Below are 55,946 nucleotides of genomic sequence, written 5' to 3'. Positions count from 1 at the left end.
CCGGGAAAATGCCGACGATATCGAGACCCTGCAGGTCACGGAACTGGACGTCATCGAGGCTTTCCAGTTCGCCGCCAAAAACGAGATGCAGAAGCTGCTTCTTGTCACCGGAGTCAGTCATTTTTTCTTCTCTTTCTGCCTATTCTCCTCCGCCACCCATCTGCGGGATTTTGACGGAAACGTCAACTGTCTCGTCGTCCCGCAAAGGCCGCGAGGAATTCACCGAGGCGGGGCGTTGGCGCCGCACAGAGGACCTTGTGGGTGACTTCGGCGCGATTGTAGACGATCGGTTCGCCTTCGATGTCGACGAGGCCGCCACCGGCGCAGACAAGGATCAGATCGGCAGCGGCAAGGTCCCAATCATGTGAATTGCCCTTGACGAAGGTGCCTTCGAGACGACCGTCCGCCACCATGGCGATACGATAGGCGAGCGAGGGAATGTATTTCTCGCGCGTCACCCGGTCGCGGAACGCCAGCGGAAAGGTCTTGAGCAGGTCTTCGCCGATCGCAAGGCGGCTCATCTCTTCCGGCCCGGCGGCCGAGACGGTGAAGGGCACGCCGTTCTTCAGCGCCACGCCGCCCTCGACCGCCTCATAGAGCTCTTCGAGCGCCGGGGCATAGAGCACGCCGGCGACCGGCCGGCCGCGATGAACCACCGCGACGCTGACGCACCAGACCTTCTGCCCGCCGAGGAAGGCGCGTGTTCCGTCGATCGGATCGATGATGAACAGCGTCTCGCGTGAGAGACGGTCGGCATCGTCGTCGGTTTCCTCCGACAGCCAGCCATAATCCGGCCGGGCCTTGCGCAGGATGGTCTCGAGCGTCTTGTTGGCGGCGAAATCGGCGGCGCTGACGGGAGAACGGTCCTCGTTCTTCCACCAGACCTCGGGAGACTGGTTGAAGAAGCCGAAAGCAACGGCGCCCGCCTCTTTCGCAGCATCGACGATCAGCGTCAGATCGCTCTGCCAGCGGGCCTTTTCCTTATCGTTCATCCCGTCATCCGTTTCTCAGCGCCCTGCGAGTGTCATGCCTTCGATGGCGAAGGTCGGGGCCGCGACGCCGAACTTGCGGTCGATGTCGTTTGCCGGCGTCAGGCGCATGAACATCTCCTTGAGGTTCGAGGCGATCGTCACCTCGGAGACCGGGAAGGTGAGTTCGCCGTTCTCGATCCAGAAGCCGGTGGCGCCGCGGCTGTATTCGCCGGTGATCATGTTGACGCCGTGGCCGATCAATTCGGTGACATAAAAACCGTTGCCAACGCTGCGGATCAGATCCTCCGGCGAAATGTCGCCAGGTTCCAGGGCAAGGTTGGTGGAGGAAGGCGAGACGGCGGTGCCGCCGCGCACGCCGCGGCCGTTGGTTTCGAGACCGAGTTCGCGCGCCGTCGAGGTCGAAAGGAACCAGTGCTTCAAGACACCATCCTCGATCATCACCAGCCGCTCGCCGGACACGCCCTCGCCGTCGAAGGGCCGCGAGGAAGGCCCCCGCACGATCAGCGGATCGTCGGTGATCGACAGGCCTGACTTCAGCACCTGCTGGCCCATCTTGTCGCGCAGGAAGCTGGACTTGCGGGCGACGGAAGCACCATTGATCGCACCGGCGATATGGCCGACGAAGCCGCGGGCGACACGCGGGTCGAAGATGACGGTGACGTCCTTGCCGGTCGGCACCTGGCGCGGATTGGCGCGCTTGATCACCCGTTCGCCGGCGCGACGGCCGATTTCAGCGGGATCGTCTAGTTCGGCGTAGTAGAGGCGGCTGTCATAATCATAGTCGCGCTCCATGCCGGTGCCTTCGCCTGATATGACGCTGACGGAATGGCCGAAACGCGAAGCCATGTAACTGCCTTCGAACCCGTGCGAGGTGGCAAGAACGAGGCCGCCCATGCCGGCAGAGGCGCCAGCCCCGGAGGAATTGGTGACACCCTTGACCGCAAGCGCGGCTGCTTCAGCGGCAAGAGCCGCCTCGCGCAGCATCTCGGAGGAGACCTCGGTGGTATCGAGCAATTGCAGGTCGGGATAGGATCTCGAAAGGCTCGCCTCATCCGCCAGGCAGGCGAAAGGGTCTTCCGGGGAAACCTTGGCCATGGCGACGGCGCGTTCGGCCAGCGCCTGAAGATCGAAGCCCGGATTGGCCGAAACGCTGGCGACCCGCTTGCCTATGAAGACGCGCAGGGAAAAATCGTCGTTTTCGGAGGATTCCGTTCCCTCGACCTTGCCGAGGCGGACGCTGACCGATTGCGAGCGCGACCGGACGACGACGGCATCGGCGGCATCGGCCCCTGCCTTCCTTGCCAGATCGATCAATTGACTTGCGCGGGAAAGAAGTGTCGAGGAATCAATTTCAGAGGACATGATTTGGCCTTTCCTTCGGCTTCCATTTATTGTGCACTCTCCCAAGCATCAAGGCCGCCGTCTCCGATTCTTTACCGGGGCTGCCTGCGTGCTCCCCGCCGTTGAAAGAAATTGTCAGCATGTCAGCGCCCAATGCCCTTTTTTCCGAAACGATCCTGCTGCTTGGCGGGGCGGTGGTCGCCGCTCCGATCTTCAAGAAACTCGGGCTCGGCACGGTGCTCGGCTATCTCGCCGCCGGCATCGTCATCGGCCCGGTCTTCCACGGCATCACCGATGGCGAACAAATCCTCGCCGTCGCCGAACTGGGCGTCGTCTTCCTGCTGTTCATCATCGGACTGGAGCTGAAACCCACCCGCCTCTGGCAGATGCGGCGCGATATCTTCGGCCTCGGCACGGCGCAGGTGGTGCTGACGGGGCTGGCGCTGACCGCGCTTGCCTGGTTTTCTGAGGTTCTCGACTGGCGCGGCAGCATCGTTGCCGGATTTGGCCTGGCGCTGTCTTCCACCGCCTTCGCCATGCAGATCCTCGAGGGCGACGGCGACGTCAATACGCGATACGGGCAGCGCTCCTTTTCGATGCTGCTGTTCCAGGACCTGGCGATCGTACCGCTGCTGGCGCTGATCACCATCCTCGACGGCGGCGACAAGGGCAGCAACGCGCCGCTGCTGGATTTCGCCATCGCCGTCGGCGCGGTTGCGGCGATGATCGTCATGGGACGTTACCTGCTAACGCCGCTCTTCCAGATCATCGCGCGGACCGGGGCGCGCGAGGCAATGATCGCGGCTGCCCTCTTCGTCGTCATGGGGTCGGCGAGCCTGATGCAGCTGGCCGGGCTCTCGATGGCGATGGGCGCCTTCCTTTCCGGCGTGATGCTTGCCGAATCCTCTTACCGGCACGAGCTGGAGGCGGATATCGAGCCGTTCCGCGGCGTGCTGCTCGCTATCTTCTTCATCGCCGTCGGCCTGTCGCTGGAACTCGACGTTCTCGCCGACAACGCGCTCTTCGTCATCGTCGCCGTGCCGATCGTCATGGCCGTCAAGGCGATCGTCATCTATGGGCTCTGCCGGATCTCCGGCTCTCCACACGACGATGCGATCCGCATCGCCTTCCTGCTGCCGCAGGGCGGCGAATTCGGCTTCGTGCTGTTCACCACGGCGGCTGCAGCCGGCCTGATGTCGACGAGCACGGCCTCGCTGCTGGTCGCGATCGTCACGCTGTCCATGGCGCTGACGCCGATCGGCTCGGCCCTTTCGAAGCGGCTGCTCAACGGCGACGAGCAGGAGGAGCTGGACGAGGATTTCGAGGGGGCCGGCGCCGATGTGCTGATGGTCGGCTTCTCGCGTTTCGGCCAGATCGCCGCCCAGATCCTGCTTGCCGGCGGGCGCAGCGTCACCGTCATCGATTTTTCGGCCGACCGCATCCGCCAGGCCTCCTCCTTCGGCTTCCGCATCTATTTCGGCGACGGCGCCCGCAAGGATGTGCTGCGCTCGGCCGGCATCGACCGGGCGAAGATCGTGCTCGTCTGTACGCAGAAGAAGGAAATCACCGACAAGGTGGTAGAGCTGGTGCAGGCCGACTATCCGCACACCCGGCTCTACGTGCGCTCCTACGACCGCGTCCATTCGATCGAACTGCGCAATAAGGGCGTCGACTACGAGCTGCGCGAAACGCTGGAATCGGGCCTGCTCTTCGGACGGCGAACGCTGGAGGCGCTCGGCGTTTCCGAGGTCGACGCCTACGAAATCGGCGAGGATATCCGCAAGCGCGACGAGGCGCGCCTGGTGCTGCAGGTGTCCGAAGGGCTGCAGGCCGGGCGCGACATGCTGTTTTCCCACCCCGTCCGCCCCGAACCGCTGGTCAAGCCGAAACGCGCCGCCGATCCCTTCGAGGAGGATCCGCTGGCCGGAACCGCGGATGCGACGGCGGATGCCTGATCGCCCCTGACCGGCTTGCTAAATTGACGCATTGAATATGAGGGAAGCGGCGTTTATCAAAAGTCCGATCGGAGCGATCCAAGAGGGAATTTTGATCAGACGGACGACACAGATCGAACAATGGGCGCTGCGCATCCTGTGCGCGGCCGCACTGGTGTTCGTCGGCTTTGCCCATCAGCTGCCCGCCGCAGCGGCTGGCGAATTTGATCCGGCTGAACTCAGCCAATATGTGCTTCCGGACGGGTCACTGCCGACGCTTTGCGTCACCACGACGGACACATCCGGTCAGAACCAGCACGACAAGGCGCATTCGCATGGTTGCGAAGCCTGCCGGATCAGCGCCGCCATCCTCCTGCCGGCGCCGGCGGACATTGCCGGTGCCGCCATACCCTTTGCGGCTGCGGTTGAACTGCCGATCCGGACCGAGGCCTTCCATCGCCAGCTTTTCCCGCCCAATACCGGTCCCCGGGCTCCTCCTTCCGATCCGATCCCTGCCTGAATTTCGCGTTGCGGCAGGCGCCGTGACGCGCCTTTCAACGCCGGCCGACCTGCATGCGTGCCGTCGGTCGTGGATACGGATCCATTCTCATGTCGACTATTACTGCTGCCGAACCGGCAGAGGATGCCGCAAACGGCGTTTCGCTCTACCGTGCCATCTGGCGCTGGCATTTCTTTGCCGGACTTCTCGTCATACCCTTCCTGCTCAATCTGGCCGTTACCGGATCGCTCTATCTCTTCAAGGACGAGATCAACAGCACCTTCTTCGGCTACCGCTACAGTGTCCAGCCGACTGGCGAAGCGCTGTCGGCGGAGCGGATCGCAGCGATCGCCGCCTCCGCCGTGCCGGGCTCAACCGCGACATCCTACAAAGACCCGGTCCTGCCCGAGCGATCGGCCATCGTCACCCTCTCCAGCGATGCCGGCTCGATGCTGGTCTTCGTCAACCCCTATGACGGCAAGGTACTCGATGTGGTCGGATCGACCGACGAGTTCAATTATGTCGTCAAGCGCATCCACAGCCTCGCCTATTTCGGCACCATAACGAACCGGCTGATCGAAATTGCCGGCGGCTTTGCCATGGTACTCGTCGTCACCGGGATCTATCTCTGGTGGCCGCGACGCCAGACGGGCGGCGTTGTAAGCGTGCGAGGAACGCCCGGCCGCCGCGTTTTCTGGCGCGACCTGCATGCGGTGACCGGAGCCTTGGCCGGTATCCTGATCTTCTTCCTTGCGATGTCAGGCATGCCATGGTCGGGCTATTGGGGGGCGAACGCCAATGCCTGGTTGATCGAACATGGCCTCGGCTATCCGGTCCAGCTCTGGGACGACGTGCCGAAGTCGCGGAAAGTCACCGAGGATATCCTTCCGAACAGCGGCTGGATCGTCGAGAAGGCGCCCGTTCCGCTTTCCGATATCGCCGCAGCGCAATCAGCCAGGCCAATCGGCCTCGACAAAGCCGTGGAGATCGCCAAACGGCTGGGCATGGCGCCGGGCTTCGACGTGGCGATCCCCTCCGACGAGACGGGCGTCTATACCGCCTCGCTCTTTCCGGACGACCTTACCGACGAACGCACGCTCCATATCGATCAATACTCCGGGAAACCACTGATCGATATCGGCTTCGATCAATATCCGTTCCTCGGCAAAGCGATCGAGTGGGGCATCAATGTCCACCAAGGACAGGAATGGGGGCGTTTCAACCAGCTGCTGATGCTCGCAACATGCCTTGCAATTGTGCTGAGCTGCGTGACCGCCGTCGTCATGTGGTGGAAACGTCGCCCGATCGGCCGCCTCGGCGTGCCACCCACGCCGCCAAAGCCTTCGATCTATTACGGCCTGTGGGTGATTGTCGGGATATTCGCCGTCACCTTCCCGATGAGCGGGCTCGCAATTGTCGCCATGATCGCCTTCGACCAGATCGTCGTGCGGTTCGTACCGTTGCTGAAACGTGTTCTCGCTTGAGGGAGGCCATCAGATGAAGAAGATCATCGCGATCGTTGCCGGCGTGCTGCTTGCATCCATGGCATCTGCGGATGACGATCCGCAACAGGCGATCCCGGCGAGGCTGAAGGTGATGTTCGAAAGGCCAGACAAGCCGCTCGATATCGCGCCGGTCGTCGTTCAGGCCGATTGGGCGATCATCGGCTGGCGGCAGGACGGACGCGGCGGTCGGGCCCTGATGAAGAAGACCCATCACGGGTGGAGCATCTATCTCTGCAGCGGCGACAGCCTGAAGGATGCCGGGACGCTGGAGACGATCGGGCTCTCCGCAGTTGACGCCGCCGGGCTGGCTGCGAAGCTGAAGGATGCCGAGGCCGGCCTCGATTCTTCCGCGCTTGCGCTCTTCTCAAGCTTCGAGGGCACGGTGATGATGAATGAGGCTTCAAACGGCGCGGGTCATGCCGGCCATGAGGGCCATGCCCAATGAAGCAGCTAGCGCTTCAGCCGAGCCTCAATTTCCCGGTCAAGGGCGAATTTCAGGTCGTCCTTGACGCCGACGGACATGGCAAGGACTTCGCGGGCCTTGAGGAAATCCATGACGCCGGTGCGACCGACCGTCGGGCGCAGGAAGATATGCGGCGGGCGAAGCTTCAGCTTCAGTGAGATCGCCGTCTGCATCATCAGCTGGCCGGAACCGAAGATGCTCTCCATGCGGTTCGGAATATGCGTTCCGTCGCCTTCCGGCGCGCCGACGACATCGATGCCGACGACGATGTCGGCAAGATCCATCAGGCATTCATAGGGCACCGGATTGCTGATGCCGCCGTCGATCATCACGCGGTCGCGCAGGCGCACCGGCATGAAGACGGCGGGGATGGCGGAAGAGGCGGCGAGTGCGGGAAACAGCTCACCCTGCTCGATGATGACTTCGCACTGACCGTAATAATCCGTGGTGATGACCTTCATCGGGACTAGCAGATCCTCGAAGCGGGACGGCAACTCGGACGGCAGGAAGGCTTTCAGTATCCGCTCCAGATTGAACTGGCCGATGCGGATACCCTTGGCCACCGCATCGCGCACCGTCGCCGGCCTCAGGCCCCAGATGCGAGCGACGACCGCCGTCTTGTTGCCGACGGTCGTCAGCGCATGTTCGCGGATTTCGGCGCCGGACATGCCAGCCGCCATGCCGGCCGCCATGATCGCGCCGATCGATGAGCCTGATACCGCCACCGGGCGGATGCCGAGTTCATCGAGGGTCTCGATGACATGGATATGGGCAAGTCCGCGCGCACCGCCGCCGCCAAAAGCGACGGCGACCGTCGGCACATCGCTGATCGCAGGCAATTTCGGGCTGATGATCTCTGCCTGCTGCACGCCCGCCCCCGCTTATTGCGGCTGATATCGGAAGAAATGCACCCTCGTATCGCCAAAGATGCGGCTTTCGAGGAAGACATAGGAAGGATGGACAGAAACGACAACATCGGCGCGTTCTTCGAGCACCGCGATTGCGCCTGGCCGCAGCCAGCCGCCCTCGGCCGCAGCCGCCATCGCCTTCTCACCGAGACCCTTGCCATAGGGCGGGTCGGCAAAGAGCACGTGGAAGGGGTCGAGATTGCCGACGCCGCCGAGATCGGTCGCATCCCGGCGCAGGATGCGCGTGCGGCCATGCAGGCCGAGCGCATCGATGTTCTCCCAGAGCAGCGCCCTGCCCTCGACACTGTTTTCGACGAAGAGCGCATGGCGACAGCCACGTGAGACGGCTTCGAGGCCGACGGCGCCGGTGCCGGCAAAGAGGTCGAGAATCCGGGTGCCATCGACGCATTCCGGATAGGCATGGCTCAATATATTGAACAGGCTCTCGCGCGTCCGGTCGGCAGTCGGCCGGATTTCGTTGGATTTTGGCACGGCGAGAGGCCGTCCGCGAAACTCACCGCCGACGATCCGCACCGCGCGTCATTCCTTTTCCTTTAGCACCACCTCTGGACGGCCCGCCCGCAGGCCTGTCGCCGCCCGGTCTGTCACCGCCCGGCTTGGCGCCTTTCGGCTTGCCGGAAAAACTCTTGGCCCCACCAGGCTTGGCCCCGCTGGGCTTGGCCGCAAAGCTCTTGCCGCGCGGTCTATCACCGGAAGGCCTGTCACCCGAAGGCTTGTCACCGAACGATCTTTCACCGCGCGGACGCTCGGAGCGGCCCTCGCCGGCAAAGCTTCTGGCTGCCCGCGGACGCTCATCACCGTCCTCGCGCGGTCTGCGATCCCCACGCGGCTTATCGCCGAAGGGCCGATCTCCACGTGAAGGACGATCACCGGAGGGGCGGTCGCTGCGGGGACGCTCCGAGCGACCCTCACCGGCGGAGGTTCTGGCGGCACGAGGACGCTCGTCGCCATCCGCACGCGGCTTGCGATCACCGCGCGGCTTGTCGCCGAAGGGGCGGTCTCCACGCGAAGGACGGTCGCCGAAGGGGCGGTCGCCGCGCGGACGCTCAGAACGGCCCTCACCGGCAGGGCTTCTCCCGGCACGAGGACGCTCGTCGCCCTCCGCACGCGGCTTGCGATCGCCGCGCGGCTTGTCGCCGAAGGGCCGATCCCCACGCGAGGGGCGATCACCGAACGGCCGGTCGCCGCGCGTCGGGCGGTCGCCGGAACCGCGGTCTTCGCGGGCGGGGCGATCACCAAAGCCGCGCTTGCGGCCGAAGCCCTCGCCCTCATCCTTGCGACGGGTCTCCTCGCTCGAGCGGATCCACTCGCCATCCTCTTCGCGGACGCGGTTCACCTGGGTGCGCGGGCGATCTTCGATGCGATCGAAACCAGTGCCTTTTGCCGGCGACTGCTCGCCGCGTTTGCGCGCGGTCTGCGCATTCTTGGCGGCTTTCGCCGCGGCCTTTTCGCCGAGCGGCCGGGCGCCCGGCGCCATCCAGACATTGGCGCTGCGGCGCTGGCCGAGCGGCTGGGGACGCTTTGGCCTTTCATCGTCCCGGCGCCCGCCGTCGCGGCGGTCGTCCTCTTTGCGCGCCCCACCGTGGCGGTCGTCGCGTTTGGTATCAAGACGGCTCAGCGCCCGTTCGCGCTTGTCTTCGTCGCGGCGCGGACGCTCACGCTTTTCAGGTGCTGCGGGCTCCACCTCTTCCTCGGCAGCGACCGCCGCCGCATTGTAGATCGGCGCGTCGAAATTCGCCTTGGCTTCCTCGATGAGGCGCGGGCCGAGCTGGTCGCGCAAGGTGCGGCCGCGCACTTCGACGACATGGCCTTCCGGCAGGTCGCCGAGCTGGAATGGGCCATAGGAAATGCGGATCAGGCGATTGACCTCGAGACCGAGCGCGCCGAGCACGTTCTTGATTTCGCGGTTCTTGCCTTCGCGAAGACCCATGGTGATCCAGACGTTCGAGCCCTGCGTGCGGTCGAGCGTCGCCTCGATCGAGCCGTAGAGCACGCCGTCGACGGCAATGCCGTCCTTCAGCTTGTCGAGCGCGTCCTGATCGATCTCGCCATGGGCGCGGACGCGGTAGCGCCGCAGCCAGCCGGTCGCCGGCAGCTCGAGCGCGCGGGCGAGACCGCCGTCATTGGTCAGGAGCAGCAGGCCTTCGGTGTTGATATCGAGGCGGCCGATCGACATGACGCGTGGCAATTCTTCCGGCAGGTTGTCGAAGACGGTCGAGCGGCCTTCCGGATCGGCATTCGTGGTCACCAGGCCCGCGGGCTTATGATAGAGCCACAGCCTGGTGCGCTCGATGCCGCGGATCGGCACGCCGTCGACCTCGATGCGATCGGCGAGCGTGACGTTGACGACGGGGGTTTCAAGAACCCTGCCGTTCAGCGTCACACGGCCTTCCATGATCATGCGTTCGATGTCGCGGCGGGAGGCGACGCCGGCACGCGCCATCACCTTGGAAATGCGTTCGGCCTTGGCGTCACCATCGGTTTCGGCGGCGATTGCGCGGGCGGCCGCAGGCTTTGCCGGCTTGTCGCCGTCCGCCTTCGGGCCGGCTTTCGACCTGATATCCCGTGAAAGGGGCTTTGCGCCCGGGCGTTTTGGCTTGTCTTTGGGTGTCATTTGTTGTTTGCCTGCCTTTTGGGCCTGTCTATCAGGTCACGCATCTGCGGTTAAGTGGAAATTCTTGCGATCGTGAAGACAAATCGTTTCATGGAGATGGCGCTCGAAGAAGCGCGTGCCGCCGGAGAACGCGGCGAGGTGCCGATCGGCGCCGTCGTCGTTGTCGACGATATTGCCGTTTCACGCTCGGGAAACCGCACGCGCGAGCTCAAAGACGTGACCGCGCATGCCGAAATCGCCGCGATCCGGCTCGCCTGCGAAGCGCTCGGGCAGGAACGTCTTGCCGGTGCCGATCTCTATGTGACGCTGGAGCCTTGCACCATGTGCGCAGCAGCCATCTCGTTTGCGCGTATCCGCAGGCTCTATTACGGCGCCGAGGACCCGAAGGGCGGCGCCGTCGACAATGGCGTGCGATTCTATGGGCAGCCGACCTGCCACCACGCCCCGGAGGTCTATTCCGGCTTCAACGAGGTCCAATCAGCCGATCTGCTGCGAAGGTTCTTTTCGCAAAGAAGAGAGGCGCCGTAATCCGCAGCGCCGTCATCCTTGCCGGCGCGCCGAAAAGCTATTGCAGGAGGTTCCACCACTGCTTGCCGGTGTTGGCGACCGCTGCATCCTTCTTGCGCTTCTTCTGCTTCTTGAGCTCGGGCTCGCCGACATCATCGAGCTTTGCCGGATCGTCGACAGTGCGGTAGCCGGGCGGCGGATCGGATATATAGCGGCGCTGGTCGACGTAGGAGCCCTTCTGCAGGGCACGGGCTTCACGATAGGCCTTGGTCTGGGCTTCCGTCGTGCGCCGGCCGCCTTCGATCGCAGAGCTTGCGAGCGGCGAGCGGTAATTCGGATTGTCCGAATTCGCGTCGGCCTCCGAAACGAGACGAGCACGCGTCTCCTCCGGCGATTCAAGCCATTGCGGATTGTCCTTGTTGGCGACCGTCGGCTGCGGCGCAACGAGGGTCTCTTTCTGCGCCTGGGCCGGCAGCACCAGCGTCGGACGCGGCGTGTACTTGACGCCCTTGTTCTTCGGGTCCGGGCCGGTCAACGACACGGACTGGCCGAGATCGTCGGTCAACTGTTCCATGGCGGTCTTGTCGGTGCCGTAAGTCGGGCTGCTGGCGCAACCGGACACCAGGGAGCATCCCGCCACTACAATAGACAGGCAGGCGCCCATACGGAACCAATGCGTTGCTAACATGAAAACCCTTCCAGCCCTGCCGGTGCAATCGTCGCCCAACCGGACAACCGTCCCCCTGACGCAAAAATCCGGCCATTTTCAGGCAGCTTTTACCGGATGAACCGCGAAAACGCAATTCACCCGGCAATATTCTTCACTTGAGCGCGGCAAGCTCGCGAAGGGCGGCGGCATCGCGGGCCGAAACATCAGGATATTCCGGATCGGAGCCGACATCCCTGGTGATGCGCCAGGAGCGGGCGCATTTCTCGCCCTCTGCAAGCTTCGGCACGACGCTGACCTCCGGCACCTCGGCCAGGCGGAAGGCCTCCGCCGGGCCTTCGCCCGCCTTGATGTCGATTGCCGAGGTGATGCAGACTTCGGTGAAGTCCTGGCCCTCCAGCGCCTTCAGCAGCGCGGGATCGGCGATGTGCACGACAGGAGCCGCTTCCAGCGAGGAGCCGATGCGCTTGTCCTTGCGCTCGATTTCCAGAGCGCCGGTCACGACCGAACGCACTGTACGGATCTTCTTCCACTTCTCGGCCAGCGCATCGTTGCGCCATTCCTTTGCGACCGGGGCAAACTGCTCCAGATGCACGGAAACGGCGGACGGATTGCGCGACAGCCAGGCCTCCTCGGTGGTGAAGGGCAGCATCGGGGCAAGCCACGTCACCATGCAATCGAAAATCTGGCGGATGACGTGCAGGCTGGCGCGCCGGCGCAGGCTCGACGGCGCGTCGCAATAGAGCGCGTCCTTGCGGACATCGAAATAGAAGGCCGAAAGTTCGACATTGGCGAAATCGATCAACGCGCGGGCGATCTTCTTGAAGTCGAAGGCATCGTAGTTCTCGCGCACCAACTCGTCGAGTTCGGCCAGCCGGTGCAGCATCAACTGCTCCAGCTCCGGCAGATCGGCAAGCGCGATCTCCTCGCCCTTGTCGTGGGCAAGCGTACCGAGCATCCAGCGGATGGTGTTGCGCAGCTTGCGATAGGCATCGACATTGGTCTGGATGATCGTCTTGCCGACGCGCAGGTCGTCGGCATAATCCGAGGTCATCACCCAGAGGCGCAGGATATCGGCGCCGGCATCCTTCATCACTTCCTGAGGTGCTGTGACGTTGCCCTTCGACTTCGACATCTTCTCGCCCTTCTCGTCCATGGTGAACCCATGGGTGAGGACGGCATTGTAAGGCGCGCGGCCGCGGGTGGCCGCCGATTCCAGCAGCGACGAATGGAACCAGCCGCGATGCTGGTCGGAACCTTCGAGATAAAGGTCGGCCGGCCACTTCAGGTCCGGGCGGTCTTCGAGCGTGAAGGTGTGCGTCGAGCCAGAGTCGAACCAGACGTCGAGGATATCCATGACCTGGGTCCAGCGGGTATGGTCGTGGTCATTGCCGAGGAAACGCTCCTTGGCGCCTTCGGCAAACCAGGCGTCGGCGCCCTCATGTTCGAAGGCTTCGAGGATGCGGCCGTTGACGGCTTCGTCGACCAGGACCTCACCCTCATCGTCGGCAAAGACGGCGATCGGCACGCCCCAGGCGCGCTGGCGCGAGAGCACCCAGTCCGGACGGCCCTCGATCATAGCGCGCAGGCGGTTCTGGCCGGCGGCGGGCACGAAGCGCGTATCGTCGATTGCACTGAGCGCGCGCGATCGCAACGTCGTGCCGTCGGCAAGGGTCTTGTCCATATAGACGAACCATTGCGGCGTGTTGCGGAAGATGACCGGCTTCTTCGAGCGCCAGGAATGCGGGTATTGGTGCTTCAGCCGGCCGCGGGCAAAGAGCGCGCCGCGGGCGATCAGTTCCCTGATGACGCGGTCGTTGGCATCGCCCTTCTTGCCGTTGTCGTCGATGACGCGGACGCCCTCGAAGCCGGGAGCGTCGGCGGTATAGAAGCCGCCGTCGTCGACCGGGAACGGGATTTTGGTGTCGATGCCGCGGGCCTCAAGCGTGCGGGCAGCCGACATCCAGGCGTCGAAGTCTTCGCGACCGTGGCTTGGCGCAGTGTGGACGAAACCGGTACCCGCATCATCGGTGACGTGGTCGCCATCGAGCAGCGGCACGAGGAATTCATAGCCGCCGTCGAGACCCTTGAAGGGATGCGCGCAGGTCATCGCTGCGAAGTCGGCCGCAGAGACATCGCTCAAGCGCTTGTACTGCAGCTTGGCCTTGGCGAAGGATTCCTCGGCCAGCTTATCGGCAAAGATCAGCTTTTCGCCGGGACGCGGACCAAAATCGTTCTCGGCGGCCGTCACTTCATAGAGGCCGTAGGAGATGCGTGGCGAAAAGGAAACCGCGCGGTTGCCGGGGATCGTCCAGGGCGTGGTCGTCCAGATGACCACGAAAGCATCCTTGAGCGCGACCGGACCTTCGACGACCGGGAATTTCACCCAGATCGTGTCGCTCTCATAATCCTGGTATTCGACCTCGGCCTCTGCCAACGCCGTGCGCTCGACCACCGACCACATGATCGGCTTGGAGCCGCGATAGAGCTGACCGCTCGCGGCGATCTTCAGGAGTTCACCGGCGATGCGCGACTCCGCGTGGAAGTTCATCGTCGTATAGGGATTGTCGAAGTCGCCCTCGATGCCGAGACGCTTGAATTCTTCCGCCTGGACCTTGATCCAGCCGGCGGCGAATTCACGGCATTCCCGGCGGAATTCGTTGACCGGGACCTCGTCCTTGTTCTTGCCCTTCTCGCGGTACTTCTCTTCGATCTTCCATTCGATCGGCAGGCCGTGGCAATCCCAGCCGGGCACGTAATTGGCGTCGTAGCCGCGCATCTGGAACGAACGGTTGATGACGTCCTTGAGGATCTTGTTCAGCGCGTGGCCGATATGGATGTTGCCGTTGGCATAGGGCGGACCGTCGTGGAGGACGAATTTCTCGCGGCCGGCGGCGGAAGCACGCAGTTTCTTGTAGAGACCCATCTCCTGCCAGCGCTTGACGAGTTCCGGTTCCTTCTGCGGCAGGCCGGCGCGCATGGGGAAATCGGTCTCGGGCAAATAGAGGGTCTTCGAATAGTCGATCTTTTCGGCTGTGTCGGTCATGTCTGACAATCGTTTTCTGGCGGCCCAGGAAGGGGCGCAACGGGCGTGAAATAGCTGGTGACGGAAGCGCTCGTATCCAAGCGCCAAAAACCCGGACCTTCCGGCCGCTTAGCGCGCGCGGAAGGCCGGGCCGATAATTCGCATCATCATTGCCAGCCGATATTTCTTCATCGCGCCGGTTCATAGGCGTTTTTGCCGGGAAAAGGAAGAGGCCGGCTTGCCACAACGGAAGCAATTGAAGACGGCGCCAAATGCGCATATATATTGGGGCAAGTGGCATAGAGGTCATTCATAGCAATGCTCGGTTTTCTTCAGACATCAGACTCGATGACCATACGCGAGCGCCTCAAGATCGCTTCGCACGGCTCCGTCCAAGTTTATGACGGAGCGATGGCATTGAAATTGACAGAGCTCGGCTTTTCCGTGGAGGAAATATATCGTTTTGTCGCACCGCGCCGAACTCTGGCGAGACGCAATGCAAACGGCGAGCCGCTGACGGTCGAGGAAAACGACGGCGCATTGCGTATCGTGCGGATTGCGGAGATGGCTAAGCGCATTTTCGGCGACGGAGCCGTTGCGTTCGATTGGCTGCGCAAGCCCAATCGCGGAATGGACGGCATAGCCCCGATCGATCTGCTGGAATCGGAAACCGGCGCCCGCCTCGTCGAGCAGGCACTGCACCAGATCGACCACGGGATTTACGTCTAGAGCGGTTCAACTTTTCATGGAAACGCAGAACTGCTCTAACCTTATGTTTTTACGCAATTCCCGGCAAAACCGCTTTGCGCTTTGCCTGGGAAAACCGCTTCGCACTTTTCCTGGAATTGCTTTAAGCGATGATCTTATGGCGTATCTCGAATTATGCCGATCTTTCCGGACGCGGCGGGCTGCTTGCACCAGGACGATGGCATCATCAGGGAATTCCCGTCGTCTATTGCTGTGATCACCCGTCGACTGCGCTCCTCGAAATTCTGGTACAGGTCGATCTGCATCAAATTCCGAGAGATTTTCAGCTCCTGAAAATCCATTGCCCGGACGACATCGAAGCCTTCGATATCGGGATCGATCCTGCTGCGATCAACCAGACCAGCCTGACGCGCGACCGGGGCAGCAAATTACTGGAAGACAATGATTTCTGTCTCCTGCGCGTCCCATCGGCAATCATGCCAGAGGCCGCGAATATTCTTATCAATCCGCGTCATCCGGACGCGTCGCGCCTGACAATCGAAAAAGCGATCCGCTATCCTTTCGACAGCCGGCTATTGCGCTGAAGAGAAGCACAATTTCCGGTCAAGCGCGCCGAGCGGCTTGACACCCGTAAGCAGTGCCCTCGCCTCTTCCTCATCGCGCTTGATCTGGGCGACCAGTGGATCGAGGCCGTCGAATTTCAGCTCAGGGCGGAGATAGCCGAAGAACGAGACCGAGCAGAGCTGGCCATAGAGATCGCCGCTGAAATCGAAAAGATAGGTTTCGAGCAGCGGTGCGCCGTTCTCCGTCACCGTCGGACGGCGGCCATAGCTGGCGACAGCATCGTGGAGCGTGCCGTCCTGGCGGCGGAAGCGGACGGCGTAGATGCCGGCGGCAAGATCGACCTCCGGCGGCAGGCGCATGTTGGCTGTCGGGAAACCAAGTTGGCGGCCGAGCTTTTCGCCATCGATCACCTCAGCTTCCACCGTATAGCGGTAACCGAGCATGCCGGCGACTTCGCTGACATTTCCCTCCTTCAAGAGCGAGCGGATATGGCTCGAAGAGACGACATCGGCGTTTTCATCGCGAAAGGCATCGATCAGGGTGACGCCGAAGCCGTAGGTATGGCCGGCATTCATCAGGAAGGCCGGACCGCCCTCGCGGCCGCGGCCAAAATGGAAATCGAAGCCGGTGACGACTTCGGAGGCTCCGAGCCAATCCTTCAGGATCGAATGGATGAAATCATCGGCCGAGCGCTGCGAGAATTCGTAATCGAAGGGATATTCGATGACGGCGCTGAAGCCGAGCGTTTCCAGGATACGGGCCTTCAGCGGCGCCGGCGTCAGGCGGAAGACCGGCGCTAGCGGCCGGAAGACCGTGCGAGGATGCGGCTCGAATGTCAGCACCAAAGCGGGAATACCGCGCGCCTTGGAGATCTCGAGCGCCCGGCTCAGCACCGATTGATGGCCGCGGTGCACACCGTCGAAATTGCCGATGGCAATGACGCCGCCCTTCAGATGGGCGGGCAAGGGTTCCCGGGTTTCATTGCGGTGGAAGACGGTCATCGGCTGGCTTCTCTTCATGCAAGGCGTGTCTTCATGCAAGGCATGTCTTCATGCAAGGCGGGGCATCCACCACTTCGGCGCGGCGTTTTCCCGTTCGAGATAGGCGTTGAGGATCGCCTCGTCGGTCTCGCCGTTGAGAGTATATTCCTTAGCGTGGATACCGCCGCTGATGTAGAGGAGGTCGAGGCCGTAATTCAAGGCGCCGCGCACATCGGTCGGCATGCCGTCGCCGATCGCCAGCACGCGATCGACCGGGAAATCGCCGCGAAGCTCGCGGGCAGCCGCAAGCGTTGCCTCGTAGATCGGCCGATGCGGCTTGCCGGCGATGCGGGTTTTTCCGCCGAGCTGCTCGTAATAGGCGGCCATGGCGCCGGCGCAGGGGATGATGCGATGGCCGCGCTCGACGATGAGGTCGGGATTGGCGCAGATCATCGGCACCTCGCGGGCTTTGAAATCGAGAAGCATATCGGTGTAATCCTCCGGCTTCTCGGTCTCGTCGTCGAAAAAGCCGGTGCAGACCAGCGATTGCGCTTCGCCCGCCGGCCGGCGCTCGACGCCAATGCCTTCGAGCAGCGCCTTGTCGCGCTCGGGGCCAAGCAGAAAGACGGTCTTCGGCCCTTCGGCGATCAGCCCGCGCGTGACGTCGCCGGAGGTGACGATCCTGTCATAGGCGCTGTCGGGAACGCCGATCTGGCGCAGCTGCTCGACCACCTGCCAGGAAAGGCGCGGCGAATTGGTGATGAGGACGACGGCGAGGCCGCTTTCGCGTGCCGCTTCGAGGGCTGCGGCCGCCTTCGGGAACGGATCGACGCCGTTGTGAACGACGCCCCAGACATCGCAGAGCACCACATCATAGTGACCTGATATCTCCGAGAAGTTTTCTATCCGCTTGGCCATTCCGATTTCCCGATTTGCTTCCGTCACCGGTGACATTGCAAAGGCGCAAGGCGATGGCAAGGCATTTTCTTCGCTGCCGGGCCGATGCGAAGAGCTCGAGCGGCGGTCCGGCGAAGCGGAAGGGCAAAGGGTTTGGACGATTATCGCCAAGCGGCAGATTGCCGACGGCGGACGAGTTCGGCAAAGTTCGGCTGCACCCAGGTTTCGGCCGCAATCTCCGACTATTCTCCGGCCTCTTCACAATTCCGGCACAAAAATTCGTGATTGCTCTCATTGACTCCTCTCGGAGCCATCCCTAAATGCTCGTCGCTAGCACTCACCGCAAGGGAGTGCTAACATCTATCCATGTGGGCCACTCCGGTCCGCGAATGTCATTCGATCGAGGGATTAGACAATGGCAAGCACCAACTTCCGCCCCCTTCACGACCGCGTCGTTGTTCGCCGCGTTGAGTCCGAAGCCAAGACCAAGGGCGGCATCATCATTCCCGATACCGCCAAGGAAAAGCCGCAGGAAGGCGAAATCGTCGCCGTCGGTTCCGGCGCGCGCGATGAGTCCGGCAAGGTCGTCGCACTCGACGTCAAGGCTGGCGACCGCATCCTGTTCGGCAAGTGGTCCGGCACCGAAGTCAAGATCGACGGCGAAGACCTTCTGATCATGAAGGAAGCCGACATCATGGGCATCATCGGCTGATCGGCCGACCTGCTTTCCCGAAATGGCTGACGGGCCTTTTGCCCGAACAACTCGAATTCAGGAGTTAAGAATATGGCATCTAAAGAAATCAAGTTTGGCCGCACCGCGCGCGAAAAGATGCTGCGCGGCGTCGACATTCTCGCCGATGCAGTGAAGGTCACGCTCGGCCCGAAGGGCCGTAACGTCATCATCGACAAGTCCTTCGGCGCGCCGCGCATCACCAAGGACGGCGTTTCGGTCGCCAAGGAAATCGAACTCGAAGACAAGTTCGAAAACATGGGCGCCCAGATGGTCCGCGAAGTTGCTTCGAAGACCAACGATATCGCCGGCGACGGCACCACGACGGCTACCGTTCTTGCCCAGGCGATCGTTCGCGAAGGCAACAAGGCCGTTGCAGCCGGCATGAACCCGATGGACCTGAAGCGCGGCATCGACCTCGCTGTCGCCGACGTCGTGAAGGATCTCCAGGCCAAGGCCAAGAAGATCTCGACTTCGGAAGAAGTCGCACAGGTCGGCACGATTTCGGCAAATGGCGACAAGCAGGTCGGTCTCGACATTGCTGAAGCCATGCAGAAGGTCGGCAACGAAGGCGTCATCACGGTTGAAGAAGCCAAGACCGCCGAAACCGAACTCGAAGTCGTCGAAGGCATGCAGTTCGACCGCGGCTACCTCAGCCCCTACTTCGTGACCAACCCGGAAAAGATGATCGCCGACCTCGAAGACGTCTTCATTCTCCTGCACGAGAAGAAGCTCTCGAACCTGCAGTCGATGCTCCCGGTTCTCGAAGCCGTCGTACAGACCGGCAAGCCGCTCCTCATCGTCGCTGAAGACGTCGAAGGCGAAGCCCTCGCAACGCTCGTCGTTAACAAGCTGCGCGGCGGCCTGAAGATCGCTGCCGTCAAGGCTCCTGGCTTCGGCGACCGCCGCAAGGCCATGCTCGAAGACATCGCCATCCTGACGGGCGGCACTGTCATCTCCGAAGACCTCGGCATCAAGCTCGAATCCGTTACGCTCGACATGCTCGGCCGTGCCAAGAAGGTTTCGATCTCCAAGGAAAACACCACGATCGTCGACGGTTCGGGCGCCAAGACTGACATCGAAGGCCGTGTTGCCCAGATCAAGGCGCAGATCGAAGAAACCACCTCCGACTACGACCGCGAGAAGCTGCAGGAACGTCTTGCTAAGCTCGCTGGCGGCGTTGCCGTCATCCGCGTCGGCGGCTCGACGGAAGTCGAAGTGAAGGAAAAGAAGGACCGCATCGACGACGCGCTCAACGCGACGCGTGCTGCCGTTCAGGAAGGCATCGTCCCCGGCGGCGGTATCGCTCTGCTCCGCTCCTCCACGAAGATCACCGTCAAGGGTGCAAACGACGACCAGGAAGCCGGCATCAACATCGTTCGCCGCGCCCTGCAGTCGCTCGTTCGTCAGATCGCTGAAAACGCAGGCGACGAAGCCTCGATCGTTGTCGGCAAGGTTCTCGACAAGAACGAAGACAACTTCGGCTACAACGCCCAGACATCGGAATATGGCGACATGATCGCCATGGGTATCGTCGACCCGCTCAAGGTCGTTCGCACGGCGCTGCAGAACGCTGCTTCTGTCGCATCGCTGCTGATCACCACCGAAGCCATGATTGCCGAACTGCCGAAGAAAGAATCGGCTGGCGGCGGCATGCAGGGCGGAATGGGCGGCATGGGCGGTATGGACATGATGTGATAGGCCAACGGCCTTTCACAGCATCGTTCATGAAACCGCCCATCATCTAAGATGGTTCAGCGCGTCAAGCGCGCTGAACGGGCGGAATGGACATGATGTGATCGGCGAAAGCCATCACTGACTACCATTCCGGCATCCGGAACAGGAAGGGCGGCCCTCGGGTCGCCCTTTTCTTTTGCCCGAAGCGATTCGACGTGCGGCACAGTGATTTGCATGGCCGACGAACGCCTGCGCAGTTCTCTCTTGCAGGCCCCGGGCAGGAAGCTTGCGCCAGGCTTGCGCTGCCTGCGTATTTATCAGCCTGCCGACATGCGAGAGATCAAAGTGCTGCTGCAACATTTCCGGCCTGACGTGGAGTGAAAACGTTTGCAAAGCTTTCAAAGATGATCCTCCCATGCCAATTCTAGCAAAATTGGCCGAAGATGCAGACATTCTAAGAAAAGAGGCCGATCCGAATACCCCTTAAAAAGCCGTTGCCGTTTGTCCAAAAGCCCCTATAAATCCGCGCTGCACTTCAACCGCGCCCGGCGATAATTCTCGCCAATAGACGAGGCCGGAGCACGGAGAGCATACGTGAACGTTCGGCTTTGAGGGGCTCCGGTTACGGAGGCCAGATGGCCGTGGCAATAACCGCCGGAGGTAAGCGCGGGCATCATGCCCGCTGCTGCGTGATCCTGTTTCTTTGTGTTTGCCGAGCGTGCGGCCGAGCAGCCGCATCCGAACGGGGGAACGCCTTGTTTAACATCGCCAGAGCTAATGCAGCCGTACCATTGACACCCGGCTCGCTTGATGACGCCAATCAAAATCATAAGATGTTGGCACAGTTTTCCGTTTCCGAAGCCTGGACCGGCGATTTTTCGAGCGGCATGCTCCGTCTCGGCGAATGGAGCGCGATGCTGCACGGCCTTGCCGCGCAGGAATGCGGGCTGCTCGGCCTGATCCGCTGCTATGATGCCAAGGACCGCAGCCACATATTGGAGCTGTTCGAGCAGGCGGCGACGCTCTGCTCCTCCTTCTGTTTTTCGACGACGATCATCATGCCGAACGGCTTTCGCCAGCCGCTCTTCTGCATGGGCGAGTCCAATGGTCTGGAAGAAAAATTCAACGGCAGCATGGTCGGCGTCTTCGTCTTTCCGCGCTTCAAGCTGGAAGGCGCAAAGCAGATCACAAGTCGGCGATAAGCCGGACATCAAGATAAAAGGCCGCCTCGAAGGCAGTCTTAGGCGGCTGACAAACCTCGCTCTTTACGCGACGTCATCCTCGGCCTTGTGCCGAGGATCTGCTGCACCGGCTGCAGATCCTCGGGACAAGCCCGAGCATGACGAAAGAGGAGTTCGCCAACTTTGCCAGCAGTCTGAAGCCGCCTCGAAGGCGGCCTTTCTACTTTCCGGCGATCCGTCCGTTACTCCGGCTTGACCGGTATGTTGAGGCCCCTGGCACTTGCCGGACGAGCGATGCAGCGCTCCAGCCAATTAGAGACGGCGGGGAATTTCGCGTATTCGAGAACCTCGCGGCCGCCATAGAAAATATCGGCACCGCGAACCCAGGTGAAGGTGGTGATGTCGGCGATCGTGTACTGGTCGCCCATGATCCACTGACGGCCCTTCAACCGGTCTTCAAGCACCCCGAGTAGCCGTTTGGACTCGTCGCGATACCGCTCGACAGGATAGGAATTGTTGGCGACCTTGTCGGCGGCAAATTTGTAGAAATGGCCAAACTGGCCGAACATCGGGCCGATGCCCGCCATCTGGAAAAACACCCACTGGATGGTTTCATATCGGCCGGCAGCATCGGCAGGGATGAGCTTGCCGGTTTTTTCCGCGAGATAAAGCAGAATGGCGCCGGATTCGAAAAGGCCGATCGGCTTCCCGTCGGGACCGTTCGGATCGATGATCGCCGGAATGCGGCCGTTCGGGTTGAGAGATTCGAATTCCGGTGATTTCTGCTCGTTGGCGGCGAAGGAAATATAATGCGGCTCATAGGCAAGGCCGAGTTCTTCGAGGGCGACTGAGACCTTCACCCCATTAGGCGTCTGCAGGGAATAGAGCTGTATGATGTCGGGGTTTTTCGCCGGCCAGCGCGTCGTGATCGGAAATGCGGAAAGATCTGCCATCGGAATCTCCATGTTGGGCGCCGACCATAAAAGACCGGGCTCGGCAAAGGCAAGCGGCGGCAGAGGCAAAGGCATCGTTCGATATTAGTGAACGAAGCGTCCCCTTCCGTTTATCTTTCCACAACACAAGAAAAGAGCGACATAGAGGCATCCGAGGTCGAACCGGTGCCGGGGCACCAAGATCTCCAAAGTCCTTGAAACGGAGACAACGTCCATGTCGAACAACGTCATCATCCTGATTGCCCGTATTCTGCTTTCCTTCATGTTCATCTTTGCCGGCTTCGGCAAGGTGACCGATCCGGCCTCGACCGCAGGCATGATCGCCGGCGCCGGTCTTCCAGCGTCCACCGCGCTCGCCTATCTCGCCGGCCTCTTCGAACTCGCAACCGGCATTGCCGTGCTCGTCGGCTTCCAGGTCCGCATCGTCGGCTGGCTGCTTGCCGTCTTCTGCGTGTTCACCGGGCTCGTCTTCCACCTTGCGCCGGTCAACGTTCCGGATTTCCCGGCCGCCGCCAACGGCTGGATCAACGGCCTGAACTTCGTCAATCTCATGAAGAACATCACGCTCGCCGGCGCCTATATCATGCTCGCCACCAATGGCGCAGGCGCCTACTCGCTCGACGCCCGCCGCGGCGCTTACGCGGCTGCGTAACGCCAGCAGATATCCTCCCAGACATACAGAACCCGCCGTCATCCGACGGCGGGTTTTTCTATGCTTTTATGACTGAGATCAGAGGGCGGCGCGCACCGCGTCGATGATCGCCTGCACAGCGGGTTCGCCGGCATGGCTTTCCTTGCGGGCGCGCACCAGGCAGGCCTGCGAATGCAGGATGACACCGTCCTGGAGCACCTTCAGATGGTTGGCGCGCAGCGTCGAGCCGGTGGAGGTGATATCGACGATGATATCGGCCGAGCCGGAGGCGGGAGCGCCCTCGGTGGCGCCCAGGCTTTCGACGATGCGATAAAGCTGGATGCCGTGCTGGCTCGAAAAGAACTGCTGGGTCAGCCGCCAGTATTTGGTGGCGATGGCAAGGCGTCGGCCGTGGCGGGCGCGGAAATCGGCGGCAACGTCGACGAGATCGGCCATGGTGTCGACATCGAGCCAGATCTCCGGCACGGCGACGACGACATCGGCATGGCCGAAGCCGAGGCGGGCGCAGAATTCGACGCGCTTGTCGACTTCGGCAAACCCTTCGCGCATCAGATCCTCTCCGGTGACGCCGAAATCGACGGTGCCGTTGCCGATTTCGCGAGAGATTTCGGAGGCCGAGAGAAAGGCGATTTCCACATCGTCCCAGCCTTCGACGCGGCCGCGATAGGAGCGATCGTTACCAACAGCCGAGATCGTCATACCGGCACGTTCGAAGATCGCCGAAGCGTCCTCCTTCATCCGGCCCTTGGAGGGAAGCGCGATGGTGATGGTCATGCGGCTGCCCTTTCGGTTTCGATGCGGTCGAGCCAGAAGGAGAAGCCGACGGCCGGGATGCGGTCCGTCGCACCGAGGAAGGTCAGGAGCCGGTCGAAGCGACCGCCACCGGCGAGCACCGCGGTCGAGCCTTCCACCGTCACCTCGAAGACGAGGCCGGTGTAATAATCGAGCGGCCGTCCGAAGGCGGCGCGGTAGTCGAGGCAGGAAAGATCGACGCCGGCATTGGAAAGTGCTGCGACGCGGCCGTTGAAGCGCGAGAGCGCGTTGCCGAGTTTCAGGCCGGCAGCATCAGCGAAACCGGAAAGGGCCGCGGACGCATTGACGAGCGGCACGTCGAGCGACAGGAACTCTTCCAGCACATGGAAGGCGGCATCGTCGAGGCGCGTTTCGGACAGGATGAGCTTTTCCTTGAGCCGTCGGGCGATCTCCAGGGCCGAGCGGCCGGCATTCGTCGAATAGCCGGTCTTCTGCATCTCCCGCTCGAGATAAGCGACCAGCGCCTGCTCGTCGCCTGATGCGACAAGCCTGGCGATATCGTCGTCCAGCCCGGTGACGAATTGCGGGCTGACGAGGCTGGCAAGCAGTGCTTCCAGCTGCGTCATATTGCCGAAGGCGTGGATCAGGCGCTTCTGCCAGCCGAGCGGCAGGCCGAGCGCCTGGACGACGGCCTCGAACACCGCCTGGTCGCCCAATGTCACGGCTAAGCGCCGGCCCGGCAGCAGGCGGGCGAGAATGCCGGTGGCGTCGCCGATGGCGCGGGCATCGGCGTTTGACAGGTCGATATCGCCCAGATCCTCGATCCCGGCCTGATAGAATTCATTGGCGCCGTCGCGGCGCTGGCGGAAAACCTCGCCGAGATAGGCGTAGCGCTTCGGCGTGCCGGTCGCCGTCTCGATGTGGCGCAGACAGACGGGAATGGTGAACTCGGGACGCAGGCAGAGGCTGGCGCCGGTTTCGCTCTCCGTAATGAAGATGCGACGACGCAGATCTTCGCCGGCGATATCAAGGAAAGGTTCGGCCGGCTGAATGACAGGCGTATCGATGCGCTCAGCGTTGCGCTCGATGAATTCGGCGATCAGGTCGTTGGCGAAATCGGGGAGATTGATCAGGGGCATGCCGGGCTCCGAATAATAGGCGACGGGCGTGCCGGAAAATACCCCCCTCTGCCCTGCCGGGCATCTCCCCCACAAAGGGGGAGATCAGCTGGGCGCCCCAGATTCCCAAAATATTGAGCGTGCGCCAAGTGGCTTCGGCCCCCTAAGGTGTTTGATTGGGGCAAGAGGCCACTCCTATCCGATCTCCCCCCTTGTGGGGGAGATGCCCGGCAGGGCAGAGGGGGTACGCCTCAGACATTCGCCGCCCTTTTCCGATCCTCGGCCTGCGCAGCAAGGATCTCCTTCACCTTGGCGACAAGGTCGGCTTCCGGCGCCGTCTCCTGCGCTACGCGCGCTTCGCGCCAGCTGGCATTGTCCTCGATCTCGCCGGAGAGCCGCTTACCCTCGATCAGATCCTTGATCTGCACGACGCTTGTCGCGCGTTCGTCGCCGCCCTGGATAATGGCGACGGGGCAGCCGCGGCGATCGGCATATTTCAGCTGGTTGCCGAACTTCTTCCAGTTGCCCTGGAACATCTCGGCGCGGATGCCGGCGGCGCGCAGTTCCTGCGTCATCTTCTGATAGCGGCCCATCGCCTCGACATCGCCGTCCATGACGGTCACCAGCACCGGCTCGATGACCTCACTGGCGCCAAGCTTGCCGAGGTTTTTCAGCGCCGTCATCAGCCGGGAGACGCCGATCGAAAAGCCGGTTGCCGGCACCGGCTGGCCCATGAAGCGGGAGACGAGGCCGTCATAACGGCCGCCGCCGCCGACCGAACCGAAGACGACTTTCTCGCCCTTTTCATTGGTGACGTCGAAGGTCAGTTCGGCCTCATAGACCGGGCCAGTATAATATTCGAGGCCACGCACGACGGAGGGGTCGATCTTGATGCGGTCAGGGCCGTAGCCGGCGCTGGTAACCAGCGCACCGATGAAATTCAGCTCCTCGACGCCTTCGCCACCCCTGGCGGTTCCCGCAACCAACTCGGCGAGACGGACAGCGCTTTCGGCATAGTCCGTGATGCCGACGAAGAACAGCACCTTGTCGATCTGCTCATTGTCGAGACCGGCGCCCTTGGTGAAGTCGCCGGATTCATCCTTGCGGCCGGGACCGAGCAGCAGGGCCACGCCCTCCGGGCCGAACTTGTCGAGCTTGTCGATGGCGCGCAGCACGTTCAGCCGCTGGCCGGCCTTGTCATCACCGCCGAGACCGATCGCTTCGAGCACGCCATCCAGAACCTTGCGGTTATTGACGCGGATGAGGTAATCGCCGCGCTTGATGCCGAGCGCCTCCAGCGTATCGGCCATCATCATGCACATTTCGGCATCGGCCTGAACACCAGGCGCGCCGACGGTATCGGCATCGAACTGCATGAACTGGCGGAAGCGGCCCGGGCCCGGCTTCTCGTTGCGGAAGACGTAGCCGGCGCGATAGGTGCGGTAGGGCAGCTGGATCTCGTTGAAATTCTCGGCGACATGACGGGCAAGCGGCGCCGTCAGGTCGTAACGCAGCGACATCCATTGCTCGTCATCGTCCTGCAGCGAGAAGACGCCCTCGTTCGGCCGGTCGCTGTCGGGCAGGAACTTGCCAAGCGCATCGGTATATTCGAACAGCGGCGTTTCGAGCGGATCGAAACCATAATGCTCATAGACTTCCCGGATTTTTGCCGTCATCTCGTTGACGGCGCGGATATCGCCGGCCGTGCGGTCGACGAAGCCGCGCGGCAGGCGGGCCTTGAGCTTTTGCGGTTTCTTCTGCTTGTCGTTCATTTCCGGGAATTCCACTGACTGTGACAGTGGCGGTTTCCTAGCGGATTGGGCGGGGAGCGGCAAGGGCGAAGGGTCTTGATGTCAAGAGCATTTCCGTTTTTCTCCGAGTCACGGAAATGCTCTATCTCTCTGTTTTCACGCAATTCCGAACGCAAAACCGCTGCACACTTTTGCTGGAATTGCTCTAGACCAGAATCGATTGAACGAAGGAGCTCCATCAGAAATGCGGATATGTGCATGATCACCGAGGCGCTTCTCTATGCCGCGACCTTGCCGCTGACCGGCAAGCCGCATCGAAAGTTCATCCGCTATTCCGTCAATCTCTGGTCGCGAGCCGGGCGCTGTGCGGCGGATTGGGCCGAACATGAGGAGATGAGCCGGAAGGCGATCCTGGCGGCGATGGCCGATCTCCGGCAGAAACGGACGGCCGTCGTGCTCGGCTCCGGCCTGTTGCGCGATGTGCCGATCGAAGTGCTGGCGCGGGATTTCGACACTGTCGTCCTGATCGATCTCGTTCATCTCGCCTCGGTGCGCCTGTGGCTGTCGGCCAAATTCTATCGCAACGTCCGGCTGATCGAGCGCGATCTTTCCGGCTACGACGACCTCGCCGCCGGCCGCGAGCCTGAACCGCTCGGCTTTCTGCGCGGCGTGCCCTATCTCGATTTCGTGGTTTCCGCCAACCTGTTGTCGCAGATCGGCCGCGGCGTGAAACGGCGCCATGAGGCCGAGGCCGGGCGAATGCCTGAAGACACGGTGGAAAGGCTGATCTCGGCACATCTGACCGGACTGTCGGGGCTTCCCTGCCGCAACTGTCTGGTGACCGACATCGCCTATGCCGTGATCGACCGCAACGGCAAGACGCATGAGGAGGCCGACCTGCTGCATGGCGTTTTGCCGCCGCCGGCAAAAGCGGCCTGGACATGGCCGGTCGCGCCGCTCGGGGAAGAAAGCAAGGATTATAGGATCGAGCACAAGGTTATTGCCGGCTGGTGATCAGGATGTGACCGCCGGCAGTATATTCACAGCGAGCCGAAATCGCCGAGATGAACGCCTGGCTCAAGGCCCACGGCAAGTAATCGATCATTGATGAAAAGGGGACGCCGGATGTCCGGCGTTCCCCAAGACTTACGTTGGCGAGGTCAGTCCTTCGGCTCGAAATCGGTCGGGCGGCGGCCGGCGCCCTGTCGCGCCAGCATCCAGCCCGGATATTCGGGCGCAAGCGCGCTTACCTCGTCGAGCTTCTTGATATCGTCTTCATCGAGCTTCAGCTTGACGGCGGCAAGGTTCTGATCGAGCTGGTCGACACGCTTGGCGCCGATGATGACTGTGGTGACGAAAGGTTTGGCGAGGATATAGGCGAGCGCCACGGTGGCGACGCTGACGCTGTGTTTTTCGGCGATTTCGCGCATGACGGCGACGCAGGCCCAGGCCTTGTCCTTGTCGACGGGCGGGAAATCGAAACTGGCGCGGCGGCCTTCACCGTTGCCAGGCGCGCCGGGACCGTACTTGCCGGAGAGTAGACCGCCGGCGAGCGGCGACCAGACCATCAGGCCGAGCTTTTCCTCCTGCATCATCGGCACGATGTCGCGTTCGAGGTCGCGGCCGGCGATGGAGTAATAGGCCTGCACGGTCTCAAAACGGGCAAAGCTCCGGCGTTCGGAGAGGCCCAACGCCTTGGAAATGCGCCAGGCCTGCCAGTTGGAGACGCCGATATAGCGCACGAGACCACGGGACACGAGATCGTCGAAGGCGCGCAGCGTCTCCTCGATCGGCGTCACCGTATCGGTCGCGTGGATCTGATAGAGGTCGATATGATCGGTCTGCAGCCGCTTGAGGCTCGCCTCGACCGAGTCCATGATGTGACCGCGCGAGGCGCCGCGGTCGTTCGGCTTGTCGCCCATAACGCCGTAGACCTTGGTGGCGATGACGACGTCCTTGCGTTGGATGTCGAGGTTCTTCAGCGCCTGGCCGAGCAACCTTTCGGACTCGCCGGTCGAATAGACGTCGGCCGTGTCGATGAAATTGACGCCTGATGCAAGCGAGCGCTCGACGATCCGGTCGGCGGCATTCTGGTCGACGTCGGCGATGGCGCCCCAGGCAGTGCCTTGCTTGGCTTCGCCGAAGGTCATCGTGCCCAGGCAGATTTCCGAGACGAAAAGTCCGGTATTTCCGAGTTGATTGTAACGCATGGTCGAAAAATTCCTTTGTGTCTGCCGCAAGAGGGGCTTGCGAACTACTGAACTTCATTTTTTGATTATTGGCCTGCATATGACAGGCACAGCCGTGGCTGGCTGCAAGGTGAGGCGATTTTCATGTAGTGCGGCGGCGGCGCTTTTCAACGCCGTAGCTTGGCTCTGCGGAGGCTATGCCCTTGTCTCGACACAGGCCGCCGATAGATTGCCGGCCATATTTTAAGAGGTGCGCATATGACGACGCGACCACTAACCACGATCGGCTTCGATGCCGACGATACACTCTGGCAGAACGAACAATATTACCGGCTGACGGAAGCGCATTTCACCGGGCTTCTTGCCGATTTCGCCGAAGGACCGAAGATTTCCGAACGGCTGCTGGAGGCCGAAAAACGCAACCTTCGCCATTACGGCTTCGGCATCAAGGGTTTTACGCTGTCGATGGTCGAAACCGCAATCGAGATCACCGAGGGCAAGGTTCCGGCGAGCGTGATCGCCAAGATCCTCGATACCGGCCGCGATCTTCTCAATCATCCGGTCGAGACGATGCCGCATGTGCGCGATACGCTGGAGGCGCTTGCCGGCAAATACCTGCTCGTCATGATCACCAAGGGCGATCTCTTCGACCAGGAGCGCAAGCTTGCCCAATCCGGGCTCGGCGACTTCTTCGATGCCGTCGAGATCGTCTCCGACAAGACGGCCGTCACCTATCGCCGCATCTTCGCCAAGGTCGGCGACGGGCCGGAACGGGCGATGATGGTCGGCAATTCGCTGAAATCCGACATCGTGCCGGCGATCGCCGCCGGCAGCTACGGCGTCTTCGTGCCGCACGAACTGACCTGGGTGCTGGAACATGTGGACGAGCCGAAAGAGGCGCCGCGCTTCCGCAAGATCGACCACCTCGGCGAATTGCGCGACCTGATCGACCGGCTCGGCTAAGCGGGGCGCTACCTCTGCCTCATTGCGGCTTCGGCGGGGCCTTCGGGAACAGCGAGGGGCGCTCCGGCTCGGCCGGCGGTTTCGGCGGCTGCGGGGCAGCCGCCAGCGGCTCGATCAGGATGCTGAAGGGAGCGCCGAGGCCACGGCGCGGCGAGACCTTGGAATAATAGGGACGCATCAGCCAGGTGGCGTTTTCCTTGATCGTCGTCTCGAAGCTCATGCCGTCCTCGTCGGTGCCGAAGAAGGCCTCGTCGTCGGGTTTCGACAGGTCGAAAATCGCCAGGAAGGCAAATTTGCTTTTCGTCGAAAAGCTGATCTTCAGGTGCTGGCCGGCGCGCACCGGCAGCGTATAGACATGGCCATTGCCGAACTTCGTCCAGCCCTTCAACTGCATGGTGACCGCCGGGAATTGCAGCTTCTCCAGCTTCTCGCCGGGATCGAGCTGCGGCGTCTGCGCCATGGCGGAGACCGTCAGGAGGAAAAGGGCAGCAGCGGCGATCAGTGTTCTCATGGAATGATCTTTCATGGGCGAACCAGAGCGGTGCGCATCGCCTCGACCTCGGGCCGGCAGAAGCAGCCATCCAGATGATCGTTGACGAGACCCATCGCCTGCATGAAAGCATAAACTGTGGTCGGGCCGACAAAGGTCCAGCCGCGTTTCTTCATATCCTTCGAAATGACCACCGATGTCGGCGTCGTCGGATTGGCGATGATATGCTCGCGGTCGACCACCGCCGGCCGCTCGTTATGGCCGGGCTCGTAGCGCCAGAAATAATGGGCGAGCGAGCCGAATTCGGCCCTGAGCTCGATTGCGCGTTTGGCATTGTTGATGGTCGAGACGATCTTGCCGCGATGGCGGATGATGCCGGCATCGGTAAGACAGCGGGCGACATCCGCTTCACCGAAGAGAGCGACCTTTTCGAAATCGAAACCTGAAAAGGCGGCGCGGAAATTCTCGCGTTTGCGCAGGATCGTCAGCCAGGAAAGACCGGACTGGAAGCCTTCGAGGCAGATCTTCTCGAAGAGGCGGATATCATCGGTGACGGGGCGGCCCCATTCCTCGTCATGATACCGGAGATAATCGGGCAGATTGGCGTGCCAGTGGCAGCGGCTCCTGCCATCCTCGCCGATGATGATGCCAGTCGCGCTCATGATCCTTCATTCTGCGGGGGTCCGCTTCGTTCTCTGCTCATGATTCCGGCTTTACCATTTGCAAACTGTCTTTCCAAACCGAACGGTAACCCTGACGAAAAGTTTATCCGGCGGGTCGGCTTTTCATGAATCGATCTTTACCATTCGCTGGCGGATAGGATGGCAGCGTCTTCCCAGGGCGGACATTCCCGCCAGCGCATTTTCGGTCATTTGTAGAGAGTTCGTCCGATGATGAAACAGCTTGTTCTTGCCGCAGCCTTGTTCGGCATTTTCTCCACGGCCGCCATTGCAGACGACCGCTACGCCACCCGCCCACCTGTCGTGCTCAGCCCGGACCTGACCGCACCGTGGATCAACCAGCTCGGCGGTGGCAGGGTTCGTCCCGTCGTCTATCAGCGGCCGGTCGTCCGCCAGCAGCAGGGCGGCCTTTTCCAGCGCCGCGTGCTGCGCCAGGCGCCGCAGGCGGCACCGCAGACCGTCTCGGCGATTAAACCCGGCATACCGTCGATCCGCCGTCCGATCGAACCGCAATACCTGCCGCAGATGGTCGATTACGACACCACGGAAAAGCCCGGCACGATCGTCATCGATACCAACAACCGCTTCCTCTATCTGGTGATGCAAGGCGGCAAAGCGCGGCGCTACGGCGTCGGCGTCGGCAAGCCGGGCTTCGAATGGGCAGGCGCCCACAAGATCACCCGCAAGACCGAATGGCCGGACTGGACGCCGCCTTCCGAGATGGTCCGCCGCGAAGCCGCCAAGGGCCATTATCTGCCGGCGCGCATGGATGGCGGGGCGGAAAACCCGCTCGGTGCGCGCGCCATGTATCTCGGCTCGACGCTTTACCGTATCCACGGCACCAACGCGCCCTGGTCGATCGGCAGCGCCGTTTCCTCCGGCTGCATCCGCTTGCGCAACGAAGACGTCGTCGACCTCTACGACCGCGTCAATGTCGGGACCCGCGTCATCGTCATGTAACGGCGGCGCAATACTTGCAGCGCCGCGCGTCTTTTCTGATGCGCAAGGGACGCCGTAACCCTTTAAATTGCTGCATAATTTTTCCTTACGTCGATTCTGATTTGAGGATAAATTATGCAGTAGGAGCCGCAAGAACATCTGCCTCCCCTTCTCCAAAAAATGCTTTATCCGGCCACACCGATCTTGAATCGGGCAGAAGTTCATGTAGCTTCGAGCGGATTTGCTTGAGGGGAATCGATCATGATCAAACTAATGTCGGGTCTGGCTGCTGCCGGACTTGTCCTGTCCTTGATGTCCACATCCGCCTTTGCTGCACCCGCCGGCTCCGCGTCCGACAATGCACGGCGCCCGGCGCAGATCGTGCGCGTGGCGCAGATGCCGAAATATGTGAAGCCGCAGTTCAAGCGCAAGAAAGTGCGGCTGGTGACGACGGAGGCTGCCGGCACCGTCATCATCGATACCAACAACAAGTATCTCTACCTTGTCGAAGGCAACAATCGCGCCACCCGCTACGGCATCGGAGTCGGCCGCGACGGCTTCGGCTGGTCGGGGGTCGTCAAGATCGGCCGCAAGGCCGAATGGCCGAGCTGGACGCCGCCGGCCGAGATGCGCCGCCGCGAAGCCGCCAAGGGACATATTATTCCCGCTTTCCAGGAAGGCGGCGAGGACAATCCGCTCGGCGCCCGCGCCATGTATCTCTACCAGGGCGGCCGCGACACGATCTTTCGCATCCACGGCACCAACCAGCCTTGGACGATCGGCCTCAACATGTCTTCCGGCTGCATCCGCATGATGAACGCGGACGTCATGCATCTTTACGATCGCGCCTCCGTCGGCACCAAGGTGATCGTCATCGGCCCCGGCAACAGGCAGGGCAAGGTCGCGTTCGAGGACAGGGGCATCGACGTGCTGCGCACTATGTTCGGCGGCTGAGCAACACTTACCGAAAAAACGAAAGGCGCAGTTTGTCGCGCCTTTTGTTTTGCTTAGACTTTGCGGCCAAAAGCTGGCACACGTGCCTAAGAGTCGACATATTTGTTTCGGGGCTATTCAATGATATCTGCGCTGCGTTCCTCCGCTTCCTTGCTTGCGGGCATCGCGTTTTTTACCGTCTGTTCGGCAGTTTCCGCCTCGGCGGAAGACCTGCAATTCTCCATTTACGGCGGCTACCAGACCGCACCGCACAGCGGCGTCGATCTTTCCGACGGCACGAGTTTCACCGCCGGCTGGGAAGGCAAGTCCTTCGGCAGCCCGCCTTATTACGGCGCCCGCGTCACCTGGTGGCTCGAGGATTTCAACAAGCCGAACTGGGGCATCTCGCTCGATTTTACCCATGACAAGGTCTATGCCGACGACGATACGCTGGCCAAGGCCGGCTGGTCGCATTTCGAATTCACCGACGGCCTGAACCTGCTCACCGTGAACGGTCTCTACCGCTTCCAGGATCCGGCCCGCCGCTGGACGCCCTATCTCGGCGCCGGTATCGGCGTGAACATCCCGCATGTCGAAGTGATTCGTCCCGAGGGCAAGACCTGGGCCTATGAATTCGGCGGCGTGACGCTGCAGGCCCAGGCCGGCGTCGACTTCAAGGTGACCGAGCGCTGGTCCACCTTCGTCGAATACAAGGGCACCTATTCACGCGTCGACGTTCCGATCGATAGCGGCGTGGACCTGAAGACCAATATCTTCACGAATGCCGTCAACGTCGGCGTTTCGTTCCACTGGTAACAAATTTCAGCTGCGGTGTTATTTGGTGCCGCAGCTGACCTTGCCCTCGACGGCATAGGGTTTTTCACCGCCTTCGATGGTCAGGGAATAGCTGCCGCTGAAATTTGCGGCCGGCTTGCCGCGCTCGCCGGCGACGACCACCAGATCCAGCGTTGCGCCGCCGGTGTCATCTTCGCCGCCGTCGAAGACTTCCATGAGCAGTTCGCCGTTACGCGACCAATGGTTTGTCAGGTGCTGCGATTCGAAAACACGCTTTCCGAACACGGCCTCTTGTGCCGGATCCTTGACGATCAGCGCGCCGCGGAAATGGTTGAGCTTGTGGCCGGCGGCGCTTTCGAAACCGCTTTCCAGCGTGAAGCGCGCTTCCTTGTCGTCGGCGGAACAGAAAAAACGACTATTCGCATGGGCAGTGCCTGCCGCGCCGAGCAGTCCCGCAAATACGATCATTCCACGCCACATCGCCCAACCTCCCGAGACAGCGTCCTTTGCGGCTCTCGAAAAGATGCGCGGCGCTGTAATAGGGCTCAGCCTAACGGCAAACCTGTTAATTTTTCCGGCACAGCGCCGCCATAGGCCCAATCGAGAAGCTCGACCGTATGCAGGATCGGCATGCCGGTGCCGGTGGCGATCTGGGTGATGCAGCCGATATTGCCGGTGGCGATGATATCGGCCTTGGTGGCCTCGATGTTCCTGACCTTGCGCGCCTTCAGCGCGGCCGAGATCTCCGGCTGCATGATGTTGTAGGTGCCGGCCGAACCGCAGCAGAGATGACCTTCGGCGGGATCGCGCACCGTAAAGCCCGCCGCTTTCAGCAATTGCTTCGGCGCGAGCGTGATGCGTTGGCCGTGCTGCATCGAACAGGCGGAATGATAGGCGACCGTGATACCCTTCGGCATCTGCGAGGGCAGGTCGAGGGTTGCCAGATATTCGGTGACATCCTTGGCCAGCGCCGAGACCCTGGCCGCCTTTGCGGCATAGGCGGAATCGAGGCGCAGCATATGGCCGTAATCCTTGATCGTCGTGCCGCAACCTGAAGCGGTGATGATGATCGCGTCGAGGCCCTGCCCGTCGATCGCGCGCGTCCAGATATCGACATTGGCACGCGCGCTTTCGAGCGCCTGTTCGGCGCGGCCCATGTGATGGACCAGCGAGCCGCAGCAGACCTCGCCTTCCGGCATCACGACCTCGACGCCGAACCGCGTCAGCAGCCGGATCGCCGCCGCGTTGATGCCGGGATCGAGCACCGGCTGGGCGCAGCCGGAAAGCATCGCCACCCGGCCGCGCCGTTCCGTCTCGGGCCGATACGTGCCGGGTTTTGCGAAGTCCGAAGCGGCCGGCGGGATCCGCCGCGGCGCAAGCGCCAGCATGGCGGCAAAGGGTTTCAGCGCGCCACCGCGCATCAGGCCGGCGAAGGGCCGGCCGAGACGGGCGAGATTGAGCGCTAGGCGGAAACGGCCGGGATAGGGTAGCACGGCGGCAAGGATGGCGCGCGTCAGCCGGTTCATGAACGGGCGTTTATAGGTCTTTTCGATATGGGCGCGGGCGTGATCGACCAGATGCATGTAATCGACGCCGGAGGGGCAGGTGGTGACGCAGGCAAGGCAGGAGAGACAGCGGTCGATATGGGTGACGACTTCGGCATCGGCGGCCCGGCCGTTTTCCAGCATGTCCTTGATCAGGTAGATGCGGCCGCGCGGGCTGTCGAGTTCGTTGCCGAGCGTCACATAGGTGGGACAGGTGGCGGTGCAGAATCCGCAATGGACACATTTGCGCAGAATCTGCTCGGATTCGGCGACATCGGGGTCGAGAAGCTGGGTGGGGGTGAAGTTGGTTTGCATCTAGCGGGATCCCCGAGGGATGGTGAAGGTTGTGCTTGGGACACCCCCCTCTGTCCTGCCGGACATCTCCCCCACAAGGGGGGAGATCGATATGCCGCACCCGCTTCCCATCTCGCAACGCTCAGGTTTACCATCGCGATAAGTCGAAATGAGAGCGTCACGGCTCCTGCGTGATCTCCCCCCTTGTGGGAGAGATGTCCGGCAGGACAGAGGGGGGTAACCCAAGCACAAACTCATCTTATCCTTCACCCCATCTTCCCCGGATTGAAGATTCCCGCCGGATCGAATTTTTCCTTCACCCGCCGGGACAACATCGCCACCGCCTCGGGCTCCGGATGGAAGGCGGATGTAACCGCCCTCGCCTCACCAGATGCACGGATCAGCGTCGCGTGGCCGCCGCCGAGCGCCTTGATGTAGCGACGAACCAGTTCGGCTTCGGGGCATGCTTCCATGCGCATCCAGACGAGGCCGCCCTGCCAGTCGTAGAAGGCGTCGACGCCTGCCTCGAGGCGGAGGGCTGCGACCAGCTGATGGCCGGTGCCAGGGGCAACCGAGACGCGCCAGACTGGTCGCGCCGTGCCGTCGGCATAGGGCAGCACGTCGCGGATGTCCTGCCAGAGCCTGAAGCTTTCCGGCTGTTCCAGCCGCGTGACCGTGGCGACGCCCGACATTGCTGCGGCAAGCTTTTCGATGCGCACGTCGACCGAGCCCGGCAGGCCTTCGATGCGCAGAACCGTCGCCTCGCCCTCGGGCAATTTGCCGGCGAGGAATTTCCACGTCACCGTCAGCGGCAGATGGGCGGCGGCTGAGACTTCGACCGGCAGGGCCATCGCCGCCGCCATGGCGTTTGCCGCCTCGGCGTCGTTGAGACCTGATAGCACCACCGTCCGCTCCGTCTTCGGGCGCGGCGGCACGCGGAAGGTGACTTCGGTAAGGAAGCCCAGCGTGCCATGCGAGCCGGCAATCAGCTTGGCGAGGTCGAGGCCGGTGACATTCTTCATCACCCGACCACCGGCCTTGATGATCTCGCCCCTGCCGTTGACAAAGCGCACGCCGAGCAGGCTGTCGCGGGCGGCACCGGCGATCAGGCGGCGCGGGCCGGAGACATTGGCGGCGAAAACGCCGCCAATGGTCGGCTCGCCCGATGTGCCCATCACCGGGCGATGATCCATCGGCTCGAAGGCGAGCATCTGGCCGCTGTCTGAAAGTGCCGCCTCGACCTCGGCAAGCGGCGTGCCGGATCGGACGGTCATGACCATTTCGCCGGGGTTGTAGGCGACGATGCCGGAGATTTCGCTCGGGCGCAGCCGGTCTTCGGCGGCAACCGCATTGCCGAAACCCGAGCGGCTATCGCCGCCGCAGATTGCGAGCGGCCGGCCGGCTTCCGCATGGGCGCGGACGATCGCCGCCGCCTCTTCCTCGGTCTTCGGCATCAGATCGATCATGCAGCTGGACGCCCCTCGAGCGGAAAGACCTTCGACGGATTGAGGAGCCAGCCCGGATCGAAGGCGGCGCGGGCCGCCATTTGCTGGGCGAGATCCACCTCGGAATATTGGTGCCGCATCAGGTCGCGCTTCTCGATACCGACGCCGTGTTCGCCGGTGAGGCAGCCGCCGGCATCGACGCAGAGCCTCAGGATATCGTTGCCGGCGGCTTCCGCGCGGGCGGCATCCTCCGGATCATTGGCGTTGAAGAGGATCAGCGGATGCATATTGCCGTCGCCGGCATGGAAGACGTTGGCGACGCGCAGGCCGTAATGATCGACGATCTCGGCGGTCCGCTTCAGCACGTAGGAGAGCTGGCTGAGCGGCACGGTGCCATCCATGCAGATATAGTCGGCGATGCGGCCGGTGGCGCCGAAGGCGGATTTGCGGCCCTTCCAGATCAGCGCCGCCTCGGTCGCCGACTGACATTCGCGCACGGTCTTGACAGCATGCCGGCGGGCGATCTCGACGATGTCCTTCAGCGCCGCGTCCATCTCCGCTTCCGAACCCTCGACCTCGACGATCAGCAGCGCACCGACATCGAGCGGATATCCGGCATGGGCGAAGGCCTCGCAGATCTCGATTGCCGGCTTGTCCATGAATTCGATCGCAACCGGGATAATGCCGGCGGCGATGACATCGGCAACGCAGGCGCCGGCCTCCTCCGAACCCTCGAAGCCGAAGAGCACCGGGCGCGCGCCTTCCGGCTTGGCGATCAACCGCACCGTCGCCTCGGTGACGATGCCAAGCTGGCCTTCATGGCCGCAGACGAGGCCGAGCAGGTCATAGCCTGCCGCATCCAGCGCCTTGCCGCCAAGCTCGATCACGGTGCCGTCGACCAGCACCATCCTGACGCCGAGCAGATTATTGGTGGTGACGCCGTATTTCAGGCAGTGGGCGCCGCCGGAATTCATGCCGATATTGCCGCCGATGGTGCAGGCGAGCTGCGAGCTCGGGTCGGGCGCATAGAAAAAACCGTCCGCGGAGACGGATTCGGAAATATTGAGATTGGTGACGCCCGCCTGGACCACGGCAACGCGGTTCGGCAGATCGATTTCGAGGATGCTGTTCATCTTCGACAGGCCGAGCACGACGGCATCTTCCTGCGGAATGGCGCCGCCGGAGAGCGAAGTGCCGGCGCCGCGCGGCACGACGGGAATGCCGTAGCGATTGCAATAACGCATGATGGCGGAAACCTCGGCCGTGGTGCGCGGCAGGGCAACGGCGAGCGGCAGGCGGCGGTAGGACACGAAAGCGTCGGTCTCGAACGGCACCAGCTCGCGCGCCTCATGCACCAGGCATTCCGGCGGCAGAAGATCGGTCAGATCGGCGACGATCTGGGCGCGGCGCGCCAGCACGTCGGCGCGGGGCTCGAGAAACGAAATGGCGTCGGACATGGCGTTCTCCCTGGCCCTGACGACGGGGAATGACAGCGGGAAGATGACAACGGAAACCGGCCCCGACCTCCCTGCCGCCGATAGACCGGCTTAGCACTTTCCCGAAAGTGGCGCAAATGCTAAGCACTTATGCCAAAAGGGGAAAAGTCACGAAAACCGTATGACCAATCTGGGTGATCTCGAAATCTTTGCCAAGGTCGTTTCGACCGGAAGCATGTCGCTCGCCGGGCGGGCGCTCGGCTTTTCGCCGGCCGTCGTCTCCAAACGGATCAAGCGGCTGGAGGACCGGCTCGGTACCCGGCTTTTGCAGCGCACGACGCGACAGATCTCGCTGACGGAGGCCGGACAGGGCTTTTACGACCGGGTTCTCGGCATTCTCGCCGGGCTTGAAGAGGCGGAATTCTATATTTCCGGCCGCTCGGCGCAGATGCACGGCACGCTGAAGATCTCGGCCCCGACCTCCTTCGGGCGCATGCATATAGCGCCGCACCTGAAGGATTTCATGGAGGCGCATCCGGAGCTTGCGATCAACCTGGTGCTGACCGACGAATTCAGCGACATCGTCGGCGGCGGCTTCGATCTGGCGATCCGCATTGCCGAACTCACCGATTCGAGCCTCGTTGCCCGAAGGCTGGCGCCGGTGCGCCGGCTGCTCTGCGCTTCGCCGGATTACCTTGCGGCGCATGGCGAACCGAAGCACATCGACGAGCTGAAACACCATCGCTGCCTGCCGGCCCATAATAACGACACCTGGCGGCTGAAGGGGCCGGACGGGGCGCTCAACCTCAGGCCGGAGGGCTTGCTCATCACCAATTCCAGCGAGGTGATCCGCGAGGCTGTCATCGCCGGTCTCGGGATCGCGCTGCGCTCCACCTGGGATATCGGCGAAGAGCTCAAGAGTGGCCGCCTCGTGCAGGTGCTGCCCGCCTACGAAAGCTCGCACAATGTCGCTCTGTCGGCCGTCTATCCCAGCCGGCAGTTCCTGCCGGCCAAGGTGCGACTGTTCATCGACTATCTCGCGGAACTTTATGGCCCCGTCCCCTACTGGGAGCGCTGACGGCGGCGCCGATTCAGCGCGCCAGATCGAGATAGGCGTTCGCGACCATCGCATCGATATCGGAGGGCACAGGCACGATGCAGGATTGGGGACCGGCCTCGCCCTTGGCGATGCGTTCCAGGCAGCGGGCCTGAAGGGTGAAGCCGAGATCCATCGATTCGACGGTATTGCCGAGCGGCCGCGGGCCGGCGAGATTGGCCATGTGGCCGCCGCCGAGCACATGGAAGGAGCGGCCGTCGCTGAGATGGAAGGTCTCGATGTGATCGGCCTCATAACGATCGATACCGGCGACATCGGGATGGCGGCGGAAAGCCTCGACATCGATCTCATGCGGGAAATGGCCGCCATTCATCAGGATCGCGCCGTCCTTGACCAGCGGCAGGTCGGCCGCCGTCACGATAGCGGCAAAACCCGTGACGGTGACGATGATATCTGCCGAGCGGATCGCCGCATCGCGCAGCGGCGTGACGAAGCCGTCGAGATGGGCTTCGAGTGTCGTCACCGGATCGGTATCGACGACGCTGACGGTGGAAAAGGCATTGCGGAAACAAGCAGCCGTGCCCTTGCCGCAGGCGCCGTAGCCGAACACCGTCACGCGTTTGCCGTTGGTGGAGCGGTTGGTGAAGCGCAGGTAGCTTTCAAACAGGCTCTGGCCGACGGCATGCCTGTTTTCGGCGAACTGCTTGATCGGGCTGTCGTTGATGACGAGGATCGGCATGTTCAGGCGCTCGCGGATCGGCAGCAGGCGGGTGCGGCCGGAGGTGGTTTCCTCGGTGCCGCCGCGGAGATTGGCGTAGGGTTTTTCCGCCGCGATCGCGAAGAGATCGCCGCCATTGTCGAGCAGCAGATCAGGCTTTTCGGCGATCACTGCTTCGAGGCTCTGATGATGGGCGGCGGGATCGGTCGTCTGCGTGGCAAAGACCGTGATGCCCTGGGAACGCAGGAACTCGACCGTCGAAGGCTGGGTGCTGTTGAGATTGCCGGTGCAGACGAGACGCGCGCCGCCGGCGCGAAGCGTCATCAGCAGCGCCACCGTCTTCGGCTCGAGATGAATGCCGGTGCCGATCGACAGGCCCTCGAAAGGACGCGTCCGCTCGAATTCGGCCGCCGTCGCCTTGAGCAGCCGGCAGCTGTTGCCGATCCAGTCGATGCGGGTTGCGCTCTTTTCCATCATCTCTTTCCTATTTGCGTGTTGGTGCTGTTTTTAGCGGAGCAACAGGGCTGCGAATATGGAAGTAATTCTGGCGAAGGGGCAGAAAATCTGCCCTTTCAGGCCGGTGTCCGGTGCCCCTCATCCGCCTGCCGGCACCGACCGGGGTCGAGCCGCAGGTCTCGACCCGTCCTTCGGACCCCAGCTTGCGGGGCGAATGGACATTCCGCGCCCTCTCCGTTCCCCGTCCACCTTTGCGAAAGTCCCCTCCCCAACCCCTCCCCACAAGGGGGAGGGACTAACCCGGAGCGCCCGCCTCTTTCCACTCGAAACGTCGCAGATCTGGAAAACGGGTGCGGCAGGTTAAGCCCCTCCCCCTTGTGGGGAGGGGTTGGGGAGGGGTCTTGATTGGGTCCGAACCGCCACGCCCCTTCAACCCGACATCCCGCAACGAAGCAGCCAGCCGGACAAAGCCGCAAAGGCCGGCCGTTTCGCATCCGGCGTGCGGCAGCAGAGGCTATAGCCCGATGGCCGGGAGATGAAGCCATGGGGCGCGACCAGATGCCCGCGCTGGAGATCGTCCTCGATAGAAGCACGCGGGGCAAGCGCGATGCCAAGCCCGGAGCGGGCAGCCCCCAGCGCCAGTAGCAGATCCTCGAATTCCTGGGCGCGGGAATAGACGACCGGCTGCGTGCCGCTTTCGGCAAACCATTCGTCCCAGAGTTTCGGAACGCTGCGGCTGACAAGCATCGTCAGCGCGCCCATCGCCGCCGGGCCGCTCGATAGTGTCGCGGCAAGCGAAGGCGTCGCGACCGGGCCGAACTCGTCCGCCATGAACCGCAGGGCGGTAATGCCTGCGGCCGGCCGGTATTCGCCGCCCATGATCACAGCGTCCAATTCGGGGTGCATCTGCAACGGTTCGACCACGGTCATCGGCACGATGTCGACGGTATGGCCGAGGCTCGCCTGCATGTCTGCCACGCGCGGCATCAGCCACCAGACTGCGAAGGCGGAGGGCACGCCAAGGCGGATGCGGCCCGGCACCACGCCTTCAAGCTCCGAAGCAGCGCGCTGCAGAATGTCGAAAGCCGCACTCGCGGCGGCTGCAAAAGCGCTGGCCTGCAAGGTCGGGACCAGCCTGCGGCCGTCACGCAGGAAGAGCTTGCGGCCGAAGTGATTCTCCAGCATGTCGATCTGCTGGCGCACGGCGCCGCGCACCACATTCAGCTCTTCGGCAGCCTTCAGAATGCTGCCGTGACGGCAGACGGCCTCGAAGGCGCGGATGGCATTGAGCGGGGGAAGACGCATGGGGACGACATTCACAAAATCATGGTGGATCACTAGATCTCGCCATTGAACGAAAGGCAAGTTCACGCCATATTGTACAGCTGTGCAATGTGACGCATTCGAGACAGGATGTGGCGGATTTTTCGAAACTGTTCCGCCTCAATTTCCCTATGAACGGCGATCAAATCGCGTTTCGAATCGTCACGCCTATTTTGGATTGAGTAAGCTTTCCGTGATATACGTATATGAGTGATTCCTAACGACGACTGCGAAGGTGACCCGACAATTGACTCTTCTCGCCCGACTGGCTTCCGATGTGCAACTGATGTTCCGGCGTCCGCCGCGACAGCAATATGGTGCGCTCTGCTATCGGGTAAAGAAGAAGAGCGGCGAGGTCGAGGTACTGTTGATGACGAGCCGCGACACCGGCCGCTGGGTCATTCCCAAGGGCTGGCCGATGACGCGCAAATGCGCCCATGAGGTTGCGACGCAGGAAGCCTTCGAGGAAGCCGGCGTCCGCGGCGTCGTCGAAGCGGAGACGCTCGGCGCCTACACCTATTCGAAGGTGCTGCGCGACGGGGTGCAGGTGATCTGCAAGGTGCAGGTCTATGCGCTCGAAGTCACCGACATGGCGAAGAACTTCAAGGAAAAGGGCGAACGCCGCATCGAATGGGTTTCATTCGACGAAGCGGCGGCGCGCGTGCGCGAACCGGAGCTCCGCCACCTTTTCCTCGCCTTCAAGCAAAGGATGGCCGACAGGCTTTCGGCCAAGGCGGCGAAGCAAATTCCAGAAGTGAAACAAATTCCGGCAGAATGAATCCTGCCATCTTGCGCTGCTAGGAAAGCAGCGTAGAAGCAGATTCATCCTCAGGAAAAAGAATGCCGCCACGTCCCGCAGTCCTCACGAAACGCACGCTCGATAAGGACCTCGACAAGATCACCCATGCCGAGGACGCGGCGAAGCATGTTTTGCGGCGGCTGGTGCCGCCTGGTCTCGGGCTGATCTTTGTCGGTCTGGCCATGCTCTTTGCCGGTGTCTACGTGTTCGACCGGCCGGGAGCGATGCTCGTCGTCGCGGCGGCGGCCCTTGCCGGCTACATGGCGATGAACATCGGCGCCAATGACGTGACCAACAATGTCGGCGCCGCCGTCGGCGCGCGCGCCATGACGATGGGCCAGGCACTGATCATCGCCGCGATTTTCGAAGTTCTTGGCGCCACGATCGCCGGCGGCGAGGTCGTCAAGACGATTTCCACAAACATTGTCGACGCCGTCCAGGTACCGCCGGCGCTGCTCGGCTGGATCATGATGGCGGCCCTGATGGCCGCAGCCCTCTGGATCAACCTTGCAACCTGGATGAACGCGCCGGTCTCCACCACCCATGCGATCGTCGGGGCGGTGATCGGCGCCGGCATCTCAGCCGTCGGGCCGGAGCCGGTGAACTGGCGGGTGATGCTGGAGATCACCGCGAGCTGGATCACCTCGCCGCTGATCGGCGGGCTGATCGCGGCCGGGCTGCTTTATCTCGTCAAAACCCTGATCATCTATCGCGACGACAAGATCGCGGCCGCGCGGCGCTGGGTGCCGGTGCTGGTTGCGGTGATGGCCGGCGGCTTCATGGCCTATATGGTGCTGCAGCTGTCGCCCACGGGCAGGTTTCAGTCTTTCACCATCATCCTTATCGGGATCGGCATCGGGCTGGTGAGCTGGCTTGCCGCCCGGCCGCTCGTTCTCGCCCAAGCGCGGGATCTTGAAAACCGCAACAGCTCGCTGCGGGTTCTGTTTAAGCTGCCGCTGATCGGCTCCGCAGCGCTGCTGTCCTTCGCGCATGGCGCCAACGACGTTTCGAACGCGGTCGGGCCGCTTTCGGCGATCGTCCATTCGGTCGGCATCGGCGGCGACGCCATCGGGCACCCGCCGCTCTGGGTCATGCTGATCGGCGCCTTCGGCATCTCCGTCGGCCTGCTGCTCTTCGGGCCGCGCCTCATTCGCCTCGTCGGCGAGGAGATCACCAAGCTCAATCCGATGCGGGCCTATTGCGTCGCGCTGTCGACAGCCTTTACCGTCATCGTCGCCTCCTGGCTCGGCCTGCCGGTCAGCACCACGCATATCGCCGTCGGCGCCGTCTTCGGCGTCGGATTCTTCCGCGAATGGTACACGCGCCATTCGAAGGCCCGCATCGCCTATATAAGGCGCAAGGCCGAGAGCTTTGATATCGACGAGCCGGAAGAGCCGAATATCCACGAGACCCGGCGGCGCTATCTCGTGCGCCGTTCGCATTTCATGACGATCATCGCCGCCTGGATCGTCACCGCGCCGGTTTCGGCAGCGCTTGCGGCAATGATTTATTGGGTTATGTTCGCGCTCTTCGTCTGAGATCCCGAGTTTTTTAAATGCGCGCCAATTTCCGTATGCAACGGCTTTTCGTCGACGCGCCGCTTTCCAGCGGCGCCGTCGTGGAGGCGAATGCCGATCAGTTCAACTATCTCGGCAATGTGCTGAGGATGGAGGACGGTGCGGAGATCCTGCTCTTCAACGGCCGCGACGGCGAGTGGAAGGCGACCCTTACCTTCCCCACGCGCAAACGCATCCTGTTGACGGCAACCGAAGAGACGCGGCCGCAGCCGCTGCCTTGCGACCTGCACTACCTCTTTGCGCCGCTCAAGGTCGGCCGCATGGACTACCTCGTGCAGAAGGCGGTCGAAATGGGAGCCGGCCTGCTGCAGCCGGTCATGACCCAGCACGTCCAGGGCAAGATCACCAATCTCGACAAGCTGCGCGCCAATGTCGTCGAAGCGGCGGAGCAATGCGGCATCCTCGGCATTCCCGATGTGGCCGAGCCGGTGAGGCTTCTCGACCTGCTCGACCGCTGGCCGAGCGAGCGTCGCATCATCTATTGCGACGAGGGCGATGCCGGGCAAAACCCGCTGCCGGTGCTGTCGGCGATCAGGGAAAGACATCTCGCTTTGCTCGTCGGGCCGGAAGGCGGCTTTTCGGAAGAAGAACGGGCGCGGTTGCGAAGCCTCGATTTCGTCACCGCCATTCCGCTAGGGCCGCGCATCCTGCGAGCCGATACGGCAGCTGTTGCGGCCCTGGCGGTGGTGCAGGCGGCGATCGGCGACTGGGATTGACCTCGAAAACGGGTTGACATGGAAATCGGCGCTATTTTTTTGATGCGTCGTTGAAAGAATTTCACTTGCAACATAGGTGGCTTGGGTCCAAATCACCCTTCCAATTGCCCGGCCCCCTGGGCGCCTTTTTGAATACAGGTATCCCGCATGGCCCGCGACACTACCGACCAGACACCGCTCTCTTCGGTCCAGGATCTGACCGATTATATCGCCGCGGGCAACAAGCCGCGGGAGCGCTTCCGGATCGGCACCGAACACGAGAAATTCGCCTTCTTTCGCGCCGACAACAGCCCGGTTCCCTATTTTGGCGATGCCAGCATTTCGGCCCTCCTGACCGGCCTGCAGAAAAAAAGCGGCTGGGAGCCGATCACCGACGGCGGCAACATCATCGGGCTTGCCGAGCAGAACGGCATGGGCGCGATCTCGATCGAGCCAGGCGGCCAGTTCGAACTCTCCGGCGCACCGCTGGAGACGATCCACGAGACCTGTCGGGAATCGAACCAGCATCTGGCGACGCTGCGCGAAATCGCCGAACCGATGGGCATCCGCTTCCTCGGCATCGGCGGCAGTCCGAAATGGACCTATGCGGAAACCCCGCAGATGCCGAAATCACGCTACGAGATCATGACCCGCTATATGCCGAAGGTCGGTACCCAGGGTCTCGACATGATGTACCGCACCTGCACGATCCAGGTGAATCTCGACTTCTCCTCGGAAGCCGACATGCGCAAGAAGATGCGTGTCTCGATGAAGCTGCAATCGCTGGCGACCGCGCTTTTCGCATCCTCGCCCTTTACCGAGGGCAAACCGAACGGGCTGCTCTCTTGGCGCGGCGATATCTGGCGCGATGTCGACAACCGGCGCGCCGGCCTGCTCGATTTCACCTTCCGCGACGATTTCGGCTTCCGTGACTATGCCGAATGGGCGCTCGACGCGCCGATGTATTTCATCGTCCGCGACGGCCGCTATCACGACTGCACCCATGTCACCTTCCGCCAGTTCATGAATGGCGCATTGAAGGGCGAGGTCGCCGATCCGGCGCCGACGATGGGCGACTGGACGAACCATCTTTCGACACTCTTCCCCGACGTGCGGCTGAAGCGTTTCCTCGAAATGCGCGGCGCCGACGGCGGCCCATGGCGCCGCATCTGTGCCTTGCCGGCCTTCTGGGTCGGCCTGCTCTACGACGATGCCGCACTCGAAGCCGCCGACGAACTGACCAAGGATTGGAGCTTTGCCGAGGTCGGTGCGCTGCGCAACGCCGTTCCCGCCGAAGGGTTGAAGGCGCAATTCCGCGGACACCCGCTCTTCGACATGGCGCGCGAGGTGATCGGCATTTCACGGGCCGGCCTCAAGGCGCGAGGCAGGCTCAACCGGGAAGGCCAGGACGAGAGCATCTTCCTGGCGCCGCTCGAAGAAGTGCTCGCCAAAAAGGCGACGCTCGCCGAGGATCTGCTGTCGCTCTATCACGGCCGCTGGCAGGGCTCGGTCGAACCGGTGTTCGAGGACTATCAGTACTGAACTGAGCCCCTGAATTCCCTAAATCGGAATCGATTCAAGGAATATGCAGTAGCAAGCTGTGGTCACGGCGCCTTCGCGCGCTTTCTGGCTTCGCGCGATCTTGCCGTGCGACGGGCGGGCCTTAGTTCCTCGATCGTCGGCAGCCACCACTCGGCGTCTTGAACTGGTGGCAACTTCGCAGGCCAGGTGCGGACGAGTTCTTCCAATGTGGGGATCCGCCAATATCCCCAGACGTGGTCCTCGGTCACGCCGAGATAGAAGTCCGCAACGACGTTCGGGTCGACCAACTCACCTGATATTTCGGTAAACACGACGATTCCATAGGCGGTGACCACGGGACGGCCTATCGGCGGCAAGTGGTCGCTCTGAAGCGGGTAGCGATGACGCTTTCGTTCCGCAGAGCGGAGCTTGCTGCGCACATCCCGTTCGGTCCCTTTCCGCTCCTCGGCTCGACGTCGTCTCTCCTCCGGCTCGTTTCTGCGCGCCGCCGCCTCGATCTCCGCCCACCGGCGTCTGAGTTCCTCATAGGACCGGAAGGGAACGTGCCATAGCTTGAGATCGCCGTCCCATCGCGAGAATGGCACCTCGCGCAGTTCGTCGACGACGGTCTTTGAATACGGCGTGCGGATTCGAAAGCCTGCCTTGCCGAGTTCAAGGTAAGGACTGTCGATGGGATCGAAGGCGAAGGCGTCGCGGCCCTTCGCATCGGCATGGGCGTCGGCTTCAGCCTCCATCTCGGCAAGCCATTGCCCGATGCGGCGGGACGCCGTCCGCCCGGGAACGAACCAGGCCTTGCGGGCATCACTCCAGCGGGCACGGGGGAAGCGTCTTCGGAATTGCTCGACGGTCATCCTGTCATAGGGGAAGGAAATGTCGGCGCCCGGCTTCGCACCGTCTTCATTCGGTGGCGCCTCGTCGTGACCAGTGGAGGATTTGGTTTCGGCCATGGAAGAAGAACGCCGGCGCGCAGGGATCGGTTTCCGATGAGCATACCATATAGGCCGATGGAGGGTGACGGCCGGCCGTCGTTATGGCCGCTTTCGCCTCATCCGGCTAAGTTCTTATGGCAAAAAGCCGTTTGCGCATTGCCATTTCCGGTTATAGTGGCGTTACAACGCGTCACGACCGGGGGAAAGGGACTTCCATGCTGCCACTCTTCGACATGATGATGCAGGCGCAGAACGGGGCGGCGATGGAAGCGATCGCCCGGCAGTTCAACCTTGCGCAGGAACAGGCGACGAAGGCGATGGCGGCGCTGATGCCGGCCTTTTCCGCCGGGCTGAAACGCAGCACCAGCAATCCCTATGATTTCGTCGGGCTGATGCAGGCGGTCTCCTCCGGCAACTATGCGCGATATTTCGAGGATATGAACCGGGCCTTCACGCCGGAGGGTATTTCCGACGGCAACAACATCCTTGCCCAACTCTTCGGCTCGAAGGAGGTTTCGCGCGCGGTCGCCGCCCAGGCGGCGCAGATGACCGGCATCGGCCAGGACATTTACAAGCGGATGCTGCCGGTGCTCGCCGATACGCTGATGGGCGGGCTCTTCAAGCAGACGACCGGCCAGATGGCCTCGCCGGTCAATCCTTTCGTCAATACGGCGATGGGCGAGACCATCCAGAAATGGCTTGAGAGTACCGGCTTCGCGCCGAAGCCGGCCTCAGAGCCCAGCGTCTTCGACAATCCCTTTACGCAGGCGATGCAGCAGATGTTTTCGGTGCCGAAGCCTGCGGCAACGCAGACGCCGAACCCCTTCCTCGACAATCCTTTCGCCAAGGCCTTCCAGGAGATGATGGGCGGGCTCGGCCAGCAGCCAAAGCCCCAGACCACGACCAAGATGCCGGAAGCGCCACACGAAGAGGCGAAGGCCGCTGCAGACAGCTATACCGAGATGCTGAACGCCATGTTCGACAGCGGGCTGGAAGTGCAGAAGAACTACCAGCGGAACCTGGAAGCGATCTTCGAAACCTATCGGCCGAAGCCCTCTTCGGAAAAGAGCGAATAGCGCTCTGAAGCGCGTCGCGATCTTTCCGATTCGCTTGCCACGCTTTAGGTCCTTGGTTTCTCGCATATCGTTGCCGCAAAACCGCGACACACTTTTGCGCGACATGCTTTAGATTTTTGCGCATGTCGTTATCGCAAAACCGCGCACACTTTAGCGCGACATGCTTTCGCGCATAAAAAAACCCGGAGATGGCTTGGGAAAGCCGATCACCGGGTCAAGCGGCAGGGCTATTGGCTATCACCCTGCGGGGAAACTCGACGCTCCTACTCTTCGTGGGAGCGGAAGAACGACAGGCGCCAGCGATTGCGCGCCGAGCGCGTCAGATGTTCCGACGGGTCCTCGAAGAAGGTCGACGCCAGGAACGCGGAGGTCAGGTCGGCCCTGCTAAGGCCGATATCCCTCAGCTGAGCGTCGCTCAGATCGTGCAGCGTGTTGATCTCCATTCGATTGCGGAACCCGCGAAAGAGGGAGGTCAACGGTGCGAGGCCTGCTGCCAGACGCTGGGAAAACGTCGGGGTGAGCTTGCCACAGTCGAGTTCTATTGTCCGATCTGTCATGCGCATGGGACTCTCCTTTCTTTCGATTTTCTTTTGGCGCGCAACAACCCACCCCTCCCGCGAGGTCGCACGGGAAGGAGCAAGGCTGAATTGGCTCGGACAGGCAGGGTGTCTGTCCTTCACTTTGCTTGATTTGCATCCCGAAGATGCCAAAGACCTATTGATCAGTCCAACGAATGTTTCTAATGATTATCATCAGCTATCTTTATGGGTGAAAACATGTCCGCGCCTCTTGATCTCGACCAATTGCAGACTTTTATCGCCATCGTCGATTCCGGCAGCTTCACCAAGGCCGCCGACAGGGTCTACAAGACCCAATCGGCCGTCTCCATGCAGATGCGCCGTCTTGAGGAGCGCATCGGCAAGCAGCTGTTCATCAAGGACGGGCGCGGCAATCGGCTGACGGTCGAGGGAGAAAAGCTGCTCAACTATGCCCGGCGCATCATCCGCCTCAACAATGAGGCGATTGCTGCTTTCGACGACAACAGGCTGGAGGGGATGCTGCGCATCGGTACGCCGGACGATTATGCCGACCGCTACATGCCCGAAATCATCGGCCGCTTCGCCAAGACGCATCCGAATGTCGAGCTCTACATCGTCTGCGAGCCCTCGGTGGATCTGGCCGAGCGCATGCACAAGGGCGAACTCGACATCGCGCTCGTCACCCACAATCCGCGCGAGCGCATGTCCGATGTGGTGAGAACCGAGCCGCTCTGCTGGGTGGGTTCGGCCAACCATCCGATCCGCGACGACGCCCCGGTGCCGCTTGCCGTCGGCCGGCGCGATTGCCAGTGGCGCCAGCTCGCCTGCTCGGCGCTCGATGCTGTGGGACGCGAGCACCAGATCCTGTTCACCAGCTGGTCCTGCACCGTCGTTGCCGCTGCCGTGCTTGCCGGCATGGCGGTTTCGGTCATGCCGGAATCGGCGCTGCGGACAGGCATGAAGGTGCTGAGCCAGGCGGACGGCTTCCCGGCGCTGCCGCCGGTGCAGATCGGCATCATGAAGCGGCCGGGCGTTTCGCTCTCGCTAATGAACGCGATCACGGCGCATATCACCGCCTGCCTCGACAATATCACGCCCACTGTCGTCGACGACAGCCTCGAGGCGGACGTCAAATCCGCCCAGGCGCGCCTTTATCCGCGGCTGAAGGCGGCCAATATGGTACCAAGCTGGTAAGAACTCTCAGGCAGCGCGCTGTACCGTGGTGGCGAAAAGGGAGGCGCGAATGACGCGCTTCCATTCATCGAGCATGCGCCGCGCCAGGGCCTCCTCGCTCACGGCGGCAAGCCGGATGACGGCGCCGATCAGGTGGCTGAACAGGTAAGTGCGCGCATACATTTCTTCGTCGCAAAGGTCGGGAGCCAGCTGGCGCACGGCGTCATGGAAGATGCCGGCGACGCGGCTGCTATGTTCGATATTCAGCTGCAACAGATCCTGATCGGTCTCCGTTCCCATCCAGACGCCGAGATAGACAGGATCGTTGTGGTAGGACTCGTAATACCAGTCGATGATGGCGCAGACGCGGTCCAGCGCCTGGTCGAGTGACTGGACGTCGGTAAACATCGCCGCCGTCTTCGCCTGGATCGCCGAGGCGTGCTGGTCGAACAGGGCTTTGACGATTGCCGCCTTCTCCGGGAAATACTGGTAAACCGAACCGATCGGTACCTTGGCGGCAATGGCGAGTTCCGTCATTCGCATGGCGCTGACGCCCTTTTTGGCGATGATCTTGGCGGCGGCAGCGAGAATGAGGTCCAGCCTCTGGATGCTGCGCTCCTGCTTCGGCTTCCTGCGCAAGCCGATGCGATCCATGCTTTCCGCGCCCATGTCGTTCCCATTCTTTTTGTTCGCGGCGGAAGGCATGACATGCAGGTCTTCATCGGCGGTAAATGGAAACACTCGCATTTTAACGACCGGCAAAAGCGTATGAAAAACGGGGCTCTACGGCATTATGCTGCAACTCAAAGTGTTGCAATGTCCTTACGCGTCTGAAAAGACGCGGGAGCGCTGCAATGCATCTCGTATTTCGGAACGTTTTTAGAATTTCACCGACAGCGTCGCTTTGGCCCCATGCTGCTGCGCATTATCGGCAATCTGGCCGGAATAGGCGATGCCGAGGATGGCGCTTTCGGTGAGGTCGAAGTCGAGCCCGGCGTCGAGAACGAAGGCGTTCTCTGCCACCGGTACGCCGGCGACGGTGAACGCGTCGCCTCCGGCAAAAGCATGCGTCGACACCGGAACGATACCGCCGGCGGCGTGCCGCCAGCCTGACATGCCGCGCAGGGTGGCGTTCGTCTCGCCCAGGCGGATCTTCATGTCGGCATGCAGGCCAAGTGTGGTGATCGTGGTGTTGGTCGTGCGGCTGGAGCTGTCAAGCGCGGCGGCCCCGCCCTGTTCGGTGAAACCCGCCGTTCGAATGCCGACATGGGCGAGATTGACGAAAGGCTCGAAAGAGGCCGCCGCCGCCTCAAACCGATAGCCCAGCTCGGCAAATGCCTGCAGCGTGCCGGCATTGTAGCTCGCCTCCAGCCTGTCCTCGAAGCTTCCGAGAGCGACGCTGCGGCTGGTCTCGATCTCGTGCCACGTATGAGCGAGACCGGTTCTGAAGGCGAGACCGCCCCATTGCGTGCCCGCGTAAAGGCCGAGGTGATAATCGTTACTCGATCCCGATGAGCTTCGATGCCGCGGATCGAATTGGGAATTGCTGTAACCGGCCATCAGGCCGAGCCTGACGTCATCGAACGTGGCGTCGACGCCGGCGAGAAACCCGCCGGTCCGGTGGTTGAACGTGGCGGCATTGCCGTCCGTGTGTGTCTCGCTTGCACCGCCAAAGGCCGTGCTCCAGAAAACCGGCGCGCCCGAAGGATCGGCAACGATGAGTTCCGGACCGCCCGGCCAGAAGGCCTGTATCGGGATCATGCCGACACCGGCATCGCCGAACGCGGAACGCAGGCGCTCGTTGGCGGCCTCGCGGACAAAGAGGCTTTGCGTGATCAGCGCTGTTTTGATCGAGGCATGGATTTCACCGGAAAGCGCGTCGTAGCTGGCCTGGATCAGCGGCTCGTCATCATCGGGCAATGTGACGATGGCGTCGTAGATATCGTTGCCGGTTCCGAGATTCTCTGCAGCCTCTGCCGTGGCAACCTGGTTGCGCGTCCGTGCCATGTCGCTGAAACGCACGTCGTTGCGTTCGATCTCCAGATAGACGTTGTTCAGATCATAGGAGAGATCTGCCGAGAGGAAGGCATAATCGGACGTGACGGCGCCGAATGTTCCGTTGATCCCGCCGGCGGCGGTAAGGATCGTATAGGTGGAGAAAGGCTGGTAGTCGCCATTCATCCCGACATGGGCAACGCTGGCGCCATTGAGGAACGCGGTCCCCGTGACCGAGATCAAATCGCTGGCAGTGCCAGCGGGATCGACCTCGACCTCATAGGTGGAACTGGGATCGAAGGTGAGGTTGCCGCCAATGGTCAATGTTCCGATGGAGTTGCCCGGCGCGATGGTGACGCCCGCACCAGCGGTCACCGTCCCGATATGACCCGACCCGGCCAGCGTGCCGCCGGTCATCATCAGGATGCCGCCAAGGTTGCCATTGACGATCAGGCGTCCGTCCGAAACCGTGGTCGTGCCGGCAAAGCCCGAGCTATTGCCGGTCAGGCGCAAGGTGCCGCTGCCCAGCATCATAACGTCGCCGCTGCCGGAGAATATGCCGCCATAGGTGGTATTGCTCGCCTGATCGAGCGTGAGTTCGGCGCTGCCGATGGCGATCTCGCCGCCGCTTCCCGAAAGCTCTCCCATAGTCAGGTCGAAGCCGCCGAGATCGAATATGCCGCCATTGACCGCATAGGCGCCATTCTGCACGAAGGCGCCGGCACTGCCCGCCTGCAACGTGCCGGCCTCGACCGTCGTCACACCGGTATAACTGCTGGTGCCCGAAAGCGTCAGCGTGCCGCTGCTCTGTTTCGTCAAATCACCGGCACCCTGCAGATCCGTGGCAATGCCGACGGCAAAGCCGTTCGTATCGATAAAGGCGCCGCCGGCATCGATCGTTACCTCGCCGGCGTTGAAATCGCGCAGGAAATTCGCCTCGTTGCCCGTTGCGCTGAGAATGCCGCCATCGAAAACGAGGTCCGCGTCACCATCGCCTCTCTCGATATATCCGGTCTCCAGGACGCCGCGCCCGTTTGCGTCGCTACCCGCAATCCGCACCGTTCCCGTGGCGCCCGAATCGTCGGCGATGATGACCTCGGAAGCCGAAACCGTGCCGCCACTGTCGACGGTCACACTGCCCGAACCGAATACGCCGACAAACAACGCGCCGGAGTTGATCCAACTCGACCCCGCACCAGTCACGCTTACCACGCCGCTGGCGTTCGAGCTGAAGCCTACATAGCCTTCGCTGTCGATGACCGAGCCACCATTCGAAATAGTCAGTGTTCCTGCTCCCGCCTCGCCGACCGAGACATAGCTGGAATTGATCCAGATGGAGTTCGTGCCGGTGACGATAACCTCACCGATGGCCGTGGAGTCGTTGCTGATATAGCCGGATGCGCTGCTGACCGTTCCGCCGTTCGAAATAGTCAGAGTGCCGGTGCCGCTGTCGCCGATATAAAGATCCTGGGCATTGGTCCAGGTCGAGCCGGTGCCGGTGACCGTCACCGTGCCGCTGGCGCCGGAGAAATAGCCGATATAGCCGAATGCATTGTTGACTGCAGCTCCGTCTTCGATGGTGAGCGTGCCGGTGCCTTGATGGCCGACATAAAGGTCGTCGGCATTGGTCCAGGTCGAGCCTGCCCCCGTGACCGTCACCGTTCCTGCGGCGCCTGGATGGACGCCGAGCACGCCGATGTCATTGCTGACTGTGCCGCCATTCCGGATGACAAGGGCTGCATCGTCACCATTCTGATCGCCGACGATGAGGTCGGTATTGATTGTCCATGGGCTCGGTTGCGTGCCCGCGCCGGTACCGCCCGGGTCGTTGCCATCGACGATCTCCGTGTCATTGCCGGTGATGACCTGCGCCCATCCCGGTCCCACGGCCAGGACCAGCGCCGCAGTGCTTGCCAATCCCGCAAGTCGCAGCATGACCATCCCTTGGATTGCCGCTCCACATATCCTTTCGCCCATGCTCGCTCGCAAATCGTCCCCACATCATTCGCTCGCGCAGAAATAGGCCAATCAATTTAAATATTAGTAACCATGTTATTGAAATATTCATCGGGCGCGGGAACAACAACCTTACGTCGCACGCTTTAGGCGGATGTTTTGACTGGTCCTCCAGCCTTTTCACTTTGGTGAAAACAATATCGTTGGGAATGACTCAACGTCGGGCGGCCATATTGCCGCCGATGCCGGCATCTTGCGTCGTCGGCCTGCAACACTTTGAATTGTTACATGATCTTATCCTGAGCTCGATCCCGACTTAAGGAGTTATGCAGCAGGTACGGGCAAGTGATGGGGCGGCGGCGCCTGCCGCCTCAGCTCATCACCATCCATGCGGCAAGCCAGATCCACATGGCGGCAAGCACCAGGTAACCGGCGGCGAAGATCGGGCTGCGATAACGCAGATCGTTGCTGGTGACATGGATGGCGGCGTGGGCGTAACGCAGGGCGACGAAGGCCCAGGCGAGGCCGAGGGCGACGAGATTGTCGGCCTCGGTAATATAGAGAAGAACGCAGCAGGCGTAGAAGAGCACAGGCAGTTCGAACTGGTTGGCGAGGCAGTTCTTGACGACCAGGCTTTCGGCCGGCTCGCCGCGGTTTTCGCGGTAATCCGATTTCGCGATGCTGCCGGCGCGGACCATCCTGGCGCGACGCATGCCCAGAAGCGCATAAAGACCATAGACCAGGGCCACATGGGCGAGGAGTGGCCAGAAGATTTGATAGCCGGTCATATGTTGGTCGTTTCCTTTCGGCTTCCGCTTTCGACGCGAGCATTAGCCGAAAGGGGAGCTGGATACCAGCATAGGGCAACGCCCCATCGGCACCTGCGTCGCTAAGGCACATCGGCGCAGGTATCCCGGCTTTTCGACATGGAGCTGGATGGAATACGGCGCCTCAGTCCTGGCGCGAAGAGAGCCAGCGCATGATGGCGAGCCGGGCGGCGACGATGAAGCAGATGGCAAGGCTTGCGAATTTCAATCGCGTCATCCAGGGCAGCAGGTATGTTGCAAGACCTGCATACGCGCCGTTGCCGAAGGCGATGAGGCTCGAGATATTCTCGCCATAGTCGGCGATGCCGTAGATGAACGGCAGCAGGTAGACCGCCTTGCTAATGACCGGATGCACCGATTGGCCGAACCACGAACCGACAGGACCGAGCTTGAGGAAGGCGAGGAACAGCAGCGCTGTCAGCAATGCCGGAAAGATCAGCTCCGGCCCGAAATACATGGCGCGCAGCAGCCTGGTCGCCGTCTCGTTCTCATCGAGCAGCTGCTGCATGTGGAAGACCGCAGACTCGTCGTAACCGGCGAAATAAGTATCGAGCACCGCCTGGCCGGTTTCGTGCTTGAAGGGAACGACGAAGCCGAAGGTCGTCCAGGCGAGCACGGCAAGGCAAAGGGCTGCGAGCAGCGCGACGATCCAGAGAGGAATCCCGCTGCCCGCCTTCATGATCAGAGGCCGGCGCCCGGATAATTCGGGCTCTCGCGGGTGATCGTCACGTCATGGGCGTGGCTTTCGCGAAGACCGGCACCGGAGATGCGCACGAAAGTCGCCCGCTCCTGGAAATCCTTCAGATCCTTGCCGCCAACATAGCCCATGGCCGCCTTGAGACCGCCGGCGAGCTGGTGGATGACGCCCGAGACCGGCCCCTTGTACGGCACCTGACCTTCGATACCCTCAGGCACGAGCTTCAGCGTGTCGCGCACTTCGGCCTGGAAGTAACGGTCGGCCGAGCCGCGGGCCATGGCGCCGACGGAGCCCATGCCGCGATAGGCCTTGAAGGAGCGTCCCTGGTAGAGATAGACCTCGCCCGGGCTCTCATCGGTGCCGGCAAGCAGCGAGCCGATCATGACGGCGGAAGCGCCGGCAGCGATCGCCTTGGCAAGATCGCCGGAGAACTTGATGC

The 55,946-nt window shown here is 62.2% G+C and carries 54 protein-coding genes (2 of these 54 cut by a window edge); 24 read left to right on the top strand and 30 right to left on the bottom strand.

Annotated features, from left to right (window positions below; genetic code table 11):
• From BA011_RS24305 to BA011_RS24295, 3 genes are all read right to left on the bottom strand, one after another.
• On the bottom strand, positions 1–121 hold the beginning of the coding sequence (locus tag BA011_RS24305; protein WP_003556856.1) for a DUF4170 domain-containing protein. 125 nt of this gene lie to the left of the window's left edge; 121 of the gene's 246 nt are visible here — the first part of the coding sequence; its start codon is at positions 119–121; its stop codon lies off the left edge, out of view.
• A 61-nt stretch (positions 122–182) separates the two neighbouring features.
• Positions 183–992, bottom strand: a complete 810-nt coding sequence (locus BA011_RS24300) for a 3'(2'),5'-bisphosphate nucleotidase CysQ (protein ID WP_065282323.1) — start codon at positions 990–992, stop codon at positions 183–185.
• 15 nt (positions 993–1,007) lie between these two features.
• Positions 1,008–2,354 (bottom strand): TldD/PmbA family protein, encoded by a 1,347-nt coding sequence (locus BA011_RS24295; protein WP_065282322.1) that lies wholly within the window; start codon positions 2,352–2,354, stop codon positions 1,008–1,010.
• 119 nt (positions 2,355–2,473) lie between these two features.
• Here BA011_RS24295 and BA011_RS24290 point away from each other — a divergent pair, with 119 nt between their 5' ends.
• From BA011_RS24290 to BA011_RS24275, 4 genes are all read left to right on the top strand, one after another.
• Positions 2,474–4,288: a monovalent cation:proton antiporter-2 (CPA2) family protein gene (locus tag BA011_RS24290; protein ID WP_065282321.1), complete on the top strand. Its 1,815-nt coding sequence runs from the start codon at positions 2,474–2,476 to the stop codon at positions 4,286–4,288.
• Positions 4,289–4,379: 91 nt separating this feature from the next.
• Positions 4,380–4,787 (top strand): hypothetical protein, encoded by a 408-nt coding sequence (locus tag BA011_RS24285; protein WP_065282651.1) that lies wholly within the window; start codon positions 4,380–4,382, stop codon positions 4,785–4,787.
• A gap of 89 nt (positions 4,788–4,876) precedes the next feature.
• Positions 4,877–6,250, top strand: a complete 1,374-nt coding sequence (locus BA011_RS24280; RefSeq protein ID WP_065282320.1) for a PepSY-associated TM helix domain-containing protein — start codon at positions 4,877–4,879, stop codon at positions 6,248–6,250.
• Between the two features lie 13 nt (positions 6,251–6,263).
• A complete protein-coding gene (locus BA011_RS24275) occupies positions 6,264–6,716 on the top strand; it encodes a copper uptake system-associated protein (protein ID WP_065282319.1) in 453 nt (150 codons plus the stop codon).
• Positions 6,717–6,721: 5 nt separating this feature from the next.
• Here BA011_RS24275 and BA011_RS24270 read toward each other — a convergent pair whose 3' ends face one another.
• The 3 genes from BA011_RS24270 to BA011_RS24260 are packed head-to-tail and all read right to left on the bottom strand — an operon-like array spanning position 6,722 to position 10,277.
• Positions 6,722–7,603, bottom strand: coding sequence for a patatin-like phospholipase family protein (locus BA011_RS24270; protein WP_065282318.1), 882 nt, complete (start codon positions 7,601–7,603; stop codon positions 6,722–6,724).
• Between the two features lie 12 nt (positions 7,604–7,615).
• Positions 7,616–8,176, bottom strand: a complete 561-nt coding sequence (gene rsmD / locus BA011_RS24265) for a 16S rRNA (guanine(966)-N(2))-methyltransferase RsmD (protein WP_065282317.1) — start codon at positions 8,174–8,176, stop codon at positions 7,616–7,618.
• A complete protein-coding gene (locus BA011_RS24260; protein WP_065282316.1) occupies positions 8,157–10,277 on the bottom strand; it encodes a pseudouridine synthase in 2,121 nt (706 codons plus the stop codon). Before BA011_RS24260 ends, rsmD begins: the two co-directional genes overlap by 20 nt.
• A 90-nt stretch (positions 10,278–10,367) precedes the next feature.
• Between BA011_RS24260 and BA011_RS24255 the strand changes: the two genes are divergently transcribed.
• The gene (locus tag BA011_RS24255; protein ID WP_065282650.1) at positions 10,368–10,805 is read left to right on the top strand and encodes a nucleoside deaminase; all 438 of its coding nucleotides are present in this window, start codon (positions 10,368–10,370) and stop codon (positions 10,803–10,805) included.
• Between the two features lie 37 nt (positions 10,806–10,842).
• On the opposite strand, the gene BA011_RS24250 is transcribed toward BA011_RS24255, so the two are convergent.
• Together BA011_RS24250 and ileS are read right to left on the bottom strand one after the other, a co-directional pair.
• Entirely contained in the window at positions 10,843–11,472 is a 630-nt protein-coding gene (locus BA011_RS24250; protein WP_065282315.1) for a hypothetical protein, read from the bottom strand.
• Positions 11,473–11,605: 133 nt separating this feature from the next.
• A complete protein-coding gene (gene ileS / locus BA011_RS24245; RefSeq protein WP_065282314.1) occupies positions 11,606–14,497 on the bottom strand; it encodes an isoleucine--tRNA ligase in 2,892 nt (963 codons plus the stop codon).
• Between the two features lie 396 nt (positions 14,498–14,893).
• Between ileS and BA011_RS24240 the strand changes: the two genes are divergently transcribed.
• Both BA011_RS24240 and BA011_RS24235 read left to right on the top strand, forming a co-directional pair.
• On the top strand, positions 14,894–15,205 hold the full coding sequence (locus tag BA011_RS24240) for an antitoxin Xre/MbcA/ParS toxin-binding domain-containing protein (RefSeq protein WP_237352531.1): 312 nt from the start codon (positions 14,894–14,896) through the stop codon (positions 15,203–15,205).
• Positions 15,206–15,333: 128 nt separating this feature from the next.
• On the top strand, positions 15,334–15,768 hold the full coding sequence (locus BA011_RS24235; RefSeq protein ID WP_065282312.1) for an RES family NAD+ phosphorylase: 435 nt from the start codon (positions 15,334–15,336) through the stop codon (positions 15,766–15,768).
• On the opposite strand, the gene BA011_RS24230 is transcribed toward BA011_RS24235, so the two are convergent.
• Positions 15,757–16,749 (bottom strand): bifunctional riboflavin kinase/FAD synthetase, encoded by a 993-nt coding sequence (locus BA011_RS24230; RefSeq protein WP_065282649.1) that lies wholly within the window; start codon positions 16,747–16,749, stop codon positions 15,757–15,759. The genes BA011_RS24235 and BA011_RS24230 overlap by 12 nt on opposite strands.
• A gap of 48 nt (positions 16,750–16,797) precedes the next feature.
• On the bottom strand, positions 16,798–17,646 hold the full coding sequence (locus tag BA011_RS24225) for a TIGR01459 family HAD-type hydrolase (protein ID WP_065282311.1): 849 nt from the start codon (positions 17,644–17,646) through the stop codon (positions 16,798–16,800).
• A 394-nt stretch (positions 17,647–18,040) separates the two neighbouring features.
• On the opposite strand from BA011_RS24225, the gene groES reads away from it, so the two are divergent.
• The 4 genes from groES to BA011_RS24210 all read left to right on the top strand — a co-directional run bounded on the left by groES (position 18,041) and on the right by BA011_RS24210 (position 21,234).
• Positions 18,041–18,337, top strand: a complete 297-nt coding sequence (groES, locus tag BA011_RS24220) for a co-chaperone GroES (RefSeq protein ID WP_003545797.1) — start codon at positions 18,041–18,043, stop codon at positions 18,335–18,337.
• A gap of 72 nt (positions 18,338–18,409) precedes the next feature.
• Positions 18,410–20,053: a chaperonin GroEL gene (gene groL / locus BA011_RS24215; RefSeq protein WP_065282310.1), complete on the top strand. Its 1,644-nt coding sequence runs from the start codon at positions 18,410–18,412 to the stop codon at positions 20,051–20,053.
• A 213-nt stretch (positions 20,054–20,266) separates the two neighbouring features.
• Entirely contained in the window at positions 20,267–20,413 is a 147-nt protein-coding gene (locus BA011_RS44425) for a hypothetical protein (protein WP_186806482.1), read from the top strand.
• Between the two features lie 374 nt (positions 20,414–20,787).
• Positions 20,788–21,234, top strand: a complete 447-nt coding sequence (locus tag BA011_RS24210) for a hypothetical protein (RefSeq protein ID WP_065282309.1) — start codon at positions 20,788–20,790, stop codon at positions 21,232–21,234.
• A gap of 221 nt (positions 21,235–21,455) precedes the next feature.
• Here BA011_RS24210 and BA011_RS24205 read toward each other — a convergent pair whose 3' ends face one another.
• Positions 21,456–22,166 carry a glutathione binding-like protein gene (locus BA011_RS24205; RefSeq protein WP_065282648.1) on the bottom strand — a complete coding sequence of 237 codons (711 nt, stop codon included), beginning with the start codon at positions 22,164–22,166 and terminating at the stop codon, positions 21,456–21,458.
• A gap of 214 nt (positions 22,167–22,380) precedes the next feature.
• Here BA011_RS24205 and BA011_RS24200 point away from each other — a divergent pair, with 214 nt between their 5' ends.
• Complete coding sequence (locus tag BA011_RS24200) at positions 22,381–22,818, top strand: DoxX family protein (RefSeq protein WP_011650625.1); 438 nt, start codon at positions 22,381–22,383, stop codon at positions 22,816–22,818.
• Between the two features lie 78 nt (positions 22,819–22,896).
• Here BA011_RS24200 and hisG read toward each other — a convergent pair whose 3' ends face one another.
• From hisG to hisS, 3 genes are all read right to left on the bottom strand, one after another.
• On the bottom strand, positions 22,897–23,592 hold the full coding sequence (gene hisG / locus BA011_RS24195; protein ID WP_065282308.1) for an ATP phosphoribosyltransferase: 696 nt from the start codon (positions 23,590–23,592) through the stop codon (positions 22,897–22,899).
• The gene (locus BA011_RS24190; RefSeq protein WP_065282307.1) at positions 23,589–24,710 is read right to left on the bottom strand and encodes an ATP phosphoribosyltransferase regulatory subunit; all 1,122 of its coding nucleotides are present in this window, start codon (positions 24,708–24,710) and stop codon (positions 23,589–23,591) included. The genes hisG and BA011_RS24190 overlap by 4 nt, the downstream gene beginning before the upstream one ends.
• 230 nt (positions 24,711–24,940) lie before the next feature.
• The gene (gene hisS, locus BA011_RS24185) at positions 24,941–26,461 is read right to left on the bottom strand and encodes a histidine--tRNA ligase (RefSeq protein WP_065282306.1); all 1,521 of its coding nucleotides are present in this window, start codon (positions 26,459–26,461) and stop codon (positions 24,941–24,943) included.
• 231 nt (positions 26,462–26,692) lie between these two features.
• Between hisS and BA011_RS24180 the strand changes: the two genes are divergently transcribed.
• The gene (locus BA011_RS24180) at positions 26,693–27,454 is read left to right on the top strand and encodes a hypothetical protein (protein WP_065282305.1); all 762 of its coding nucleotides are present in this window, start codon (positions 26,693–26,695) and stop codon (positions 27,452–27,454) included.
• Between the two features lie 146 nt (positions 27,455–27,600).
• On the opposite strand, the gene BA011_RS24175 is transcribed toward BA011_RS24180, so the two are convergent.
• Positions 27,601–28,650, bottom strand: coding sequence for an aldo/keto reductase (locus tag BA011_RS24175; protein ID WP_065282304.1), 1,050 nt, complete (start codon positions 28,648–28,650; stop codon positions 27,601–27,603).
• A gap of 237 nt (positions 28,651–28,887) precedes the next feature.
• Here BA011_RS24175 and BA011_RS24170 point away from each other — a divergent pair, with 237 nt between their 5' ends.
• Positions 28,888–29,592 carry an HAD family hydrolase gene (locus tag BA011_RS24170; RefSeq protein WP_003545777.1) on the top strand — a complete coding sequence of 235 codons (705 nt, stop codon included), beginning with the start codon at positions 28,888–28,890 and terminating at the stop codon, positions 29,590–29,592.
• 19 nt (positions 29,593–29,611) lie between these two features.
• On the opposite strand, the gene BA011_RS24165 is transcribed toward BA011_RS24170, so the two are convergent.
• A complete protein-coding gene (locus BA011_RS24165; RefSeq protein WP_065282303.1) occupies positions 29,612–30,118 on the bottom strand; it encodes a hypothetical protein in 507 nt (168 codons plus the stop codon).
• Entirely contained in the window at positions 30,115–30,744 is a 630-nt protein-coding gene (locus BA011_RS24160) for a DNA-3-methyladenine glycosylase I (protein ID WP_065282302.1), read from the bottom strand. The genes BA011_RS24165 and BA011_RS24160 overlap by 4 nt, the downstream gene beginning before the upstream one ends.
• 228 nt (positions 30,745–30,972) lie before the next feature.
• On the opposite strand from BA011_RS24160, the gene BA011_RS24155 reads away from it, so the two are divergent.
• The 3 genes from BA011_RS24155 (at position 30,973) to BA011_RS24145 (ending at position 33,450) form a co-directional block, all read left to right on the top strand.
• Positions 30,973–31,722 (top strand): L,D-transpeptidase, encoded by a 750-nt coding sequence (locus BA011_RS24155; RefSeq protein WP_065282301.1) that lies wholly within the window; start codon positions 30,973–30,975, stop codon positions 31,720–31,722.
• Positions 31,723–31,962: 240 nt separating this feature from the next.
• On the top strand, positions 31,963–32,655 hold the full coding sequence (locus BA011_RS24150; RefSeq protein WP_017959135.1) for a L,D-transpeptidase: 693 nt from the start codon (positions 31,963–31,965) through the stop codon (positions 32,653–32,655).
• Positions 32,656–32,775: 120 nt separating this feature from the next.
• Positions 32,776–33,450 carry an outer membrane protein gene (locus BA011_RS24145; RefSeq protein ID WP_065282300.1) on the top strand — a complete coding sequence of 225 codons (675 nt, stop codon included), beginning with the start codon at positions 32,776–32,778 and terminating at the stop codon, positions 33,448–33,450.
• 18 nt (positions 33,451–33,468) lie between these two features.
• On the opposite strand, the gene BA011_RS24140 is transcribed toward BA011_RS24145, so the two are convergent.
• From BA011_RS24140 to BA011_RS24125, 4 genes are all read right to left on the bottom strand, one after another.
• Positions 33,469–33,909, bottom strand: coding sequence for a hypothetical protein (locus BA011_RS24140; protein ID WP_065282299.1), 441 nt, complete (start codon positions 33,907–33,909; stop codon positions 33,469–33,471).
• Between the two features lie 65 nt (positions 33,910–33,974).
• The gene (gene glcF / locus BA011_RS24135) at positions 33,975–35,288 is read right to left on the bottom strand and encodes a glycolate oxidase subunit GlcF (protein WP_065282298.1); all 1,314 of its coding nucleotides are present in this window, start codon (positions 35,286–35,288) and stop codon (positions 33,975–33,977) included.
• 245 nt (positions 35,289–35,533) lie between these two features.
• A complete protein-coding gene (gene glcE / locus BA011_RS24130) occupies positions 35,534–36,733 on the bottom strand; it encodes a glycolate oxidase subunit GlcE (RefSeq protein ID WP_065282297.1) in 1,200 nt (399 codons plus the stop codon).
• Complete coding sequence (locus tag BA011_RS24125) at positions 36,730–38,169, bottom strand: FAD-linked oxidase C-terminal domain-containing protein (protein ID WP_065282296.1); 1,440 nt, start codon at positions 38,167–38,169, stop codon at positions 36,730–36,732. The genes glcE and BA011_RS24125 overlap by 4 nt, the downstream gene beginning before the upstream one ends.
• Before the next feature lie 160 nt (positions 38,170–38,329).
• On the opposite strand from BA011_RS24125, the gene BA011_RS24120 reads away from it, so the two are divergent.
• Positions 38,330–39,226 (top strand): LysR family transcriptional regulator, encoded by an 897-nt coding sequence (locus tag BA011_RS24120; RefSeq protein WP_065282295.1) that lies wholly within the window; start codon positions 38,330–38,332, stop codon positions 39,224–39,226.
• 13 nt (positions 39,227–39,239) lie between these two features.
• Here the strand turns inward: BA011_RS24120 and BA011_RS24115 are convergent, their stop codons facing one another.
• Both BA011_RS24115 and BA011_RS24110 read right to left on the bottom strand, forming a co-directional pair.
• The gene (locus tag BA011_RS24115) at positions 39,240–40,397 is read right to left on the bottom strand and encodes an adenosylhomocysteinase (protein WP_065282294.1); all 1,158 of its coding nucleotides are present in this window, start codon (positions 40,395–40,397) and stop codon (positions 39,240–39,242) included.
• A 411-nt stretch (positions 40,398–40,808) separates the two neighbouring features.
• Positions 40,809–41,717 (bottom strand): LysR substrate-binding domain-containing protein, encoded by a 909-nt coding sequence (locus BA011_RS24110; RefSeq protein ID WP_065282293.1) that lies wholly within the window; start codon positions 41,715–41,717, stop codon positions 40,809–40,811.
• 232 nt (positions 41,718–41,949) lie between these two features.
• On the opposite strand from BA011_RS24110, the gene BA011_RS24105 reads away from it, so the two are divergent.
• From BA011_RS24105 to BA011_RS24090, 4 genes are all read left to right on the top strand, one after another.
• Positions 41,950–42,480: an NUDIX hydrolase gene (locus BA011_RS24105; protein WP_065282292.1), complete on the top strand. Its 531-nt coding sequence runs from the start codon at positions 41,950–41,952 to the stop codon at positions 42,478–42,480.
• Between the two features lie 62 nt (positions 42,481–42,542).
• Positions 42,543–44,039, top strand: coding sequence for an inorganic phosphate transporter (locus BA011_RS24100; protein ID WP_065282291.1), 1,497 nt, complete (start codon positions 42,543–42,545; stop codon positions 44,037–44,039).
• A gap of 17 nt (positions 44,040–44,056) precedes the next feature.
• On the top strand, positions 44,057–44,794 hold the full coding sequence (locus BA011_RS24095; RefSeq protein ID WP_065282290.1) for a 16S rRNA (uracil(1498)-N(3))-methyltransferase: 738 nt from the start codon (positions 44,057–44,059) through the stop codon (positions 44,792–44,794).
• A 147-nt stretch (positions 44,795–44,941) separates the two neighbouring features.
• Positions 44,942–46,315 carry a glutamate--cysteine ligase gene (locus BA011_RS24090; protein ID WP_065282289.1) on the top strand — a complete coding sequence of 458 codons (1,374 nt, stop codon included), beginning with the start codon at positions 44,942–44,944 and terminating at the stop codon, positions 46,313–46,315.
• A 62-nt stretch (positions 46,316–46,377) separates the two neighbouring features.
• On the opposite strand, the gene BA011_RS24085 is transcribed toward BA011_RS24090, so the two are convergent.
• Positions 46,378–47,262, bottom strand: coding sequence for a hypothetical protein (locus BA011_RS24085; RefSeq protein ID WP_065282288.1), 885 nt, complete (start codon positions 47,260–47,262; stop codon positions 46,378–46,380).
• A gap of 197 nt (positions 47,263–47,459) precedes the next feature.
• Between BA011_RS24085 and BA011_RS24080 the strand changes: the two genes are divergently transcribed.
• Positions 47,460–48,320 (top strand): DUF937 domain-containing protein, encoded by an 861-nt coding sequence (locus BA011_RS24080; protein WP_065282287.1) that lies wholly within the window; start codon positions 47,460–47,462, stop codon positions 48,318–48,320.
• A 263-nt stretch (positions 48,321–48,583) separates the two neighbouring features.
• On the opposite strand, the gene BA011_RS24075 is transcribed toward BA011_RS24080, so the two are convergent.
• Positions 48,584–48,883, bottom strand: a complete 300-nt coding sequence (locus BA011_RS24075; protein ID WP_065282286.1) for a DUF1127 domain-containing protein — start codon at positions 48,881–48,883, stop codon at positions 48,584–48,586.
• Between the two features lie 213 nt (positions 48,884–49,096).
• Between BA011_RS24075 and BA011_RS24070 the strand changes: the two genes are divergently transcribed.
• On the top strand, positions 49,097–50,053 hold the full coding sequence (locus tag BA011_RS24070; RefSeq protein WP_038614725.1) for a LysR substrate-binding domain-containing protein: 957 nt from the start codon (positions 49,097–49,099) through the stop codon (positions 50,051–50,053).
• A 6-nt stretch (positions 50,054–50,059) separates the two neighbouring features.
• Here BA011_RS24070 and BA011_RS24065 read toward each other — a convergent pair whose 3' ends face one another.
• The 5 genes from BA011_RS24065 to guaB form a co-directional block, all read right to left on the bottom strand.
• A complete protein-coding gene (locus tag BA011_RS24065) occupies positions 50,060–50,701 on the bottom strand; it encodes a TetR family transcriptional regulator (RefSeq protein ID WP_065282647.1) in 642 nt (213 codons plus the stop codon).
• A gap of 210 nt (positions 50,702–50,911) precedes the next feature.
• A complete protein-coding gene (locus BA011_RS24060) occupies positions 50,912–53,962 on the bottom strand; it encodes an autotransporter outer membrane beta-barrel domain-containing protein (RefSeq protein ID WP_237352529.1) in 3,051 nt (1,016 codons plus the stop codon).
• A 392-nt stretch (positions 53,963–54,354) separates the two neighbouring features.
• Positions 54,355–54,771 (bottom strand): MAPEG family protein, encoded by a 417-nt coding sequence (locus BA011_RS24055; RefSeq protein ID WP_065282284.1) that lies wholly within the window; start codon positions 54,769–54,771, stop codon positions 54,355–54,357.
• 163 nt (positions 54,772–54,934) lie between these two features.
• The gene (locus BA011_RS24050; RefSeq protein ID WP_065282283.1) at positions 54,935–55,489 is read right to left on the bottom strand and encodes a hypothetical protein; all 555 of its coding nucleotides are present in this window, start codon (positions 55,487–55,489) and stop codon (positions 54,935–54,937) included.
• A 2-nt stretch (positions 55,490–55,491) separates the two neighbouring features.
• Positions 55,492–55,946, bottom strand: the end of a protein-coding gene (gene guaB, locus BA011_RS24045) for an IMP dehydrogenase (protein ID WP_065282282.1). Its footprint extends 1,030 nt past the window's final position; only the last 455 of its 1,485 coding nucleotides appear in the window; the start codon falls outside the window, past its right edge — the gene reads right to left on this strand; it ends in the stop codon at positions 55,492–55,494.

Source organism: Rhizobium leguminosarum (genome assembly GCF_001679785.1).
GTDB lineage: Bacteria > Pseudomonadota > Alphaproteobacteria > Rhizobiales > Rhizobiaceae > Rhizobium > Rhizobium leguminosarum_R.
The sequence above is the reverse complement of the archived record's forward strand: the minus strand, read 5'-3'. Positions and strand labels throughout refer to the sequence as shown.

Excerpts from the sequence above, each read along its gene's own strand:
- BA011_RS24290 (WP_065282321.1), top strand. The coding sequence starts at position 2,474 with ATGTCAGCGCCCAATGCCCTTTTTTCCGAAACGATCCTGCTGCTTGGC.
- BA011_RS24235 (WP_065282312.1), top strand. The coding sequence starts at position 15,334 with ATGATCTTATGGCGTATCTCGAATTATGCCGATCTTTCCGGACGCGGC.
- BA011_RS24115 (WP_065282294.1), bottom strand. The coding sequence starts at position 40,397 with ATGGAAAAGAGCGCAACCCGCATCGACTGGATCGGCAACAGCTGCCGG.
- groL (WP_065282310.1), top strand. The coding sequence starts at position 18,410 with ATGGCATCTAAAGAAATCAAGTTTGGCCGCACCGCGCGCGAAAAGATG.
- hisG (WP_065282308.1), bottom strand. The coding sequence starts at position 23,592 with ATGACCATCACCATCGCGCTTCCCTCCAAGGGCCGGATGAAGGAGGAC.
- BA011_RS24165 (WP_065282303.1), bottom strand. The coding sequence starts at position 30,118 with ATGAAAGATCATTCCATGAGAACACTGATCGCCGCTGCTGCCCTTTTC.
- hisS (WP_065282306.1), bottom strand. The coding sequence starts at position 26,461 with ATGAACGACAAGCAGAAGAAACCGCAAAAGCTCAAGGCCCGCCTGCCG.
- BA011_RS24125 (WP_065282296.1), bottom strand. The coding sequence starts at position 38,169 with ATGTCCGACGCCATTTCGTTTCTCGAGCCCCGCGCCGACGTGCTGGCG.
- BA011_RS24075 (WP_065282286.1), bottom strand. The coding sequence starts at position 48,883 with ATGCGCATGACAGATCGGACAATAGAACTCGACTGTGGCAAGCTCACC.
- BA011_RS24205 (WP_065282648.1), bottom strand. The coding sequence starts at position 22,166 with ATGGCAGATCTTTCCGCATTTCCGATCACGACGCGCTGGCCGGCGAAA.
- BA011_RS24280 (WP_065282320.1), top strand. The coding sequence starts at position 4,877 with ATGTCGACTATTACTGCTGCCGAACCGGCAGAGGATGCCGCAAACGGC.
- ileS (WP_065282314.1), bottom strand. The coding sequence starts at position 14,497 with ATGACCGACACAGCCGAAAAGATCGACTATTCGAAGACCCTCTATTTG.
- BA011_RS24230 (WP_065282649.1), bottom strand. The coding sequence starts at position 16,749 with ATGACCGTCTTCCACCGCAATGAAACCCGGGAACCCTTGCCCGCCCAT.
- BA011_RS24090 (WP_065282289.1), top strand. The coding sequence starts at position 44,942 with ATGGCCCGCGACACTACCGACCAGACACCGCTCTCTTCGGTCCAGGAT.
- BA011_RS24180 (WP_065282305.1), top strand. The coding sequence starts at position 26,693 with ATGTGCATGATCACCGAGGCGCTTCTCTATGCCGCGACCTTGCCGCTG.
- BA011_RS24255 (WP_065282650.1), top strand. The coding sequence starts at position 10,368 with ATGGAGATGGCGCTCGAAGAAGCGCGTGCCGCCGGAGAACGCGGCGAG.
- BA011_RS24070 (WP_038614725.1), top strand. The coding sequence starts at position 49,097 with ATGTCCGCGCCTCTTGATCTCGACCAATTGCAGACTTTTATCGCCATC.
- BA011_RS24145 (WP_065282300.1), top strand. The coding sequence starts at position 32,776 with ATGATATCTGCGCTGCGTTCCTCCGCTTCCTTGCTTGCGGGCATCGCG.
- BA011_RS24200 (WP_011650625.1), top strand. The coding sequence starts at position 22,381 with ATGTCGAACAACGTCATCATCCTGATTGCCCGTATTCTGCTTTCCTTC.
- BA011_RS24150 (WP_017959135.1), top strand. The coding sequence starts at position 31,963 with ATGATCAAACTAATGTCGGGTCTGGCTGCTGCCGGACTTGTCCTGTCC.
- BA011_RS24140 (WP_065282299.1), bottom strand. The coding sequence starts at position 33,909 with ATGTGGCGTGGAATGATCGTATTTGCGGGACTGCTCGGCGCGGCAGGC.
- BA011_RS24170 (WP_003545777.1), top strand. The coding sequence starts at position 28,888 with ATGACGACGCGACCACTAACCACGATCGGCTTCGATGCCGACGATACA.
- BA011_RS24155 (WP_065282301.1), top strand. The coding sequence starts at position 30,973 with ATGATGAAACAGCTTGTTCTTGCCGCAGCCTTGTTCGGCATTTTCTCC.
- BA011_RS24225 (WP_065282311.1), bottom strand. The coding sequence starts at position 17,646 with ATGGCCAAGCGGATAGAAAACTTCTCGGAGATATCAGGTCACTATGAT.
- BA011_RS24050 (WP_065282283.1), bottom strand. The coding sequence starts at position 55,489 with ATGAAGGCGGGCAGCGGGATTCCTCTCTGGATCGTCGCGCTGCTCGCA.
- BA011_RS24095 (WP_065282290.1), top strand. The coding sequence starts at position 44,057 with ATGCGCGCCAATTTCCGTATGCAACGGCTTTTCGTCGACGCGCCGCTT.
- BA011_RS24065 (WP_065282647.1), bottom strand. The coding sequence starts at position 50,701 with ATGGGCGCGGAAAGCATGGATCGCATCGGCTTGCGCAGGAAGCCGAAG.
- BA011_RS24085 (WP_065282288.1), bottom strand. The coding sequence starts at position 47,262 with ATGGCCGAAACCAAATCCTCCACTGGTCACGACGAGGCGCCACCGAAT.
- BA011_RS24160 (WP_065282302.1), bottom strand. The coding sequence starts at position 30,744 with ATGAGCGCGACTGGCATCATCATCGGCGAGGATGGCAGGAGCCGCTGC.
- BA011_RS24120 (WP_065282295.1), top strand. The coding sequence starts at position 38,330 with ATGACCAATCTGGGTGATCTCGAAATCTTTGCCAAGGTCGTTTCGACC.
- glcE (WP_065282297.1), bottom strand. The coding sequence starts at position 36,733 with ATGATCGATCTGATGCCGAAGACCGAGGAAGAGGCGGCGGCGATCGTC.
- groES (WP_003545797.1), top strand. The coding sequence starts at position 18,041 with ATGGCAAGCACCAACTTCCGCCCCCTTCACGACCGCGTCGTTGTTCGC.
- BA011_RS44425 (WP_186806482.1), top strand. The coding sequence starts at position 20,267 with ATGGCCGACGAACGCCTGCGCAGTTCTCTCTTGCAGGCCCCGGGCAGG.
- BA011_RS24060 (WP_237352529.1), bottom strand. The coding sequence starts at position 53,962 with ATGCTGCGACTTGCGGGATTGGCAAGCACTGCGGCGCTGGTCCTGGCC.
- BA011_RS24055 (WP_065282284.1), bottom strand. The coding sequence starts at position 54,771 with ATGACCGGCTATCAAATCTTCTGGCCACTCCTCGCCCATGTGGCCCTG.
- glcF (WP_065282298.1), bottom strand. The coding sequence starts at position 35,288 with ATGCAAACCAACTTCACCCCCACCCAGCTTCTCGACCCCGATGTCGCC.
- BA011_RS24250 (WP_065282315.1), bottom strand. The coding sequence starts at position 11,472 with ATGTTAGCAACGCATTGGTTCCGTATGGGCGCCTGCCTGTCTATTGTA.
- BA011_RS24175 (WP_065282304.1), bottom strand. The coding sequence starts at position 28,650 with ATGCGTTACAATCAACTCGGAAATACCGGACTTTTCGTCTCGGAAATC.
- BA011_RS24275 (WP_065282319.1), top strand. The coding sequence starts at position 6,264 with ATGAAGAAGATCATCGCGATCGTTGCCGGCGTGCTGCTTGCATCCATG.
- BA011_RS24295 (WP_065282322.1), bottom strand. The coding sequence starts at position 2,354 with ATGTCCTCTGAAATTGATTCCTCGACACTTCTTTCCCGCGCAAGTCAA.
- BA011_RS24260 (WP_065282316.1), bottom strand. The coding sequence starts at position 10,277 with ATGACACCCAAAGACAAGCCAAAACGCCCGGGCGCAAAGCCCCTTTCA.
- BA011_RS24300 (WP_065282323.1), bottom strand. The coding sequence starts at position 992 with ATGAACGATAAGGAAAAGGCCCGCTGGCAGAGCGATCTGACGCTGATC.
- BA011_RS24080 (WP_065282287.1), top strand. The coding sequence starts at position 47,460 with ATGCTGCCACTCTTCGACATGATGATGCAGGCGCAGAACGGGGCGGCG.
- BA011_RS24100 (WP_065282291.1), top strand. The coding sequence starts at position 42,543 with ATGCCGCCACGTCCCGCAGTCCTCACGAAACGCACGCTCGATAAGGAC.
- BA011_RS24190 (WP_065282307.1), bottom strand. The coding sequence starts at position 24,710 with ATGCCCCTGATCAATCTCCCCGATTTCGCCAACGACCTGATCGCCGAA.